At 43.8% G+C, this 57,671-nt stretch carries 44 protein-coding genes (1 of these 44 only partly in view); 25 read left to right on the top strand and 19 right to left on the bottom strand.

What is annotated here, in order from left to right:
- Window positions 1–333: 333 nt before the first annotated feature.
- The 5 genes from AC1DUD_RS27165 (at window position 334) to AC1DUD_RS27145 (ending at window position 5,667) form a co-directional block, all read left to right on the top strand.
- The gene (locus tag AC1DUD_RS27165) at window positions 334–2,454 is read left to right on the top strand and encodes a prolyl oligopeptidase family serine peptidase (RefSeq protein WP_477380385.1); all 2,121 of its coding nucleotides are present in this window, start codon (window positions 334–336) and stop codon (window positions 2,452–2,454) included.
- A gap of 92 nt (window positions 2,455–2,546) precedes the next feature.
- Entirely contained in the window at window positions 2,547–3,731 is a 1,185-nt protein-coding gene (locus AC1DUD_RS27160; protein ID WP_477380383.1) for a DmpA family aminopeptidase, read from the top strand.
- Window positions 3,732–3,744: 13 nt separating this feature from the next.
- On the top strand, window positions 3,745–4,518 hold the full coding sequence (locus tag AC1DUD_RS27155) for a GDSL-type esterase/lipase family protein (RefSeq protein WP_477380381.1): 774 nt from the start codon (window positions 3,745–3,747) through the stop codon (window positions 4,516–4,518).
- A 6-nt stretch (window positions 4,519–4,524) separates the two neighbouring features.
- The gene (locus AC1DUD_RS27150) at window positions 4,525–5,379 is read left to right on the top strand and encodes a hypothetical protein (protein ID WP_477380379.1); all 855 of its coding nucleotides are present in this window, start codon (window positions 4,525–4,527) and stop codon (window positions 5,377–5,379) included.
- A gap of 96 nt (window positions 5,380–5,475) precedes the next feature.
- Window positions 5,476–5,667, top strand: coding sequence for a hypothetical protein (locus tag AC1DUD_RS27145; protein ID WP_477380377.1), 192 nt, complete (start codon window positions 5,476–5,478; stop codon window positions 5,665–5,667).
- A gap of 15 nt (window positions 5,668–5,682) precedes the next feature.
- On the opposite strand, the gene AC1DUD_RS27140 is transcribed toward AC1DUD_RS27145, so the two are convergent.
- The 7 genes from AC1DUD_RS27140 to pdhA all read right to left on the bottom strand — a co-directional run bounded on the left by AC1DUD_RS27140 (window position 5,683) and on the right by pdhA (window position 18,212).
- Window positions 5,683–11,034: an Ig-like domain-containing protein gene (locus tag AC1DUD_RS27140; protein ID WP_477380375.1), complete on the bottom strand. Its 5,352-nt coding sequence runs from the start codon at window positions 11,032–11,034 to the stop codon at window positions 5,683–5,685.
- Window positions 11,035–11,388: 354 nt separating this feature from the next.
- Window positions 11,389–12,171, bottom strand: coding sequence for an indole-3-glycerol phosphate synthase TrpC (gene trpC, locus AC1DUD_RS27135; RefSeq protein ID WP_477380373.1), 783 nt, complete (start codon window positions 12,169–12,171; stop codon window positions 11,389–11,391).
- 186 nt (window positions 12,172–12,357) lie between these two features.
- Window positions 12,358–12,930 carry an anthranilate synthase component II gene (locus tag AC1DUD_RS27130; protein ID WP_477380371.1) on the bottom strand — a complete coding sequence of 191 codons (573 nt, stop codon included), beginning with the start codon at window positions 12,928–12,930 and terminating at the stop codon, window positions 12,358–12,360.
- Between the two features lie 46 nt (window positions 12,931–12,976).
- A complete protein-coding gene (locus AC1DUD_RS27125; RefSeq protein WP_477380369.1) occupies window positions 12,977–14,386 on the bottom strand; it encodes an anthranilate synthase component I family protein in 1,410 nt (469 codons plus the stop codon).
- Window positions 14,387–14,633: 247 nt separating this feature from the next.
- Window positions 14,634–15,059, bottom strand: coding sequence for a cytochrome B (locus AC1DUD_RS27120; RefSeq protein ID WP_477380367.1), 426 nt, complete (start codon window positions 15,057–15,059; stop codon window positions 14,634–14,636).
- Between the two features lie 380 nt (window positions 15,060–15,439).
- A complete protein-coding gene (locus AC1DUD_RS27115) occupies window positions 15,440–17,098 on the bottom strand; it encodes a 2-oxo acid dehydrogenase subunit E2 (RefSeq protein WP_477380365.1) in 1,659 nt (552 codons plus the stop codon).
- A gap of 118 nt (window positions 17,099–17,216) precedes the next feature.
- Complete coding sequence (pdhA, locus tag AC1DUD_RS27110; protein ID WP_477380363.1) at window positions 17,217–18,212, bottom strand: pyruvate dehydrogenase (acetyl-transferring) E1 component subunit alpha; 996 nt, start codon at window positions 18,210–18,212, stop codon at window positions 17,217–17,219.
- A gap of 467 nt (window positions 18,213–18,679) precedes the next feature.
- Between pdhA and AC1DUD_RS27105 the strand changes: the two genes are divergently transcribed.
- On the top strand, window positions 18,680–19,285 hold the full coding sequence (locus tag AC1DUD_RS27105; protein WP_477380361.1) for a C40 family peptidase: 606 nt from the start codon (window positions 18,680–18,682) through the stop codon (window positions 19,283–19,285).
- 63 nt (window positions 19,286–19,348) lie between these two features.
- Window positions 19,349–20,491, top strand: coding sequence for a CapA family protein (locus AC1DUD_RS27100; RefSeq protein WP_477380359.1), 1,143 nt, complete (start codon window positions 19,349–19,351; stop codon window positions 20,489–20,491).
- A gap of 202 nt (window positions 20,492–20,693) precedes the next feature.
- Here AC1DUD_RS27100 and AC1DUD_RS27095 read toward each other — a convergent pair whose 3' ends face one another.
- Entirely contained in the window at window positions 20,694–20,882 is a 189-nt protein-coding gene (locus AC1DUD_RS27095) for a hypothetical protein (protein WP_477380357.1), read from the bottom strand.
- A gap of 94 nt (window positions 20,883–20,976) precedes the next feature.
- Between AC1DUD_RS27095 and AC1DUD_RS27090 the strand changes: the two genes are divergently transcribed.
- The 3 genes from AC1DUD_RS27090 to dinB all read left to right on the top strand — a co-directional run bounded on the left by AC1DUD_RS27090 (window position 20,977) and on the right by dinB (window position 23,863).
- Entirely contained in the window at window positions 20,977–21,924 is a 948-nt protein-coding gene (locus tag AC1DUD_RS27090) for an SPFH domain-containing protein (RefSeq protein WP_090534803.1), read from the top strand.
- A 25-nt stretch (window positions 21,925–21,949) separates the two neighbouring features.
- The gene (locus tag AC1DUD_RS27085) at window positions 21,950–22,507 is read left to right on the top strand and encodes a DUF922 domain-containing protein (RefSeq protein WP_477380355.1); all 558 of its coding nucleotides are present in this window, start codon (window positions 21,950–21,952) and stop codon (window positions 22,505–22,507) included.
- 237 nt (window positions 22,508–22,744) lie between these two features.
- Window positions 22,745–23,863 (top strand): DNA polymerase IV, encoded by a 1,119-nt coding sequence (dinB, locus tag AC1DUD_RS27080; RefSeq protein WP_477380353.1) that lies wholly within the window; start codon window positions 22,745–22,747, stop codon window positions 23,861–23,863.
- Between the two features lie 482 nt (window positions 23,864–24,345).
- On the opposite strand, the gene AC1DUD_RS27075 is transcribed toward dinB, so the two are convergent.
- On the bottom strand, window positions 24,346–26,175 hold the full coding sequence (locus AC1DUD_RS27075; protein WP_477380351.1) for an FAD-dependent oxidoreductase: 1,830 nt from the start codon (window positions 26,173–26,175) through the stop codon (window positions 24,346–24,348).
- 89 nt (window positions 26,176–26,264) lie between these two features.
- Between AC1DUD_RS27075 and AC1DUD_RS27070 the strand changes: the two genes are divergently transcribed.
- Together AC1DUD_RS27070 and AC1DUD_RS27065 are read left to right on the top strand one after the other, a co-directional pair.
- Window positions 26,265–26,801 carry a YfiT family bacillithiol transferase gene (locus AC1DUD_RS27070; protein WP_477380349.1) on the top strand — a complete coding sequence of 179 codons (537 nt, stop codon included), beginning with the start codon at window positions 26,265–26,267 and terminating at the stop codon, window positions 26,799–26,801.
- Window positions 26,802–27,097: 296 nt separating this feature from the next.
- Window positions 27,098–27,412: a low molecular weight protein tyrosine phosphatase family protein gene (locus tag AC1DUD_RS27065; RefSeq protein WP_477380347.1), complete on the top strand. Its 315-nt coding sequence runs from the start codon at window positions 27,098–27,100 to the stop codon at window positions 27,410–27,412.
- A gap of 22 nt (window positions 27,413–27,434) precedes the next feature.
- Here the strand turns inward: AC1DUD_RS27065 and AC1DUD_RS27060 are convergent, their stop codons facing one another.
- The 3 genes from AC1DUD_RS27060 to AC1DUD_RS27050 all read right to left on the bottom strand — a co-directional run bounded on the left by AC1DUD_RS27060 (window position 27,435) and on the right by AC1DUD_RS27050 (window position 32,009).
- Window positions 27,435–28,520, bottom strand: coding sequence for an acyl-CoA dehydrogenase family protein (locus AC1DUD_RS27060; protein WP_477380345.1), 1,086 nt, complete (start codon window positions 28,518–28,520; stop codon window positions 27,435–27,437).
- A 333-nt stretch (window positions 28,521–28,853) separates the two neighbouring features.
- Window positions 28,854–29,492 carry a nicotinamide riboside transporter PnuC gene (pnuC, locus tag AC1DUD_RS27055; protein ID WP_477380343.1) on the bottom strand — a complete coding sequence of 213 codons (639 nt, stop codon included), beginning with the start codon at window positions 29,490–29,492 and terminating at the stop codon, window positions 28,854–28,856.
- Window positions 29,493–29,555: 63 nt separating this feature from the next.
- The gene (locus AC1DUD_RS27050) at window positions 29,556–32,009 is read right to left on the bottom strand and encodes a TonB-dependent receptor (RefSeq protein WP_477380341.1); all 2,454 of its coding nucleotides are present in this window, start codon (window positions 32,007–32,009) and stop codon (window positions 29,556–29,558) included.
- Window positions 32,010–32,399: 390 nt separating this feature from the next.
- Here AC1DUD_RS27050 and AC1DUD_RS27045 point away from each other — a divergent pair, with 390 nt between their 5' ends.
- From AC1DUD_RS27045 to AC1DUD_RS27000, 10 genes are all read left to right on the top strand, one after another.
- Entirely contained in the window at window positions 32,400–33,473 is a 1,074-nt protein-coding gene (locus tag AC1DUD_RS27045; RefSeq protein WP_477380339.1) for an acyltransferase family protein, read from the top strand.
- Between the two features lie 42 nt (window positions 33,474–33,515).
- Entirely contained in the window at window positions 33,516–34,604 is a 1,089-nt protein-coding gene (locus tag AC1DUD_RS27040; protein ID WP_477380337.1) for an acyltransferase family protein, read from the top strand.
- Window positions 34,605–34,763: 159 nt separating this feature from the next.
- Window positions 34,764–36,509, top strand: coding sequence for an aspartate--tRNA ligase (gene aspS / locus AC1DUD_RS27035; RefSeq protein ID WP_477380335.1), 1,746 nt, complete (start codon window positions 34,764–34,766; stop codon window positions 36,507–36,509).
- A 63-nt stretch (window positions 36,510–36,572) separates the two neighbouring features.
- The gene (locus tag AC1DUD_RS27030; protein ID WP_477380333.1) at window positions 36,573–37,037 is read left to right on the top strand and encodes an FKBP-type peptidyl-prolyl cis-trans isomerase; all 465 of its coding nucleotides are present in this window, start codon (window positions 36,573–36,575) and stop codon (window positions 37,035–37,037) included.
- 79 nt (window positions 37,038–37,116) lie between these two features.
- Window positions 37,117–37,572, top strand: coding sequence for an FKBP-type peptidyl-prolyl cis-trans isomerase (locus tag AC1DUD_RS27025; RefSeq protein ID WP_477380331.1), 456 nt, complete (start codon window positions 37,117–37,119; stop codon window positions 37,570–37,572).
- Window positions 37,573–37,586: 14 nt separating this feature from the next.
- Window positions 37,587–38,054, top strand: coding sequence for an FKBP-type peptidyl-prolyl cis-trans isomerase (locus AC1DUD_RS27020; RefSeq protein WP_477380329.1), 468 nt, complete (start codon window positions 37,587–37,589; stop codon window positions 38,052–38,054).
- A gap of 114 nt (window positions 38,055–38,168) precedes the next feature.
- A complete protein-coding gene (locus tag AC1DUD_RS27015; protein ID WP_477380327.1) occupies window positions 38,169–38,768 on the top strand; it encodes a MiaE family protein in 600 nt (199 codons plus the stop codon).
- A 200-nt stretch (window positions 38,769–38,968) separates the two neighbouring features.
- Window positions 38,969–40,153 carry a sensor histidine kinase gene (locus tag AC1DUD_RS27010; RefSeq protein ID WP_477380325.1) on the top strand — a complete coding sequence of 395 codons (1,185 nt, stop codon included), beginning with the start codon at window positions 38,969–38,971 and terminating at the stop codon, window positions 40,151–40,153.
- Window positions 40,154–40,156: 3 nt separating this feature from the next.
- A complete protein-coding gene (locus tag AC1DUD_RS27005; RefSeq protein WP_477380323.1) occupies window positions 40,157–40,858 on the top strand; it encodes a LytR/AlgR family response regulator transcription factor in 702 nt (233 codons plus the stop codon).
- A gap of 209 nt (window positions 40,859–41,067) precedes the next feature.
- The gene (locus tag AC1DUD_RS27000) at window positions 41,068–42,984 is read left to right on the top strand and encodes a gliding motility-associated C-terminal domain-containing protein (protein WP_477380321.1); all 1,917 of its coding nucleotides are present in this window, start codon (window positions 41,068–41,070) and stop codon (window positions 42,982–42,984) included.
- Between the two features lie 73 nt (window positions 42,985–43,057).
- On the opposite strand, the gene AC1DUD_RS26995 is transcribed toward AC1DUD_RS27000, so the two are convergent.
- Both AC1DUD_RS26995 and AC1DUD_RS26990 read right to left on the bottom strand, forming a co-directional pair.
- Window positions 43,058–44,668 carry an FAD-dependent oxidoreductase gene (locus tag AC1DUD_RS26995; protein ID WP_477380318.1) on the bottom strand — a complete coding sequence of 537 codons (1,611 nt, stop codon included), beginning with the start codon at window positions 44,666–44,668 and terminating at the stop codon, window positions 43,058–43,060.
- Window positions 44,665–45,381: an SAM-dependent methyltransferase gene (locus AC1DUD_RS26990; protein ID WP_477380316.1), complete on the bottom strand. Its 717-nt coding sequence runs from the start codon at window positions 45,379–45,381 to the stop codon at window positions 44,665–44,667. Before AC1DUD_RS26990 ends, AC1DUD_RS26995 begins: the two co-directional genes overlap by 4 nt.
- Window positions 45,382–45,435: 54 nt before the next feature.
- Between AC1DUD_RS26990 and AC1DUD_RS26985 the strand changes: the two genes are divergently transcribed.
- The 3 genes from AC1DUD_RS26985 (at window position 45,436) to prfA (ending at window position 49,845) form a co-directional block, all read left to right on the top strand.
- A complete protein-coding gene (locus tag AC1DUD_RS26985; RefSeq protein WP_477380314.1) occupies window positions 45,436–46,152 on the top strand; it encodes a hypothetical protein in 717 nt (238 codons plus the stop codon).
- Window positions 46,153–46,429: 277 nt separating this feature from the next.
- On the top strand, window positions 46,430–48,373 hold the full coding sequence (locus AC1DUD_RS26980; RefSeq protein ID WP_477380312.1) for a hypothetical protein: 1,944 nt from the start codon (window positions 46,430–46,432) through the stop codon (window positions 48,371–48,373).
- A 398-nt stretch (window positions 48,374–48,771) separates the two neighbouring features.
- Window positions 48,772–49,845 carry a peptide chain release factor 1 gene (gene prfA / locus AC1DUD_RS26975; RefSeq protein WP_477380310.1) on the top strand — a complete coding sequence of 358 codons (1,074 nt, stop codon included), beginning with the start codon at window positions 48,772–48,774 and terminating at the stop codon, window positions 49,843–49,845.
- Between the two features lie 338 nt (window positions 49,846–50,183).
- Here the strand turns inward: prfA and AC1DUD_RS26970 are convergent, their stop codons facing one another.
- From AC1DUD_RS26970 to AC1DUD_RS26950, 5 genes are all read right to left on the bottom strand, one after another.
- On the bottom strand, window positions 50,184–52,457 hold the full coding sequence (locus AC1DUD_RS26970) for a Tex family protein (RefSeq protein ID WP_477380308.1): 2,274 nt from the start codon (window positions 52,455–52,457) through the stop codon (window positions 50,184–50,186).
- A 232-nt stretch (window positions 52,458–52,689) separates the two neighbouring features.
- Window positions 52,690–53,613 carry an NAD(P)-dependent oxidoreductase gene (locus AC1DUD_RS26965; RefSeq protein ID WP_477380306.1) on the bottom strand — a complete coding sequence of 308 codons (924 nt, stop codon included), beginning with the start codon at window positions 53,611–53,613 and terminating at the stop codon, window positions 52,690–52,692.
- 275 nt (window positions 53,614–53,888) lie between these two features.
- Window positions 53,889–56,033 carry a carboxy terminal-processing peptidase gene (locus AC1DUD_RS26960; RefSeq protein ID WP_477380304.1) on the bottom strand — a complete coding sequence of 715 codons (2,145 nt, stop codon included), beginning with the start codon at window positions 56,031–56,033 and terminating at the stop codon, window positions 53,889–53,891.
- A gap of 214 nt (window positions 56,034–56,247) precedes the next feature.
- Complete coding sequence (locus AC1DUD_RS26955; RefSeq protein WP_477380302.1) at window positions 56,248–57,423, bottom strand: DUF4062 domain-containing protein; 1,176 nt, start codon at window positions 57,421–57,423, stop codon at window positions 56,248–56,250.
- A gap of 65 nt (window positions 57,424–57,488) precedes the next feature.
- Window positions 57,489–57,671 carry the end of a hypothetical protein gene (locus AC1DUD_RS26950; RefSeq protein WP_477380300.1) on the bottom strand. It continues 447 nt past the right edge of the window, so only the last 183 of its 630 coding nucleotides appear in the window; the start codon falls outside the window, past its right edge; its stop codon occupies window positions 57,489–57,491.

Here is a 57,671-nt window from a genome sequence, read left to right as displayed (position 1 = left end):
TATGTAACTGTATTACCGTAAGTTTTGCCTTGCATACTTTGCTGCAAAGCAAACGTGTAAAAAAACGCATTATTATTGATACTTATGTACTGCCCCGGCCCGGTTTCGGACTAAAAATCACGGCAGTAACCATCTGTAAAAAATTAAGGAATTAATTGTTAGTTATTTGCGCTTCCCTTACCGCAGTTTTTTTACGCCGCTAATATAGCCCGCAACGGCCAATTAAACAGCAACCAGCTGCAAAATTAACAACTTTTAACCTTTTGAAGGGCGTTAGCTTTATGGCAATGTGCTCTAAATGGCTATCTTTAGTTGCCTGTAATTTAAACTACCATGACAAAAACGTTCTGTTTATTAGCATTAGCTGTTTTATTTTGCAGCTATACACATGCACAAATGACTATAAAAACACTCCCATATCCCAAAGCAAAAAAAGTTGATGTTGTTGATTCCTATTTCGACACCCAGGTACCCGACCCTTACCGCTGGCTTGAGCATGACCATGCCGATGATACCAAGGCCTGGGTGCAGGAGGAAAATAAGGTAACGTTCAACTATCTCGACCAAATCCCTTACCGCGCCGAAATACATAAACGCCTGGAATTTTTATGGAACTATGAAAAGTACAGCGCTCCTTTTAAGGAGGGTAAATACATCTATTTTTATAAAAATGATGGCTTGCAAAGTCAAAATGTATTGTACCGTCAGTTGGGTGATAACGGCACACCCGAGGTTTTCCTTGATCCCAATAAATTTTCTGCCGATGGTACTACATCATTGCAAGGCATCGAGTTTACCAAAAACGGCGAACTGGCAGCTTACCAGATCTCTGAAGGCGGCTCAGACTGGCGCAAGGTCATCGTTATCAACACCGAAGATAAAAGTGTTGTTGGCGATACCCTGAAAGACGTAAAGTTCAGCGGGCTGGCATGGCACGGTACCGACGGTTTTTATTACAGCAGTTATGATAAACCAACCGAGGGCAGCCAGCTTTCGGGTATGACACAGTTTCATAAGCTTTACTATCACAAGTTAGGTACACCTCAAAGTACTGATAAGTTGATCTTTGGCGGTGATAAAACACCCCGTCGTTACATAGGCGCTTACCTTACCGAAGATGAACGCTTTTTGGTGGTCACCGCTGCTACCTCAACAACCGGTAATGAACTTTATATCCAGGATTTAAGTAAACCTGGCAGCCAGATCATCAACATTGTGAACAACTTTGATAACCAGCACAGTGTTTTAGACAATGTGGGGAGTAAGCTTTATATCCTCACCAACATTTACTCACCCAATTTTAAGATTGTTACGGTTGATGCAGCCGAACCCGGCATTACCCATTGGAAGAATCTGATCCCTGAAACTAAAAATGTACTAAGCGCCACTACCGGTGGCGGAAAAATATTTGCTGAATACCTGCAGGATGCAACTTCGCTCATCAAACAATACAATATGGACGGCAAGCTTGAACGTACTATTCAGCTGCCCTCAATCGGTTCGGCTTCAGGCTTTGGTACAAAGAAGGAGGAAAAGGTAACTTATTATACTTTTACCAATTATATCTACCCGCCTACCATTTTTAAGCTTGATATCGAAACCGGTAATTCGGTGGTCTATAAAAAATCGGGGGCAAAGTTTGATCCTGAACAGTACGAATCAAAGCAGGTGTTTTATACCTCAAAGGATAAAACTAAGGTGCCGATGATCATCACCTATAAAAAAGGGACGGTACTTAACGGACAAAACCCAACATTGCTGTATGCTTACGGAGGTTTCGGCGTTAGTTTAACCCCGGCTTTCAGTACATCAAACATCATATTGCTTGAACACGGCGGCATTTATGCTGTACCTAACCTTCGCGGCGGTGGCGAATATGGTGAAACCTGGCACCGCAAAGGCATCAAACTAAAAAAACAAAATGTGTTTGACGATTTCATAGCCGCAGCCGAATACCTCATCAAAAACAAATACACTTCTAAAGATTATCTCGCTGTTTCGGGAGGCTCGAACGGAGGCTTGCTTATTGGCGCCATGTTAACCCAGCGCCCCGACTTGTTTAAAGTGGCTTTCCCTGCCGTAGGAGTGCTGGATATGCTGAGGTATAATAAATTTACTGCCGGGGCCGGCTGGAGCTATGACTACGGTACCGCCGAAGATTCGGAACAGATGTTTAAATATCTTTATAACTATTCGCCTTACCATGCCCTTAAACCGGGCGTTTATCCGGCTACCATGATTACAACTGCTGATCATGACGATCGTGTAGTACCTGCCCACTCCTTCAAGTTTGCAGCGCGTTTGCAGGAATACCAACAGGGCGCAGCCCCAACGCTTATCCGTATTGAAACCAATGCCGGGCACGGTGCAGGGCAAAGTACAGCACAGCTTATAAACGGCCAGGTTGATAAATGGGCTTTCATGTTCTGGAATATAGGGGTTAAATGGCAATGATGTAATTTGCCAATTGCACAGGGTCATTTATGGTTAGGGGGGCTTAAAACTAAAATATTGTGGATATATTTAATTAACCAAATCCATCACCCATGATACGCTTCAAAAACCTCCGCTATTTTAGTACCTCTATGTTCCTGCTTTTTGCAATATGCGCATTTGCTCAAAAGCCCCGGGCACGGGATATCGGTATCCCTTTTGAAGGCACCCCCGGCAAGTACAATGCTATTACCGATGTGCAGGGCGTTGAAGTTGGTTACAGTACAATTATTTCCGGATCGGGGAAAAACATAATTGGTAAAGGGCCTGTACGTACCGGGGTTACGGCTATTTTTCCAAATGGTAAGGTTAGCCACCATCCGGTTTTTGCTAATTGGTATACCTTAAATGGCAACGGTGAAATGACAGGTACCACCTGGTTAACGGAATCGGGCTTTTTGGAAACCCCTGTCATGATCACCAATACTAACAGTGTAGGCGTGGTCCGCGATGCGGTATTAAAGTGGTTTGTAAATACAAACTGGTACGGCAACGAAAAATATTGGTATACCTATCCTGTAGTAGCCGAAACTTATGACGGCGGGCTGAATGATATTTACGGTTTCCAGGTTAAAGAAAGCAACGCGTTTGATGCACTGGACAATGCTGCTTCCGGTGCTATAAAAGAGGGAAATGTAGGCGGCGGCACCGGGATGATGTGCCTGGGGTTTAAAGGCGGTACAGGTACGGCATCAAGGGTTGTTACAATAAATGATAAAACCTATACTTTAGGGGTATTAGTACAATCAAACTTTGGCAGAAAGAAGAACCTTACCATAGCAGGAGTGCCGGTTGGCCGGGAGTTAAAAGACACCCTGAATTATGAGATGAAAGCCCCGCCGCAATCAAAACACCAGGAAGGCGATGGCAGTATCATTGTTATACTCGCTACAGACGCACCTTTGTTGCCACATCAATTAAAGCGGCTTTCGGAGCGGGTTGCTTTAGGTGTAGGAAAAGTAGGCGGCCGCGGAGAAAATGGTTCCGGTGATATTTTTCTTGCATTTTCAACGGCTAATCCGGATGCTTTTAGCCGAACAGGCAGTACCCGGGTTGAAATGCTTGCAAATGACCAGATCAATCCGCTGTATGAGGCCACGGTACAATCTGTTGAAGAAGCTATTATCAATGCCATGGTTGCCGCCGATACCATGGAAGGCATTAATGGCAACAAGGCTTATGCCCTGCCGCATGATGCCGTAATACGGGTGTTAAAAAAATACAACATTGTAAAATGATTTTATAAACCACATGAAAAAACGGCTTCTATTCATTGTTATTCTGTTTTCAATTAATCAGGCCTTTGCACAGCATAAAAGGTCCAGTGTCAACATCATATTCATAGGTAACAGCATAACCCAGGGCGCACAACTGGCCAATGCAGCAACCGAAGCCCCGCCCGCAACAGCAGCCGCTTATCTACAAAAACAAAAGAATCTGGATACGGTAAACTTCAGTAACCAGGGGCACAGCGGTTATACCACGCTTGATTTTTTGCCCGGCACCGGTACTTTTACCAAAGTTGAAGAAGCAGCGAATGGATTTACCAATAAGGATGCATTGCTGATATTTTCGATAAAGCTTGGCACAAATGACAGCGCCATACACGGGCCGCACGGAGCACCGGTATCGCCCGAAGATTATCAAAAAAACTTAAAGACGATAGTTGATAAATTATTAGCCGATTTCCCGAGAGCGATCATTATTTTCCAGCATCCGCTATGGTATAGCCCTAATACATATAACGGGGCAAAATATTTGCAGGAAGGCCTGAGCCGGCTGCAAAGCTATGTACCGATGATAGATGAGCTTGTAAAAACCTATACCGCTACAAACCCTAAGCAGGTTTTTGTTGGCGATACCAAAGCGTTCGCCTATTTTGAAAAAAATCATTTAACTGATCTGATTCCAGAAAACGGTAAGCAAGGCACATTTTACCTCCACCCTAATAAAAAGGGAGCTGAGGCTTTAGGCAAGTTTTGGGGAATGGCTATCAACAAAATAGTGAAGCGAAATTTTAAATAACGAGTAATGAATAGCACTGCACACATCAACGTCTGTTTTTTTACAGTAGTGGTGTGCTTAGTCATCTGCTCGTGTAAATCGCCCGTAAAGCAATTGGCCCAGGCTGATATTAGCTATAGTGCTGTGGCCAAACTTAAAAGCATTGCTTATACCGATACCGCATTTAAAGTGATCCATGTTTTTGTTGCCTTGTGCGACAATAAATACCAGGGGATAGTACCGGTGCCGCCTGCTATTGGAAACGGCCAGGACCCTGAAACCAATTTATATTGGGGATGTGATAACGGCGTGCGCACTTATTTTAAAAAAAGTAAAGACTGGCAACTGCTTAAAAAGCAAAAGGGAGCCTCAATAATATTGGAAAGGCTCATCTTCAGGCATCGTACAAAAAGGATTTACTTAGTAGCCGACGCATGGGACGGGCAGGCTATTGAAAAAACTACCGAAGATTTTCTGTTCAGTTGCGCGGGCCAATTAAAAGATACCATACATTACAACAGGCAGGTCATAGGTATTAATGGCAATGCACAATTGCTTGCTTATATTGGCCATGACGGCCTCATGGATTTCAGGCTGCCCAATGAATTTAAAAACACAGACCACAAAACCCGAGACTGCATTATTTTGGCCTGCACCAGCAAAAAATATTTTAACAGTTTTATTACTGCTACCCAAACCAATGCCCTGCTTTGGACAACCGGGCTCATGTGTCCCGAAGCTTATACACTTCATGATGCAGTAACAGGCTATATCAATAACGAGTCGAAAGCAAGTATTCGGAACCGGGCAATTGCGGCCTATGTAAAATATCAAAAATGCAGCACTCAGGCAGCTGCAAATTTGTTAGTTAACAGCCAATAAAAAGGGGCCAGAATCGAAATAGGATTGTTTTGTTCATTCCGTTCAGTTTGCCTTAATCATTAACATAAAATACAAGCTATGCTTAATTTTATGTTAATGAAATATTTACTGCTTTATATCCCTTTAATCCTGTTCATCATATCATACGGCTATAGCCGCAGATACTACCGATTTATTGACAATGGCCGTGCATCCGAAATCGTGCAGGCTAACCAAAGGGCAAAACAGTTCATGAATATGGCTGTGTTTTCGTTTGTGACACTTTTAATAATATTAAAACTACTTTAAACACGGCAGCGTTCGTTATCTTAAAATCACCACGTAACCTGATAAAACAACATTATTCATCTTCGTATTTACTACATAGTAGTAGGTGCCGGAAGGAGCCTGTTTTCCCTGATAAGTGCCATCCCATGGCTTAGGATATCCAACAGAATGAAATAATGGCTGCCCGTAACGGTTATAAACATCAACTGTACTGTTTTCATATGCTACAAGGCCTTTAATTTCCCAGTAATCATTTATCCCATCGCCATTAGGGGTAAAGGTATTACTGATGTTTATCACCGGCGAAACTTTAACGGCAACCTGGCTAAAGTTAACACAGCCGTTTGATTTATCAGTGATCTTAAGCTGGTAAGTGATATCCTGATCGCCGGTTACAACCGGATTCTTAACAGTAGTGTTATCTAAACCTGTGGCCGGTGTCCATTCGTAGGTTGCGTTTTCGCTGCCTACCACAGGATTTAAGGTGATGGTATGATCTTTTAAAACATATCTCGTATCTCCGGCGGCATCAGCCTGCACTGTTGGGGGCGGAACAAAATTAATGGTGATATCATCAGTAGGCGTATGACAATCATCGGCCTGCGTTGCGGTAAGCGTTAATTTAACCGAGCCTTTGGCAATATCAATAGGATCAGGCTGAAAGGTTGGATTAAGCACATTATCCGAAGGGATAAACTTACCTAAGCCCGATGCTGAAGTCCATTTTACGGTAGTGCCTGAAAATACCTGCCCGGTTAATGCTACCATTGGATTTTGGTTACAAACATTGTCAATGCTTGCCGGCCCGGCATCGGCGCCAGGGTTTGGTGCAAAGGTGATTGTAACATCTTTGTGTACCGCTGCGCAATCATTACCTGTTGATGTAAGGGTTAATTTAACCGATCCTGCAGCCCTGTCTGCTGCTGATGGAAAGTATTGTGTTGTGGGATCATCAAGCTTAGCGAAAGTCCCCCCTGCGCCGCCACTCCAGATCCCGGTCCTGCTAACACTGCCTTCAAGTTGTATGAACGGAACACTAATACATTCTGAATGTGAGGGGCCCGCGTCAACAATTGGGATACTGTTTACCACAACCGGTATGGGACTTGGCTCACCCGGGCAGCCGTTTACCACCAAAGATAATTGATAGGTGCCCGCATTGGCGGCTGTAGCGTTTGGAATAGTTGTGCTTGGGCTCTGAGTTTCCGAGCTGTAATTATTGGGGCCGGTCCACAAATATGTCACGGTACCTGCTATGGGCTGGGTTTGCAGCACAATGTCACTGCCCTCACAAACGGGGGTGTTACTATGCCCGTCTATCCTTAGTGTTTGGGGCTTTACAAATATCGTATATTTAACGGGGGTGCCCGGACAGCCAAATGCTACCGGCGTTATGGTATATGGAACCTGAATAATGTTTGTCGTAGTGTTAACCAGCGTCTCATTGATAGGGTTTGCCGTTTGATCGGTAACCGCGGCATTGCTGATACCAGGCACAACCGGCCGGCTCCATAAATAAGTGGCCGAGGATATATTTGATGTTAAAGTTAGTCCCAGTGGCGTGTTATTACATGCCGGGGATGAGAGTGGTGTATTGGTGATCAATACCGCCGGATTAACTGTTACCTTAAGTGGATACGATACTCCCGGACAGTCGCCGGTTTTAAAATTAAACATGTAGGTAACTTCAATAGGAGCATCAGTGGTATTGTAAAGTACCTCTTTTATAACGGGTGCTGCCTGGCCTGTTATAGTAGCATTGGTGATACCTGGAACAGCTTCCCGGCTCCAGGTAAAGCTGGTTGCCGGAGTGTTAAATTGAACCTGGTAATTGGTACTTGTGCCATTACAAACCGGGTCGGGCTGAGCGCTTGTAACAACAGGGGTAGCATTTACCTTTACTATGTATTGAAACACAGGCCCGGGGCAACCATTTAAATATGGTGTTATATTATAAGTTACATCAACAGCAGTACCATTGGGATTGGTGTTGATAAGGGTTTCGGTAATTGAGCTCGTTGTTTGGCCGGTAGCGGCAGGGTTGCTTATATTGGCAACAGCATTACGGTCCCATGAAAAAGTTGTACCGGGCTGGTCGGCTGTCATTGTATAATTTAGCGCGGTACCACTACATACAACGTCGTTGGCGCCACTTGTTATTTTCGGAGCAGGTGTAACCACTACATCAACTTTGGTGCGCTCACTGATACAGTCATTAACCTTAGTTTCTACATAATAACTTCTGTTGATAGTTATCGGAGCTGTAGCGAAAGGATTACCCTGTTTTACAGGGGTTCCTCCAACAGGAACATTATACCATATATAAGTTCCCGTTGAGCCGCTCGCGGTAAGTATCGCGGATTGCCCTTCGCAAACGGTTACTTTGTTATCTGTGTTAACGGTTGGCGCTGTTGGAGGAGGCACTGCCTGAACCAGTACAGGAGTACGCGCGCTGGTAATACCACCTACAGTTGTTGCAACGTAGTAAGTAATGTCATTAAGTATTGGTGGGGTAGTAAATATAGGGCCGGTTTTAAGCGCTGTGCCACCTGTAGCATCGCTGTACCAGCGGTATGTTCCGCCCGGCGCAGTGGCTATAAGGGTAGCGGTACTGCCCACACAAACAGGTTTACCTGATGCAGTAGGCGCGGCGGGCACCGGATTTATAGTTATGGTAACTGTGCTTGATTTTGAACCGCAAGGGCCGGCAGGATCATCTGAGGTTAGCGTAAGTATAGCTACTGTCTCGCCTGCCGCAGGAGTGTAAACAGCGTTCTTGAGTGTGGCATCAGAAAATGTACCCGCACCGCCCGTCCATTTCACTGCTGTATTTCCGCTACCGGCCAACTGCACCGGAACACCCTGTGGTTTGGTTTGATTAGGCCCGGCAGAAATGGTAACTTTATTATAAATAGTTATAGTACCGGTGGCAACACTTGACGGACATCCGCTGCTTGCGGCTATGGTATTGGTTATGGTATATGTTCCCGGCTGACTGTTTGCCAGATCTATCTCACCAGTACTTACATTTTTAAACTTCAAGTTGCCCGATGGTTCGCTGAAAATACCGGCGCTGGCCCCTGTCAGAAATACAGGCAGCGGATTTTTTACATCATTACAGATCGGGCTATTATATGAAAAATTGGCATCGGGTGATGTTACAATGGATATGCTTTGGCTGGCTGCTCCTGCGCATGTGCCTCCAAACGTGAAAACAACCGTGTATTTTCCTAATGCGCTTGCAGCTACATTGATCTCGCCGGTAGTGTTGCTTACAAAAACAAGCCCTGCAGGTGTTGCTGAGAAAGTGCCTCCGGCCGGATTATAAATAGTTGGCGTAACATTGCTTCCCGAAGTACAAATAGTACCCGATGGATATCTGAATTGGGGATCAATGATGGAAGTTATCGATACTGTAAAAGCAGTACGCGTACTAATACATGAACCATTGACAGCTTCGGCGTAAAAAATTGTTTGAGTGAATAAGGGATTGGTAGTATAAGTGTTGCCCGTATGTACCGGCGTACCGCCGGTGGCATCGGTATACCACCGAATTGTTTCACCCGAAGCCGGAACGCTTAAAGTAGCCGGCTGGCCAGGGCATACGGTTGCTGTTCCATTAACGGCAGGCGCAGCAGGAGGTGGATTTACCTGCACGGTTACTGCAACGCGCGGACTGCCACAGCCATTGGCCGTACTTTGCACATAATACGTTGCATTTGCTGTTAGCTCAGGTGTAACATAGGTATTACCGGTTATTAAAAGATTACCGCCTGTGGGCTGGTCGTACCATTCATAATCATCGGGTGAGCCGGTTGCTGTAAGCGTGGCCGAAGTGCCGGAACATGCTGTTGTTCCCGGCGCTGTAGGAACAGGGATAGCGTCAAGTACCGTTACTGTAATTGCTGATCTGTCACTTATACATGTCCCTACAGTTGTCTGAACGTAATAAGTAGTGGTAGCTGTTAAAGCCGGTGTTGTAAACGTATTGCCCGAAAATAAAGCATTGCCGCCGGTTGCAGCAGTAAACCACTGAAAAGTTCCGGCCTGCGCAGACGTTGCTGTTAAAGAAGCCGAAGAGCCATTACAGATCACAGGCCCGTCGGGCACAACCGGAGCATCCGGGGCTGGGTTAACAATAACTGTTACCGGAGTACGACCGCTCGTACAGCTGCCGGTAGTATGCTCAACATAGTAAGTTGTATTACTTGTTAAAACGGGGGTTTGGAAAACATTACTTGTGCTTATTGGCGTGCCGCCGGTTGCTGCCGTATACCAGGCATAGGTTCCGGTGGGCGATGACTCGGCAGTTAAGTTAGCGCGGGTGCCATAACATGTAGCCGGCGATTGCGAAGGTGGGGCCGCCGGTATTGGCGTTACAGATACCGGTACTGCTATACGGTTACTTGTACAATCGCCTACCCGTGTTTGCACATAGTAGGTTATCGGTGACGTAAGTGCCGGCGTTGTATAATCCGGACTTGAAATTAGTGGCGTTCCTCCCGACGGCACATCATACCATTCCACTACGCCCGATGCATCAGCGTGTAAGTTGATAGAGGACCCTGAACAAACACTGTTATTAGCAGGGGTCACTACCGGAACAGCAGGCGGGGCATTTATCCTGGCAACTACAGGTATAGCGGAACTGGCACAGCCGTTAGTTACGGTAAAAAGATAATAAGTAGCATTTGCAAATAAAACAGGCGTTATAAAAGTAGCATCATTGCTTAACGGAGTACCTGTGCCCGAAGCGTTGGCGTACCATGCGTAACTATTAGCGCCCGAAGCCTTTAATGTTGCCGAAGAACCGTAGCACACGGGATCTGACTGCACGCTTGGCCCGCCGGTTACAAAAACAGTAACGGAGCTTCTTGTACTGGTACAACTTCCTACAGTTGTTTCTACATAAAAGATTGTAGCCTGTGTAATTGGACCTGTTACATATGGATTACCGGTGAACAGGAAATTGCCGTTAGCATCATACCATTGGTAAGTACCCCCGGGTGCTGTCGCTGTCAATGTTGCTGATGTGTTGGAGCAAACAGCCTGGTTCGCAACTGTAGGCGGATTAGGAGATGCTATGGCAGCAACCTGAAAAGTTGCAGCCTTTGGCTGGCAACCTGGAGTTTTATCACTTACGGTAACCGTATAGGTACCTGCCTTATTTACTGCGATAGATGCTGTATTTTCGCCGGTGTTCCAGATATAGGTAAAAGGGCCCGTACCACCAGTTACATTGGCGGTTAATGTTACATTTTTTCCCGAACAAATAGTACTTGATGGTGAGGATATAGTTACGTTTAGTGTACAAGTTTGACTATACCCGGCAAATGAAATGAGGATCAGCAGGAATAGTACAAGTAACGGCTTATTAATGTTCTTCATAAGTCTCTTTATACTCAATAAATGTGGCTGCAAGCGGCTCATTTTTAACGACTCCCCTTATTGAGCACAGTTTTAAGATTGGCAGATAATTACATTAATTAATACCAACCTGGTAATGATGTGTGCCTTTTTACGTAAAATACTAAAAATATGTTCGATAAAACATGAACAAAATGAACAATGACGCCAGGGTGAAAGTATTTCTTTTACTGGTTAAAAAAATGCCCGGTTAGGAAATAACCGGGCATCAAAACAAATTTCAATAGTGTATTTTGTACAATCAGGTTGAACAACCTGATAATCATTTTACGGCAGGCAATATTGTACTGTATTTGGAGAGATAGGCGGCACGCTTTATAACAAAGCTACAAAATCACGCATAGCCTGCCCGGGGTCCTGCTGTTTCATGAAAGTTTCGCCGATAAGGAAACCGTTAAAACCTTCCAGTTTAAGATGGCGGATAGTTTCCGAATCGCTGATGGCACTTTCCGAGATCTTCATAAACTCGGCGGGAATATGTTTAGCTAGTTTATATGAAGTTTCTACCGACACTGTAAAATCTGCCAGGTTACGGTTGTTTACGCCAATTGCATCCAGGTTAGGGTTGATGCTGCGTTCCAGTTCTTCCAGGTTATGTACCTCAAGCAATACATTTAAGCCTAAACTTTTAGCCAGTTTAGCCATGGTGTCAATTTCGGCAGGAGTTAATATAGCGGCTATCAATAAAATGATATCAGCACCTAACGACTTGGCTTCTATCACCTGGTACTCATCAATCATAAAATCTTTGCGCAATACAGGAATGCTGTTTACCGAACGGGCTTTCAACAGGTCGGCTTTGCGGCCCATGAAAAAGTTACGGTCGGTCAATACAGAAAGCGCAGAAGCGCCCGCAGCGGCATAGTCTGTGGTAACGGCACTAACCCTCACCTTATCGTTAATAATGCCTTTTGAAGGCGATTTACGTTTAAATTCGGCTATGATACCGGTACGTGCCGGATCAAGCAGAAACTCTTTGAAGGAGTGGGTATCCCGGTGAAAATGTTCCGACTCTTCAAGTACAGTATACGATGTACGTTTTTTTGCCGAAGCAACTTCTCTTTTTTTATTGGCAACTATTTTATCAAGTATGGTCATTGTGGCCCTATTTTTAAAATCTGTCATGTTGAGCGATAGCTCTGTCTCCTCAGGGTCTCTCGCAGAGGACCCTGAGGTTCACTACACGCATAGCGTAGACCTCAGGGTCCTCTGCGAGAGACCCTGATGGGACGTTTTAACAATTGTATTAGCTTATTTTTTCAAAGTTATCATTATTCCTTAAAACTAAGCCTTTAGCCAGTTTTGCATCATCTCCTTACCATAATCCGTAAGGATAGATTCCGGATGGAATTGCACGCCCCATACGTCATACTGTTTATGCTTAAGCGCCATGATGGAATTGTCGGCCTCATCAATAGCAGTAACCTGCAATGAATCGGGCAGATCATTACCGCTTACCACCCATGAGTGATAACGTCCAACTTTAAAGCTTTCGGGCAAGCCGGCAAAAAGTCCCTCTCCATCATCAGTAACTTTTATAGGCGTGGCTATACCATGCATAGGCTGGTTAAGGTTATACAAGCTGCCGCCAAAGGCTTCAGCAATGGCCTGCTGACCGAGGCATACGCCAAATATGCTTTTTGTGGGCGCATACTTTTCTATCACATCCAGCAGCAAACCAGCCTCAGAAGGGATGCCCGGCCCCGGCGAAAGGATGATCTTATCAAAAGCATCCACATCTTCAATTGCAAACTGATCATTCCTCCAAACCTCGCACTCCAAGCCAAGTTCATTAACCAAATGCACCAGGTTGTAGGTAAAGGAATCGTAATTATCTATTATTAAAATATTTTTCATGTCCGTTTTCTTAAAATTCAACTAACCTCTTATCTCCAATCACTAATTACAACTCCTCCGCCAACTCAAAGGCCTTTCTTAAGGCCGAGATCTTAGTATCAACCTCTCGTAGTTCGCTTTCAGGTATGGAACCGGCTACTATACCTGCACCTGCCTGGTAATGCAGCGTATTGTTTTTGCTCAAAAACGAGCGGATCATAATGGCATGGTTAAAGTCCCCGTTAAAGCCAAGGAAACCAATTGCGCCACTATAAAAGCTGCGTTTGATGTTTTCGTTTTCGTCGATGATCTCCATGGCGCGGTATTTTGGTGCGCCACTTAAGGTTCCGGCGGGATAGGTATCTGCCACTACCTTAAATGCCGATACACCGGGCTTAAGCTTGCCGCTAACGTGCGATACCAGGTGGATGAGGTGTGAATAGTATTGAACCTCTTTAAACGCTTTAACGGTCACGTTTTCGCAATGACGGCTCAGGTCATTACGAGCCAGGTCAACCAGCATTACGTGTTCTGCCGACTCTTTGGGGTCATTTTCCAGGTTACGGGCGATCTCTGCATCCCTCTCATCATCGCCGCTGCGTTTAAAGGTACCGGCTATCGGGAATATATTGGCTACGTTATTTTTAATAGTGATCTGCGCCTCGGGTGATGAACCGAAGATCCTGAAATCGCCGAAATCAAAATAAAACAGGTATGGCGATGGGTTGATGGAGCGCAAGGCTCGGTAAACGTTAAATTCATCGCCAAGGAAAGTACGTGAAAATGCTCTTGAAGGCACTATCTGGAAAACATCACCCCGGTAAATATGCTGCTTCATTTTCTCCACTATAGCAATAAACTCATCGCCGGTAAGGTTCGATTTTTCATCGCCATTGCTTTTGAAGCTGTATTCGGGAAAGTTTTTGTTTTTGATGAGGTATTCCAGTTTCTCGATACCACCATTGGTTGGCGCGCCCTCGGGCTGGTTATGGAAAATGTAAAGCTCGTTCTTAAAGTGATCGATAGCGATGATGTACCTGTAAACATGGTACTGCATTACCGGGATTTTACGATCGGTATTGTCGCTTTGCTTCAGTTTGATGGTTTCATAATGTTCAACGGCCTCATGAGTAAAATAGCCGAACAAGCCATTGGTGATCATTTTCAGCGGCAGCGAATCGGTTTCAAAACTACCGATGAAACTATTGATCTGCTCAATAAGATCAAACGTGCCGGGCTCATGTGTTTCATGGCTGCCATCCGGGTATTGCTTTTTCAGCACGCCATTGTTCAGCACAATGCCACTCAGCGGCTCGCAGCAAATGTAGCTGGTGCTGTTTTCACGACTGTGATAGTCGGAACTTTCCAGCAGCAGCGAGTTGGGGAATACATCGCGCAGGCGAAGGTAAATGCTAACCGGTGTGGTGGTATCGGCCAGCAGCTTTTTATAAGTGGTAGTAATCTTAAATGTGCTCATCTTATTTTTTTAAATATCTTAAAACAAAAAAACCCGGCGAATTGGGGTCGCCGGGTTTCCTATTTAGGTTCACAATTGATTAGGTTTCTCTGATCAAAAAGCGCAAGCCGGCTGCCAATTTAATTGGTGCCACCAGCTGTTTGTATGTATGTTTTTGATCATCGTGGTCACAAATTTATAAAGAAATTTGAATTGTCAAATTTTTTATGAAATTATTTATTTGCTAAATCCTATTAGCTACGTAGAATTACTGTGGAATAAGCACAATACCCACCGCAATAAGCACAATCCCTATCAAATAAAAGATGGCGATGGCTTTATGCTTAGCCTCAGGCAGCGTAGCTTTCTTCGATTTGCTATGCCCGATAGTGATAAGAGCGATGGCAATGAGCATGATCACCCAGTGCTCAACCGTAAAATAACGGGTGATAGGATTTTTCATAGTATCCTTGCTAAACTGCACCATCGGACTGATAAAAAACAGGATGATGCCCAGCAGGAATTGTGTATGTACCGAGATCATGGCAAACAGGTTAAGCTTGCGGTTGCCCTCACCATAAGGTCTTTTACCCAACCAGCCCATAAAAGCACGCACGAGGGCCAGCAATACCAATACAATAACAATGTACCTGAAACCGGAATGAAATTCCTTAAAAAAGCTATAAAGTGTCATACATCAAAATTTGCCGTGAATATACACATATAGGTCATTGAAGTCATTAGGTCATTGTATCATTTTTTGCAGATAAAGACTTCCGTTAACAGAACCATGCCATACTGCCGGGGGTTTAGCGCAGCGTAACCCGTGGTTCAGCATAATTGAAGTTTTCAACTTCAGTCTTGCTTAAGTTGCACACCTTCACGGTTTATACGGTCGTTAAACCCGCGGCCGGAGATATTTGAAGGGGGCTTAAGTTGAAAACTTAAGCTGTTTTACACCACGGGTTACGCTATCGCTAAACCCGCGGCAGTTTTCTAAAACAAAAAAAGCGATGAGCCTAAACCCATCGCTTTTCATTTTATCTTTCGGACTTCCGACTAAAGACTTCCGACTTATATCAATAGCCTTACAGGCTCTTCTAATAATTGTTTTAACGTTTGCAGATAGGCTGCAGCTGAAGCTCCGTCAACCACGCGGTGGTCGGCGCTCAGGGTAACCTTCATGATGTTACCTGGTACTACGGCACCGTTTTTAACAACCGGCACAGCCTGGATCCCGCTTACTGCAAGGATACATGCGTTAGGGGTATTAATGATGGCAGTAAACTCGTCAACACCAAACATACCAAGGTTGGAGATGGTGAAAGTTGAGCCTTCCATTTCATTTGGCTGTAGTTTTTTAGCTTTTGCTTTACCGGCAAACTCTTTCACTTCAACCGAAATGTGGCTTAATGACTTGCCATCAGCAAATTTGATAACCGGAACCAGCAAACCTTCGTCAACAGCTACAGCAACGCCGATGTGAACATGCTCGCTGGTGCGGATCTTATCACCTAAGAATGATGAGTTAATTGCAGGGTGCTGCCTTAAGGCAACGGCGCAAGCTTTAACAACAAAATCATTAAATGAAATTTTAACCGGGGCAATCTCATTCATACGGGTACGGGCAGCAATAGCCTGATCCATATCAATGGTCATGGTTACATAGAAATGCGGCGCAGTGAACAAGCTTTCGCTTAAGCGGCGACTAATAGCTTTACGCATTTGAGTAACCGGCCTTTCGCTGAATTTCTCTTCGCCTGTAAAGGTTGGTAATACGATAGGTGCTTTTGCAGCAGCGGCCGGAGCGGCGGCAGGTGCAGCCTCAGTAGCTGGAGCCGCAGCCGCTGGTTTAGCAGATGGTGTATATTCCTCAACATCCTTTTTAATGATCCGGCCGCCATCGGCACTGCCTTTTACATCATTGAGGTTGATGCCTTTATCTTTAGCTATTTTACGCGCAAGCGGTGACGCTTTTACGCGGCTGTCATCAGAAGATGAGCTTTCAGTAGCAGAAGCAGTTGCTTCAGCAGCCTCAGTTTTAGTTTCGGCAGCAGGCGCAGCTTCAGCAGCAGGGGCCGAACCATCATCCTGTAATAAAGGAGTAATGTCAGTGCCTTCTTTACCAACAATGGCAATAATGCCATTTACTTGTGCGGCTTCGCCTTCTTTTACACCTATATATAATAAGGTGCCGGCTTCATAGCCCACAACTTCCATGGTAGCTTTATCGGTAGCCACATCTGCCAGTGAATCATCAGCGTTTACTTTATCGCCAACTTTAAAGTTCCATTTTTCGATGGTGCCTTCGGTCATGGTATCGCTCAGCAATGGCATACGGATCACCGTAGCCGGGATGCTTGACAGATCAACCTTTGGTGCGGCTGGTGCCGGAGTAGCGGCAGGTGCTTTATCAGCAGCAGGTGCTGCTTCTTTGGCCGGTTCTGCAGCAGCGCCGCTGCCAGCCTGATCAAGTAAGGATTTGTAATCTTCGCCTTCTTTACCTAAAACGGCAATTACAGAATCAACCGGGGCAGCAGCGCCTTCCTGTATACCGATGTACAGCAATACGCCATCCTGGTACGATTCAAAATCCATGGTAGCTTTATCGGTTTCAATCTCGGCCAGTACATCGCCCGATTTAACCTTATCGCCAACTTTTTTATGCCATTTCGCCAATACCCCTTCGGTCATGGTATCGCTCATTTTAGGCATTTTTACTACTTCGGCCATATATTGATAGTATTATAAATTCTGTATAAATATAGTTAGTTCTTTGTCGAAAGTCGGAAGTTCAAAGTTTAAAGTCAAAAAACTTAATACTCATGACTATCGACTGATGACTTAAAACTTAGTCCCTGATATAAGGGTAATCTTCCTGAACATATACATCAGTATACAATTCTGAAGCATCAGGCCATGGCGACTCTTCGGCAAATTTAACCGCCTCATCAACAATAGCTTTGATCTTAGCATCCATTTCATCAAACCATGCTTCATCGGCATATTTTTCAGTAAGGATGGCTTGTTTGGTAACCTCAAGAGGATCTTTCGCCTTGTAGCTTTCCAGCTCCTCTTTAGTACGATACTTTTGCGGATCGGACATGGAGTGACCTTTAAAGCGGTAAGTACGCATTTCAAGGAAAGTTGGGCCTTCACCCGCACGTGCACGCTGAACGGCTTCGTCCATTGCTACGTGTACAGCAGCCGGGTCCATACCATCAACCGCTGATGAAGGGATACCATAAGGCAAACCTAATTTATAAATATCAGTTTGCGCGGTAGTACGCTCAACTGAAGTACCCATGGCATAACCATTGTTTTCGCAAACAAAAATTACAGGTAACTTCCAAAGCGCAGCCATGTTAAAAGTTTCGGTAAGCGCGCCCTGGCGTACCGCACCATCGCCCATATAGGCAATGTTTACAAACTCGGTGCCTTTATATTTTTCAGCAAAAGCGATACCGGCACCTAGTGGTACCTGGCCGCCCACGATGCCGTGGCCACCATAAAAATGTTTTTCCTTATCAAACATGTGCATAGAACCACCTTTGCCTTTTGAGCATCCTGTAGCTTTACCATACATCTCGGCCATAATGGCGTTTGGAGTTACACCTTTAGCAAGCGCGTGAGCATGATCGCGATACGCAGTGATCATACTGTCTTCAGGTTTAATTACAGACATAGCTCCGGCTAAAACAGCCTCCTGCCCAATATACAGGTGGCAAAAGCCCCTGATTTTTTGTTGTCCATATAACTGTCCTGTTTTTTCTTCGAACCTACGCATCAACAGCATCTGTTCGTACCACATCAGGTAGGTGTCCTTGTTTATTTCGATTGAACTCATGTATTAAACAACCTTTTTGGAGTAAAGCGCAAATCTAATTATATCCTGCAAAATATCGAAGCCTCAAGTAAATTGTTGCAAAATTTTATTTGGTGGCCTTCAGCGGCACCTTACGTCAACAAATCAATGCCTTATAAGTTTGGCACAGCTGATCCGGCTAAAATAAAACTTAAAAAAGTACACCTACAGGCAATAAATTATCGTTTTGTGAAGTTTAAGAAGGGTTGTTTTTATCCAAAAGCTAAAAAAAGCGCTCAAATAATTACAACCAAATTACATTGATACACGTACAAAAGCCTGTTTATTAAATAAATGTGTAATAAAAAGCACTTTTTTATATTTTTTGAAAAATAAGCAACATTTATTTGCAATTTTAAAAAATATAAATAGTTTTGTAGAGCACGATAGACATAGTGTCTGATTTAATAAACAATTTGTTGTCCTAACTCAACAAACAAACTGATTAAATGAAGAAATTTGCCCTGGCTATTGCCTTACTTTTCATAGTCGTAGCTTCACAAGCTCAAACCAAAAGTGCCCCCGGCACCGGTGAAGACAACAAAGACGACCAGGAAAGCTTAGGTAAAGCATACTTTTCCCAAATTATGGGAGTTGCTTTATCTACTACCTCAAACATGAAACTCTTTCACTTTGTTTACGATTGGATTGGTACCCCTTATCACTTTGGCGGAAGCTCAAGAAGAGGTATTGATTGCTCAGCATTCACCAAAGAATTGTATAGCGAAGTTTTTAACCTTGATATTAAACGTAACTCACGCGATATTTTCAGCATGGTTAACCCTGTTGGTAAAGATGAGTTAAAAGAAGGTGATTTGGTTTTCTTTAAGATCCATAGCCGCAGCATCTCGCATGTAGGTATTTACTTAGGCAACAACAAATTTGCTCATGCTTCATCAAGAGGTGTAGCTATCAGCAGTCTTGACGATGCTTACTACAGCCGTTTCTTTTATAAAGGCGGCAGGTTGTTAGCTTCGTTTAAAGATGAGTTTAAAGGTTCGGCCTCCACGGGTAACAACGATATGGGCGACGACGTAGACGAAAGCAAGAACTAAACGATTTTGAAATAAATAAACTAATTTGGTCCCTTCATTTTCAATGAGGGGATTTTTTTTATAATGAGATTTTTATTGCTTACAGCAGCCAGCCTGGCGCTGTTTTTACAGGCGTGTAACCACCCGCCAAATAAAAAACAAGTGCTGGCCCCTGTTCCCAAACCTAAACCCGATACCACAACAGCCGCAGCCGTTGTTCAGCATGATTCATCCATATCCATAGCAGCTGTTGGTGATATGATGCTCGGAACTTCCTACCCCAATAATTACACCCTGCCACCCGACAGCGCCAAAAATAGTTTTAATGTTATTGCCGGTGAATTAAGAAATGCCGATGTAACTTTCGGAAATCTTGAAGGTAGTTTGCTTGATGGCGGTAGTCCTGCCCACTATAAGTTACATCAAAAAAGCAAAGCATACCTGTTCAGGATGCCAACAGCCTATGCAAGCGTTTTTAAAGACGCCGGTTTTGATGTACTTAGCCTGGCCAATAACCACATTGGCGACTTTGGCGATACCGGGCGCGTAAGTACTACCCGTGTATTGGATAGCATAGGTATTAATTATGGTGGACTGCTTAGCCACCCCTCCACTGTATTTGAACGCAATGGTATTAAATATGGCTTTTGCGCCTTTGCCCCTAATGCCAATACCTTACCAATCCTTGATCTTAAAAACGCCAGCCGCATTATCAGTGAGTTGAAACAACGCTGCGATATCCTTATCGTATCTTTTCATGGCGGCGGCGAGGGTGTAGCCTATGGGCATGTGCCCTTTGCTATGGAATCATTCGTCAGCGAGAAACGTGGCGATGTAAATGCTTTTGCCCATAATGCGATTGATGCAGGTGCTGATATCATATTGGGGAACGGCCCGCATGTGAGCCGGGCAATGGAGGTTTATAAGAACCGGTTGATCGCTTACAGTCTCGGTAACTTTTGCACTTATAAAAGTGTGAGTGTAGCCGGTGTTTGCGGCCTTGCCCCCTTACTAAAAGTGAAGCTGAACAAAAAGGGGGAGTTTTTGAATGGCCGTATTATATCCCTAAGGCAGGCGCATGATAAAGGTTTGGAGCTGGATACACTTAACAGGGCTGCCATCCGGATCAGGGAACTAACCGAGGCCGATTTTCCCAATGCCGGATTACTGATATCCGATACCGGCGAGATCAGTCTTAACCCTGTTATTCAAAGCGAGAGCCTTTAAATAGCAAAGTAGGGTAGGAATTGAGCGCAGTATTAACTCACCCCGACATCGCTGCGCTTGTCACCCCTCTCTACGCAAGCGTAAAGAGGGGATTTTAGTTTATAATTCTTTTTCCACTCTTTATCCTTCGGATAAAGAGAGTGGTCCAGCGAAGCGCAGACCTGGTGGGTAAATTATGCGATTTGCAATACTAACACACTATTTAAGCCGCTTCATCTTTAGTATTCCGCACCAGGCTGATACCTGTTGTGAAAAAAATTAATGAAATGATCCCTATTACTACCATGGTAGTTACCTGCGCACTATGATTAATGATAGCTATACCGGTATAAATGAGGCCAACTATACCAAGCACGCTCAGTATGGTTCCGAATGTTCGTTTTAAGTTCATGACAGGTGTGCTGTTTTTTATGAGCATTTTTTAAAAAACAAATAACACACCAATAATTAATACTACTTTTATTTTAAACATAATAAACCAAACCATGCCCGAATCATTTGGATCATTAATAACAATCATCATTTTCGTTGTTATCCTCATTACCATTTTTACCTCGTTTGTGTCTGTAAAACAGGGCACAATAGTCGTAATAACCGTATTTGGCAAATACCGCCGTATCCTTACTCCGGGATTGAATTTCAAGATCCCTTTTATCGAAAACATCTATTCTAAAATCTCTATCCAAAACCGCTCTGTGGAGCTGGAGTTCCAGGCAGTAACTTACGACCAGGCTAATGTTTACTTCAAAGCTATGCTGCTGTACTCGGTACTGGACCAGCAGGAAGAAACCATCAAGAACGTAGCTTTTAAATTTGTTGACGAACGTAACCTGATGCAGGCCCTTATCCGCACCGTTGAAGGTTCGATCCGCGCCTTTGTGGCAACCAAACGCCAGAGCGAGGTATTGATATTACGCCGCGATATTGTGGAACACGTAAAAGAACAGCTGGATGTAATACTGGAAGGCTGGGGCTACCACCTTCAGGATCTCCAATTGAACGATATCACTTTTGACGATGTGATCATGAAATCAATGAGCCAGGTAGTAGCATCAAACAACTTAAAAGCCGCTGCCGAAAACGAAGGCCAGGCGCTCCTCATTACCAAAACCAAAGCTGCCGAGGCGGAGGGTAACGCTATCAAAATTTCGGCCCAGGCCGAGCGTGAGGCAGCGCAGTTACGCGGACAAGGTATAGCGCTATTTCGTGAGGAAGTTGCCCGTGGTATGACCGTAGCTGCCAAAGAAATGGCCGAAGCCAATATGGATACCTCGGTGATATTGTTCACCATGTGGACAGAATCCATCAAACACTTCTCCGAAAATTCAAAGGGGAATGTTATTTTCCTTGATGGCTCAACCGATCAGATGCAACATACGTTAAAAGAAATGATGGCCTTAAACCTTTTACATACCGACAACGTCAAAAAGTAAAAGTTTAAAACCGCCATTTTTTTAAATGAAAAGAAGTATAGTGAAAGGGATAGGCTTCACAGCCATGTGTTTTTTAGCGATGATCACGCCGGCTTCGGCGCAGTCATTTCATCAGCTTACCGCCAATGATTTTTGGGGAACGCCGCGGGCTAATGCCGGCGGCGTTGTAGCTTATACCAACTGCACCATCGATTACCGATACCAGGCCCGGCGAGAGCAGGGCGGTTATCGGCTTAATTTTAACATCAGGCTTATCCTTAATAATAACAAATCATGGCTTGATAAAAGCAGGGTTGGCACCCCGCAACAGCTCAGCGAGATCCTCAAGCATGAGCAGGGCCACTACACCATTGCCTTTTTAGAGCAGCAGGAACTATTGAGAATAGTAGGCCGTACCCGCTTCAGCAATAATTATAACTACGAAGCCATGGCCATCTTTAACCGCATCGATGCCAAATATAAACAGCTGAATGCCGATTATGATGAGGATACCGCCCACATGACCGACCGCAAGCAACAGCGCAGCTGGGACATGTACTTTCAGCAAAAGCTTAAGTTTTTGCCAGGAGATACGGAAAGTTGATTTATTAAAAGCATTCTCGGATCTTCTTGGCTTGAACATGCTATTTTCGCTACCGCAAGTGTCCTCACTTGTGGTCCGCGTTCAGGTAATCAACTTGATGAACCGCTTGCATAACTCAGCATGATACCCAAAAGCGAGGACGCTTGCGGTAGGATTTGAGTTTAAGCCTCGACACTTAAACCTGCTAACCAAACTTTGCAGCAAGCATGCAACCCGCCTATATTTGCTTTCATCGCCATGACTGAGCAATCACCTAATATCCACCGTAAAATTATCCATATTGATATGGATGCTTTTTACGCGTCGGTTGAGCAGCGGGATTTTCCGGAGTATCGGGGCAAACCCTTGGTGGTTGGCGGCTTGCCTGAAGGGCGGGGAGGCGTGGTAGCTACCGCCAGTTATGAGGCCCGGAAGTTCGGGATACGCTCGGCTATGTCATCGAAGAAAGCGTTGCAGCTTTGTCCGCATGCTTTGTTTGTACGGCCCAGGTTTAATGTTTACCAGGAGGTATCGCAGCATATCCGGGAAATTTTCAGTCGATATACTGATCTGATAGAGCCGCTCTCACTTGATGAAGCTTTCCTTGATGTAACTAACGACAAGCAAGGTATCGGCTCGGCCATTGATATAGCCAAACTTATTAAACAAGCCATTAAAGATGAATTGCAGCTTACTGCATCGGCGGGCGTATCTATCAATAAATTTGTAGCCAAAATAGCATCCGATATTAACAAGCCTGATGGCCTTAAATTTATTGGTCCATCAAGCATCGAAAACTTTATGGAGCAACTGCCTGTCGAAAAGTTTTTTGGCGTGGGCAAGGTGACCGCTCAAAAAATGAAGCAAATGGGCCTGCATACCGGGGCCGACCTGAAACGGCTGGAGGAACAGGAACTTATCAAGCACTTTGGCAAGGCAGGCCGGTTTTACTACCAGATAGTGCGTGGTATAGATAACAGGGAAGTACAACCCCATCGCGAAACCAAGTCCCTGGGCGCTGAAGATACTTTTGCTTATGATCTGACTACACTCGAAGAGATGGAGGCCGAGCTTGATAAAATAGCGGTCACTGTACACAATCGCCTGCTTAAATACGAGTTAAAAGGCCGCACCATCACCCTCAAAGTAAAGTATCACGATTTTAAACAGATCACCAGAAACCAATCATTTCCAACGCCGGTAAACGACCTGGAAACTATCAGCAATACGGCCAAACAACTCATGGCCGCAACAGGTGTTGATGATGTAAAAGTACGTTTGTTGGGCATTTCGCTTTCGAATTTCGGAGAGATAGCGATTAAGCAACGTGATGATAAAGAGCTTGGGCCAGGGGATCAGTTGGAGCTGGAGTTGTAAAAACTTGCATATGTAGAGGGGCTAATGAGGGGGGGAAACAAGTTCAGCATTACCTTTATTTTTTCATGCTGAGTAGATAAAATCAAGGGATATTGAAGGAGAAAATGACATTTGCCCTTTTGTCATGCTGAGGCACGAAGCATCTTCTTCGCCCTGTATAACGGCCATGCTTGTTGAAGAAGATCCTTCGTACCTCAGGATGACAGTTTTTTTTAAAATTATGTCATGGATAGCGTTTAAATCCGCCGAACTCTGAAGGTGCAATAACATCTCCTCGTCGTCATGCTGAACTTGTTTCAGCACCCCACAAGAAAGGTAGCGATTTGCTTAGCATGTGGCTTAGCGAGTGGGGTGTTGAAACAAGTTCAACATGACGGAATTTAATTATGTCAGGGTAGGAACGACGAAGCAATCGCGTGCTATACAGGGCGGATTTGCTTCCGTGCGATTGCCACGCTGCGCTCGCAATGACACTTCTATCATTAATTCACCATCCTCCCCGCAATATCCACCGAGCGGGCAAAAGGGTTAAAAAACCTGTTGGCCAATATGGCAAATTCGCGGCGGGTTACGGGGCGTTTCATATCAAAAGGAGATGCAAACTTATATTGCTCCTTCCATGCCTTCTGCATAGCAATTTCCAGTGTGTGCGGATCGGTTAGGGTGGTTTCGCTGATAAATGACAACAGGTTACTAACCGTAAATACCGGGCCTGGTTTTTCTTTATTGAACCATAAAAAGCCACGGGTATAGGTTTCTTCCAGCGTTGGTTTTATTTCGGCAGTGGCTACTAATGAATCGGGCTGAAACAGCAACCGGGCGGTGTTCCCCTCTGTTTTTTGTACCCCTTTTAATAATCCGGAAACCCCTATCTGCTGGATAGCCCTAAAATACGGGTCGGTTGGTTTTACGTCGGTAAAAGGTATGACCCATGCTTTAAAGTCGAGCAGTTCGCCCTGGATTATGCGCACATTTAAGTTTTGCGTTGTAGTTTTAAAAAAAGCGCAGAAAGCGGCAGTTGCCCCGGCTCCCTGCCCAATAGCCATTTGTACCGATGGGTACATAGTGCTGGCATTTACCAGGTGCGTTACCGACATGGCTTTTTCCGTTACCAGTAAATTATCCAGGTCTTTCAGTACAATGGCACCCAGCGGCACTCCATAAGCAGGGAAAGGTGGATAATTAACTTTTGGAGCACTTGCATCGGTATAGTGCTGGCCCGGAGAGGCATCGCCAACAGCAATGGCTGTGCGGTAAAGTTTTGATTCCCGGTCGTACGGTTTGTATAGATCATCCAGCATCATCCTTACCAAACCCTTTGTCGCGCGACCGGCCTCGCGCAAATACGGGATATATGGTAAGTGATCGGGCGTAATAAAACCTTCGTCTAACCCCAGGTTTTTGTAGCCCAGTTCGGTTTGCAAATAGTATATCAAACCTAAAGTATGCAGGCGGGCTTTGGCATAAAAAGCCTCCCGGTTTTCGGGTTTTAAATTATCTGCGGTAACGGGGAACTGGTTCCCGCATTCGGCCCATTTGATCATGTATTTATCATTGGGCAGCCTGCCATCATCAAGCATTTTTTTGATGTTCTTCCCTTTAAGGCAGGCGTATGCGGCTGCATCATATCCTTCGGGCCTGGGAATAGTTTTATCGGCCGAAGTGCCAAAATCTTTCAAAATGGCTATCCAGGTAAGGTCCTGTAGTTGTGCCGATTCATTATCAGGTGCAAGGGCCTCGGTAGTTTGTTTTTTACTCTCGAAGCCGTAAACATAGGTTTCGCCTGCTTTGGCAGCTACATCGCCGGTTTCGGTGGCGTCAATTACTACTTTAGCTTTTATGATGGTTGTTTTTCCGTCGATGGAAATGCTTACATCCCAGCCTGTACCATCTTTTTTAATGCCTGCAAATGGAGTGTTTAATTTTACAGTGAGATTTTTTACTGTATCGGTTATTTTTTTGAGGATGGCTGCGCCGGTATAGGGTTCAAATCTTAAGGCTGCGTTGTAAGCAGTATCATATCCGGGTGTTTTGCTGTAAAAATCCCGTACCCTGCGCCTGAATTCGCCCCAGATGCCTGTTGGTAAATTGCGGTTTCCGTCAATAACGCACATCCCGCCCGATGTCATGCTGCCGCCCAGCCAGGGGCCTTGTTCAACCAGCATGGTTTTTAGTTTGCTTCGCGCACCCTGTATCGCTGCCGCTGTTCCGCTTGCGCCTCCGCCTATTACTAATATGTCGGTTTTAATGGTTTGTGCAAAGGAGAGCGTACAGTTAAAAACAAAAAGTACGGCCAGTAACTTTTTTATCATCAGTTAAATTAACAATCTACAGAACGCTAAAATAAGTCAAAAGCTTGTGGTACTATAAAATAATAACTAATTTAAATTTTTTAACAGTTATGATGACAGACGAAGAAATGAAATACCCTATCGGGAAGTTTGCCCCCCCGGCTTCGTACACTACCGAAGATATGCGCGGCTGGATAGAAGATATTGCCACCCTGCCGGGGAAGCTGCGTCATGCAATTGCCGGTCTTAATTACCAGGAGTTGGACACTCCATACCGTACCGGTGGCTGGACACTGCGCCAGGTGATTCATCATTTAGCCGATAGCCACATGAATTCCATCACCCGTTTTAAGCTTGCCCTAACCGAAAATACCCCAACCATAAAACCATATGAAGAGGCCGACTGGGCCCTGCTGCCCGATTACCGCCTGCCGGTTGAGCCATCATTAAAAATGCTGGAAGGTATCCATCAGCATTTTGTGGCCTTGTTTGAAAGTTTCACTGAAAACGAATGGGCACGTACATTTGTACATCCGGCTTCGGGCGAAACGATATCACTTAAAAAAGGCCTTGCTACATATGCCTGGCACAGCAACCATCATTTGGCGCATGTGACCGAAACGGTAAAGAAGTTTGTGAAGGTTTAATTTGAGGTGAAAGGATAAAGGTAAAAGGCGAAAGATGTGTTTTACTGGAATGAAATTATGCATGGCGTATACATCTGGGGCTTCTGCGAGAGACCCTGATGGGACGTTAAGGACCCTGAGTGAACGTCAAGTTTAGGCCAATGCCAAACAAAATATGTCATTGCTGTAAGGAGCATCACGGCAATGAGCCTTGGGCGCGACGTGGCAATCGCATGCTATACAGAGCGGCCACACTTCCGTGCGATTGCTTCGTGCCTCGCAATAACATGGTTTTTTATGTTTAACTAATTCTACCTATGCCCAACCTTCTTTTCATCTGTAGCAAAAACCAATGGCGCAGCCCTACGGCCGAGGCTTTATTCAGGAACCATCCTGTGCATAAAGCTTCTTCGGCAGGTACAAGTGATAAAGCGCGGGTTAGGGTAAATCAAAAAATGATTGACCGTGCCGATGTTATCTTTGTGATGGAACAGAAGCATAAGGAAATACTGAAGCAACGCTTCAGCATAAATGGGAGGCAGCTGATTGTGCTTGATATTGAAGATAACTACCAGTTCAATGACCCTGAACTGATAGCTATTTTAAGAAACGAGTTAAGCGAATATCTTTAAGCAATCTGCAGATATTGTTCTCTTACAATTCAAATGTTAACAGTGAATGCTGTCCGGCAGTATGGATATCCCGCCAAACCTGGTTGATCTCTGTATCTGGATTTGCAGCCGATAATCCACAATGGGTATAAAGTTTATCTACGCTGTCCCGCGAAACTTTGGCCAGCTTACGGCTCATCGCACTTACTCCCTGTAAGCCGTTATTATCAGCTGATTCAAAGTTATTCCATGAGTTATCAACAGCCTCGTAAAACTCAGCGCGAACTTCATTAAGTAAAATAGTTTGATCGGCCAGTAACTGTTTGATATATCCTTTTTGTGCTTCGGTTAAACGTGGGTTTTTCATCCGGTCATCAAACGCCGGTATACAGAGGTCAAGAAAATGAACAGCTAAGCCCGAAAGGTTGGCCGCTAACGTTGCCTCTGCTAATTGTAGAAAGGGGTAGCGGTACAAAGACTCGTTTACAACGGTGTATTGCGGGTCGATCTTAAAACAGCGGTTTTTATCAACATACAGGTCTTTTACCTCATAGGCGTCGCTCCCGGTGGCCATCATCCCAACATATTTCCAGGCCGAAAAAATACGCACATCTTTTTTGTCGAAAATAAAAGGTAGTATCAGCGGATCACCCTCATCATTCAAAACAGTTTGTTCTCCATTTTTAATGATGCAGTTTGCGGTGATGTGTGTTGCATGATGCGCACCGCTGGCGTATTTCCAGGTTCCATTAATAATGTAACCATCCCCATTAATGGTAGCTGTACCTGTTGATGCGCCACTGCCGGCCAGGCACAATTGCGGATCGGCCATGATCTCGGCTGCCAACCCAGCATCAAGGAAACCGCCAAACCAGCCTGCTCCGCTACATAGGGTTACTACCCAACCCAGGCTGCCATTGGCCCAGGCCAGGCTTTCTTCCAGCCGCACCATTTGCGGCAAAGCCAGTTGCAGACCGGAATAAGCTTGTGGTACCAAAAATTTAAACCAGCCCTGCTCATAAATAAGCTCCAGCTGACCGGGCTGCAGTTTGCCTGCCTGTTCGGCTTCGGGTGCTGCGTTGCGGATGATATCAACCCATTCGGGTTTTAAGTTTTGTGATGGATGCATGAAATAAATTATTTTTTAGCTTAAAGCCGAAAGCAAAAGGCTGAAAGCGTAATAGGCGCTGCCAAATTTACACGCGGAATAACAAAAGATGCTGACAGTAATTTGTCAGTGTTCAACTTTTAAAAAACGGGTGTTCAGCCTTTTGAACCGAATTTTTTAAAGCACTGATTATCAATGCACATTTATTCATTCCGGCATAATGAACGTTTTGGTGTATTTGTAAGTTATTGATTATCAATATTTATTATTTCTGAAAAATTATCAGGTGTTCATACTTTTAAAGTTGAACACCTGATACAACAAGATATATAGTACTGAATATTTTCCTAACCGCTAATCTTTAACCACTAATCTCTCTGTCTCTACCTGTTTCTTCCACTCAAAATATCCCCATATAGCTACTATAAACAGGAAGATGGTAAGCATGCCAAACATAGGCAGCTTTTTGTAAAACAGCAGCGGTACCGCAAAAAAGTTGGAGATGTTTAAAAAGATCCAGTTCTCCATTTTGCGACGAGCCAGCAGCCACATACCTGCCCAGGCGGTTGAGGATACCAAAGCATCCCAGCCTGGTACATTGGATGGGGTGAAATATTTGGCAGGCAGGTTTTTGATCATGTAATAGAACACCACCCAGCCCACAATGCTTATCGCCAAACTTATAACCCATTCGTTTTTGGTAGAGTAGGTAACTTTTACCGGGGGCTCGTCGCGTTTTTTTACCCAATAGATCCAGCCGTAAACGCTCATAACCACATAGTAGCCATTCAGTACCGATTCGGCATACAGGTGCACGTCCATTAGCAGGTATATGGATATGGCCGTACCCAGGATTCCTGCCGGGTACAGCCATATGTTATTTACACGGGCCAGTAATACTTCGGTAACGCCCAGCGCAACGGCAAGCCATTGCAGCCAGGTAGTTTCCTTTATTTGTTCAATGAACAGCTGTATTAAGTGTTGTATATCCAATTTTTAATTCGGGAAATTCGTTTCAATTCGAAAAATTAGTGTCGATATAAAATTAGTGCTCATTTAAAATCCTAAGCTTAGCGAAGCCATAAAGTTTCGCGGCGCCTGCGGAAAAAAGTAATTATAGTTTACCAGGTGACCGCCCTCAATATCCGGATAGGTAGCACCATTGTTCTCATATTTCTCGCTGAAGATATTATTAACCTGCAGGCCAACAGTTATGTTTTTAACCGACCGAACGCTAAAGCTGTACCTGAGCCTTACATCATTCACAAAAAAGCTGTTCAACTGGCGGTTGGCAGCATAAGGATTAGCGGCATTATCTGGTGCTATGCCAAAGCCTTCGGGATTGCGGTTCATGGTATTATCAAGGTATTGCTTACCTACGTATTTGCTGATGAAGGCAATTTCCCCGCCTTTTATCGGGCTGTAGCTGATCACACTTGAACCGGTGAGCGACGGCGAATAGGCGATATCAGTTTTGGCAAATGTTTCCTGAACCAGCGCGCCGTTGTCATAATTGGAGAAAAACTGTTGATAGTTTTTGATCTTATTGGTGCTGAGCGTAGCAGTAACACTCCAGTTTAACTGATTGGTAATTTTCACTTTTCCGCTAAACTCCAAACCTGCACGGTAGCTATCCTTAACATTGGTACGTACCGGGCTGCCTACATCATTCAGCGAACCGGTTAATACCAATTGATTTTTATACAACATATAAAAGCCATTCAACTCTCCGCTGAAAATAGAGGAGCTGAAACGGTAACCTGCCTCAAAGTCTTTCAGGTTTTCTGACTTGGGACGGTTTTGCGGAGGCGAGTCCACGTAATCATCACGGTTAGGCTCATGGTTACCTACTGCGAATGAGGCATACACATTGCTATGCTCATTAAACTGGTAGGTAATGCCGGCTTTAGGGTTAAAGAAGTTTAACTCCGCTGTTTGCTGGGCATTGTTCAGGTTTTTGTCGATACCATAAAACGAGTAATAAATATGCCGGTACTGCATATCGGCATACAGCAAAAATTTATCTACATGCCATTCGGCCCGGCCAAAAATGTTGAAATCATTCTTTTTGGCGTTATCGCGATAATACTCATAATTAGGGCCAACACCGATGCTTTCTTCGCTGGAGATGATATTGCCGTAATGTGCACCTTTATATTGATTGTAAGCACCACCCAGGTTCAGGTTCAATTTTGTAGTGGGCTGATATTTTAAAGCATAGGTAACGCCATAAAAATCATTATTAAGCCATAGGCGACGAACCAGGTTAGTGTTGGCTATGGTATCGGTGCCATAAATAACCGGCTTTAAACCGTAGTTGCTCACAGCATCATTTTTCCTGTATTCTTCGTAGTAACCTTCGCCATGGGTATAGTGCAAAGCACCGCTGAATGATAGTTTATCCGAGAATTTTTTATCATACAACAGTTGGTAGTGGTTTTGCAGGTAATCGTCAACCTGGTCTTTGTAAAATGCGCCATTCCCCATATCACCCAGCTCATTATACGTGCGGTTATCCGGGCGGCTGTCATCACCTATAACATAGTCGGCCACGCCATTCCAGGCCTGGTAGGTGCGCTCATGGCCCGAGAATACATTTAGCCTCAACGTACTGTTATCACCATAATAAGCGCCGCTTACAAAAAATGATTTCAGGCGGGATGATGCGCGGGCAATATACCCATCAGAGCGGATGCGTGATAAGCGGCCGTCAACACTAAACCTGCCGCCAAGCAGGCCGGTGCCCATACTTACCGTGTTTTTTAATGAACCATATGAACCTGCCGAATTATCAAGCTGGGCATACGCTGTATCCCTGCGGGTTGCAGTTTGCACGTTGATGCTGCCGCCGAATGCGCCCGCACCGTTGGTTGAAGTACCTACGCCGCGTTGGATTTGGAGGGTATTGATAGATGAAGCGAAGTCGGGCAAGTCAACAAAGTATGAACCCTGGCTTTCTGCGTCATTTAATGGAATACCATTAACAGTTACGTTAATGCGCGATGCGTCAGATCCACGGATCCGGATACCTGTATAGCCGATGCCGGTACCTGCATCAGAGTTGATCACTACCGATGGGGTTTGGTTGAGCAGATAAGGCAGGTCCTGGCCGAAGTTGTTTTTTTCGAGATCTTTCTTACTGAGATTGGTGAAAGCTGTAGGCGAGTTTTTGCCTGCACGGGTTGCAGTCACAGTAACCTCATCTGCAGTTAAAGTACTGCCGCCCAATAAAAAATTGATTGTTTGATTTGCAGAAAGCGTTACACTTTTGATTAACGGCTGATAACCGATATAGCTGGCTTTAACAGTGTAATTGCCTTTTTTTAGATCGCTGAAGCTGTATTTGCCGGTGGCATCAGTAATAGTGCTTAACTGTGGATTTAAAATAGTAATAGTTGCGCCTGGCAGTGCTTCGCCGGATTGATTGGTCACTTTCCCTGAAATAGAAAGTTGGGCCGATGCCATGACAGGCAGCAGCAAGGCCATAACAGCCACGAATAAATTTTTCAAAATGTTGTAAAACAAAAATTGAGTTAAACCATCTGCACGCCAGGGTAAAACGGCAGTACACTTAACTTATTTACCTTTATCCCTCCGCCGGCATTATCCGGATCAGGTGTGGGGGAAGTCTTCAGTTGGAAGTCTTGAGTCTGAAGTCTTGATTGACTTAGAGCTTAAAACTTTGTACTTATCAACTCTCTCCCCTGGGTATGATCTCAGCCTGTCTTTCAGTTTGGTAAAACAATCTGCAGTTTGTTTTGCAACCAAAGCAAGGCACCCCTTGAGAATTATATTGAGGCAAAGATAGGATTTGATTTGAGAATTAGGAATTTTTATAAATTGAACAGCTTTATTAGGAGAATTAAAAGCAATAAGCGTATTATTTATAGTTTTGTTATAATGTTCAATGTAAAACAATTAGATACTGGACGGAATAACAATTTTGATCTGCTCAGATTTATCGCTGCTACCCTGGTAATATTCTCACATTCTTATTTGATTACCGGTAATTTTCACAGAGAACCCCTGGTGAGGCTGACAGGGAATTTTTTGGATCTGGGGAACTTGGGCGTAAGAATATTTTTTACGATAAGTGGCTACCTGATAACTAAAAGTATGTTCAGGCAATCATCTTTAAGCAGTTTCGTATGGGCGCGTTTTCTCCGCATATTTCCGGGGCTGCTGGCAACATCATTGTTTTGTGCATTTGTTATTGGCCCTGTCTGTACTACTTTGTCTGTGCATGAATATTTCGCTTCCGGCAAAGCATATAATTTTGTTTGGCTACTTACCACCTTACATATGTTCAATAACTACTTACCTGGTGTGTTTTTAAGCAATCCATTCCCTAATTTAGTAAATAGCCCAATCTGGACATTACAGGCAGAATTAATGATGTATATATTGGTGTTAATTATTGGCGTTCTGTTATTAGTATGGAAAAAACAGTTTAAAAAGATATTCATATCAGTACCTGTATTGCTGGCTGTATTTATTTTGTGCAGGGGGTTCATCCCTCTTCCCCCATGGTATGAAGGACACTTTTATTCATGGGCGGCATTGTTTTTATTGGGCATGCTCAGTTATTTATTACGGAGTAAAATATTATTGAACATCCCGCTCTTTATAATCATGGTACTTGTATTGGGCACCTTGTTTCATTTTCAGTCGCTGTTTAAAGAATACTTTTTAGATGTTACCCTGGTATACGGCATCTTAATTTTTGTATATCATCCTCAGCTACAAGTAAACAACTTTCATAAATTAGGCGATTTTTCATATGGGCTTTACATTTATGCTTTCCCCATACAGCAAATGCTGATTTTTAAACTCCCTGGTTTAAAACCATTGTTACATTTTACGCTATCATTCCCGCTGGCGCTAATACTGGCAATATCTTCCTGGTATTTTATCGAATCGCCGGCACTTAAGTTAAAGCACCTAAAATTAAAGTTCCCTGAATATAAGTTATGATGCCGAATGCCGGGCAAAGATTATTTTTAACTTTGTTACCAAATGGCCTTAACATTACAGCAATTAGACTTAGGAAGGAAAAACAATTTTGATCTGCTCAGGTTTATCGCTGCTACCTTCGTAGTGTTTTCCCACTCGTTTTTGTTAACAGGTACTTATTCTGCTGGTCCGTACGCACACGTTATGCAGAAGTTTGATTTAGGCGGGTTTGGTGTTGATGTTTTTTTTGCGATAAGCGGTTTCCTGATAACTAAAAGCATGTTGAGGCAACCTACACTTAACGGCTTTGTATGGGCACGTTTTTTACGGATTTTCCCAGGCTTATTTGGCACAGCCATTTTTTGCGCCCTTATTATCGGGCCAATTTGCACAACCCTGTCTTTAAAAGATTATTTTTCCAATAAAACGGTTTATGCATTTATTTATCAGCTCACCACTTTACATAGTTATTCAAACTATCTGCCTGCTACATTTGAGCAAAACCCATATCCGGGCAGTGTAAACAGCCCTATGTGGACACTGCCGGCCGAGCTGCTGATGTATTTGGGCGTATTGCTTTGCGGTGTATTACTGCTTATCTGGAAAAGATATTTCAAAACCCTTATAATGACGCTTCCGGCATTGTTTATTGTTGGCCTCTACTTTAAAGACATGCATTACTCGGCCGATTATATGATCTTTGTGCACTCGTTTGCGACTATATTTTTACTTGGTGCAGTTTGCTATTTATTAAGTAATAAAATGGTGTTATGCCTGCCCATACTACTGGGTTTATTTGCTGTATGGCTTATCTTGTCGAATTTTAAGATCCCTGTATTTTTTTATCCGCGGCTGGTTGTTTATGCATTTTATGTATTGCTTGTTTATGGTATTTTGTTTTTTGCCTACCATCCTAAATTGCAGGTTAAAAGCTTTCATAAACTGGGTGATTATTCATACGGGCTTTACATTTATGCATTCCCCATCCAGCAATTAATGGTATCAAAAGCAGGGTTATTAAATCCGTTTGTGCATTTTATTTGTACATTTCCATTAGCTTTAGTTGTAGCTGCTTTATCATGGCATTTTATCGAAAAGCCGATACTGAGTTTAAAAACGTTGAGTTTGTTTACTAAAACAAATAAGGTTTGACAGGCATTTACAAGTTACTTTAATATAATATGCAATGCCTGGGCCGCTGCGGTCTATTTATTGGCGCATAATTAAAGTAGTTTTTCCAGCCTTTCTGCTTTTACCTTTCGGCTTTCACCTCAAAAATGTACTTTTGCAAACTTTTATATAAACATTGTTATGCTTAGAACTCATACCTGCGGCGAATTAAATATCAGCCATTTAGGCCAAACCGTTACTTTATGCGGTTGGGTACAAAAATCGCGCGATTTGGGCGGTACCACTTTTATTGATGTGCGCGACCGTTATGGTTTAACCCAATTGATATTTAACACAGATAGCGATGCCTCCCTGCGCGAAAAAAGCCGCGGGCTTGGTCGCGAGTTTGTGATCAAAGTTACCGGTAATGTAATTGAGCGTGCCAGCAAAAACACCAAGATCCCGACCGGCGAAATAGAGATTGCCGTTACCGATATTGAAGTGCTTAACGCGGCCAAGCTGCCACCGTTCCTGATTGAAGATGAAACCGATGGCGGCGAGGAGCTTCGCGCCAAATACCGTTACCTCGACCTTCGCCGTAACCCTATCCGCAACAACCTGGTTCTTCGCCACAAAATGGCGCAGGAAGTGCGTAAATATTTAGATAAGCTTGACTTTATCGAAGTAGAAACCCCGGTCCTGATCAAATCGACGCCGGAAGGTGCGCGTGACTTTGTGGTGCCAAGCCGCATGAACGCAGGCGAGTTTTACGCCCTGCCGCAATCACCGCAAACTTTTAAGCAATTGCTGATGGTAAGCGGTTTTGACCGTTACTTCCAGATAGTAAAATGTTTCAGGGACGAAGATTTACGTGCCGATCGCCAGCCTGAGTTTACCCAGATTGACTGTGAACTTTCATTTGTGAGCCAGGAAGATATCCTGAATATATTTGAAGGCCTTACCCGCCACCTGTTCAAAACCGTAAAAGGCATTGACCTGGTTGAACTGCCGCGCATGCTGTATTCAGACGCTATGCGTTTATACGGATCAGACAAACCCGATCTGCGTTTTGGGATGGAGTTTGTTGAGCTGAACGATATTGTTAAAGGCAAAGGTTTTGGTATTTTTGATAATGCTGAGCTTGTTGTAGGTATCAATGCCAAAGGCTGTGCAAGCTATACCCGCAAGCAAGTTGATGAATTGACCGAATGGTTAAAACGCCCGCAAATTGGTGTAACCGGTATGATTTACTGCCGTTACAACGAGGATGGCACGCTGAAATCATCAGTTGATAAATTTTACAGCGAAGACGAACTGACCAACTGGGCAGCCGCTTTCAACGCCGAAAAAGGCGATTTGATGCTGATCCTGGCCGGAGGTGCAGATAAGGTGCGCAAGCAATTGAATGAACTGCGTTTGGAAATGGGTAACCGTTTAGGCCTGCGCGATAAAAATACCTTTGCACCACTCTGGGTTGTTGACTTCCCGTTATTGGAGTGGGATGAGGAAAGCGGCCGTTATCACGCTATGCACCACCCGTTCACCTCACCAAAGCCGGAGGATATTGCCCTACTGGATACTGAACCGGGATCTGTACGCGCCAATGCTTATGATTTGGTAATAAATGGTACTGAAATCGGCGGCGGCTCAATCCGGATCCATGACCGCAGCTTGCAGGCGCTGATGTTCAAGCATCTTGGTTTCTCGCCAGAAGAGGCACAAAAGCAATTTGGCTTTTTAATGGATGCCTTTGAATATGGCGCTCCTCCGCATGGTGGTATCGCCTTCGGGTTCGACCGCCTGGCATCGATATTTGCCGGCCTGGATTCAATCCGCGATGTGATCGCCTTCCCTAAAAACAACTCGGGCCGCGATGTAATGATCGATTCACCATCAACCATTGCTGAGGCGCAAATGACCGAGCTGAAAATTAAAACAACGGTTTAATAAACCCAAAACATAAACTGAGCCTCCTTTACTTTAAAGGGGGCTTTTATTTGGATACTCATCATGAAAAAATACATTTTATTACTAAGTGCGGTTGTCATTACATTGATGATGTCATGTGATAAGTCAGTAAAGTTAAACCAGGCTAAACAAGCTAAAACAGACGATTCACTCATTCGCGTTTACCTGAAAGCCAATCCGCAGCTTAAAATGCAAAAACATCCCTCCGGCATTTATTACCAGATTTTATCCGAAGGTAGGGGCGATCACCCAAAAGACAACTCAATGGTTACAGTAAACTACACCGCCGCTTTGTTGAATGATATGGTGGTTGATAAGGGCAACGGTTATTCGAGCCCTCTTGATCACCTGATTAAAGGCTGGCAAATAGGTATCCCATTGGTTAAAGAAGGCGGCAGCATTTTACTTATCGTACCATCGGGCCTGGCTTATGGTACAAATGGCCCGGGCCCCATACCCGAAAATTCTGTATTGGTTTTCTCTGTAGATTTAACAGAATTTAACTAACACCGCTGAAATAAGTTCAATTATTGTAGCGTTCTGTAGCTTTTGCCCGTCAAACTAATTAAACAGAACTATTAACTAAATGAAGAAATTTCTATTATTCGTATTCGCCCCATTGGTGATCCTCGTCTCATGCTCAAAAGATAAGTTCGATGCGGCAAAACAGGCAGCTGCAGATGACACTGCTATTAAAACTTACATTGGCACCGATACTGCCTACCATGCCACAAGTGATAATTCAGGTGTTTATTACAAAATAATAAACCAGGGAACCGGAGCAAAACCAACCGCAACATCAACAGTTAAAGTAACCTACACTGGCAAGCTGTTGAATGGAACTACGTTTGATTCTGGTACTATCAACCAAAGCCTGCAGAGGCTTATTCCTGGTTGGCAATCAGGCCTGCCGTACGTTAAAACAGGCGGCCGTATTATTTTGGTAATCCCCTCAAGAGAAGGGTACGGCAATACCTCAACGGGCTCGATTCCCAAAAATTCGGTTTTGGTATTTACAATTGATCTGCTTAGTTTTAGCTAATTACCATAACCCGAATGAGAAAAAGACTGTTGCTATTATTGTTTGCGCCGCTATTGGTGCTGTCGGCATGTTTTAAAGATAAAGCGGCCGATCCGAAGCAGGATGTTTTGAATGAGGATGGCAATATCAAAAACTACCTTGCGGCCCATTCCGAAATCAGCGCCACAAAAGATACTTCAGGGCTTTATTACCAGGTTATTGCCCCGGGAACGGGCACTCACGCCGGACCAAAGGCAACGGTAACCATCGATTATTCGGGGCAATTGCTTAGCGGGGTGACTATAAATGGACAAACCGATTACAGCAATAAACTTAATGTGTTGCTAACCGGCTGGCAGATAGGCATCCCGATGATTGCCGCTGGCGGAGAAATCTTGCTTATTGTCCCTTCGCGGTTAGCTTATGGCGTATATGGTACCAGCCAGGTACCTCCCAACTCCATAGTGATATTTGATATCAAGCTTAAAAAGATAGAACAGTAGTATCGAAACAGAACATAAGGGCCATCATCAAAAGATGGCCTTTGTTATTTGTCCCACAACAAACACCTTACCTTTCGCCTTTAACCTTTCACCTCTATCAACTATCTTTGTACTGTGAGCGAGAAAACCATTTTAAAACTTCAGTTACCAACCGATCCGCTTTGGGTTAAGAACGTGGTGGAAAGCAATATTGAAGAAATTTTGACCGATCATGCTTTTTGTGAACAAAAAGCTGCCAGTAATGCTATTACCCTTATTGTACAAAATCCAAACCTGAGCGAACTGGTACAGGAAATGGCCCTGCTGGTACAGGAAGAAATGGATCATTTTAAACGCGTACACGATATTATCCTTGAGCGTGGTTATATCCTTGGCCGCGAGCGCAAGGATAATTATGTCAACGAGCTTAGGAAATTTATTATCATTGGCGGCGGCCGCGAAGCACAGCTTATTGACAGGCTCTTATTTTCGGCGATGATAGAAGCCCGCAGTTGTGAACGTTTCAAGGTACTGTCCGAAAATATCAACGATGACCAACTGGCTGCCTTTTACCATGAGCTGATGGTTAGTGAGGCTACCCACTACTCTATGTTCATTCGCCTGGCAAAAAAATATGCCGAAGAAATTGATGTTGAAGCCCGATGGAAACAATTCCTGGAATATGAAGCCCAGGTGATCCAAAACTATGGCAAAGGCGAAACTATTCATGGGTAAGTTTGAGTCAGAAGTACAAAGTAGGGGTTAAAAGCAAATAAGTGAGCCGTCATTGCAAATCACGAAGCAATCGCGGACTGTACAGGGCGGCTCTGCTCATTGGGGATTGCTTCCTGCCTCACAAGCACGATTCTTTCATAAACATCTTGAAATTACCGCTACTTTTTTTATTGCTGTAACATAATGCGTTATTTTACATAATGTCGCGTTTTAAGGTATTTTCGGTTGTTATACATATTGCCGGCTGGTTACTCTTCATGGCCTTTCCGCTGGTTTTTTTAAATAGCAGGTCATTATACGATACTTCTATTACCTCTTTTTTGCAAAAGCCTGCTTACTGGGTGTTTTGCACCACTTATATCGCCCTCTTTTACAGCAATGCTTACCTGTTTATTCCACAGTTCTTTTTAAAAAAGAAGTATTTGATCTACAGTATTATTTGTGTTGTTTTATTAGGAAGTGTTTACTTACTCCGTCCGTTTGATAAATTGCTGGGCAGTACCGAGGACCTGAGAACGGGAAACGGGATAGCGATGTCGGGACCGCCGCCTTTTGACCTGCCCCGCTTTGGTGATCATAGGCCTGGAGGGCCACGTTCAGATACCCTGCGTAAATTTGAACGGCCTCCAAATTTCCATCCCGATTCATTGGGGCAAAAAAACGATTTCAGGCGTCTGCGCAAACCTATGAATCCGCTTGACAGCACCAGTCTGTTTATTTTTCTGATGGTCATGGCGCTAAGTATGGCTATAAAAACGGTGCAGCAATGGCAGCTTACCGAGCAGCGCGCCGCCCGCGCTGAAGCCGATAAAACCGACGCCGAACTGTCGTTCCTTAAAGCGCAGATCAACCCGCATTTCCTGTTCAATACGCTTAATAATATCTATACACTTGCCGCACTCAAAGATGATAACGCCGCCGATAGCATCATGAAGCTCTCGAACATTATGCGCTATGTTACCGATGATGTTACTGAAGATTTTGTACCGCTGCAAAGCGAAATTGGTTGTATCAGCGATTATATCGAACTGCAGCGCCTTCGCATCGGCAATAACACGACAATTAATTTTGAGGTTGAAGGAGATCCCGGCAGAAAAAAAATAGCTCCGCTGGTAATAATGACCTTTATCGAAAATGTTTTTAAGTATGGGGTGAGCAAACATGAACCATCTGATATAGGTATCAGGATTGATATTCACGAGCTCAATATTTCCTTTTACTGCAAAAACAGGATCTTTGATGTAAAAAACAGCGAGTATCAACGCACGGGCATCGGCATAAAAAACACAAAGCAGCGCCTTGAGCATTTATACCCTGGCAAGTATTTGTTAAACATCAGCAGCCTGAATAATGAGTATATTGTACAACTTACTTTACAAGCTTAAATTATGGTGCTCAAATGTATAGCCATTGATGACGAACCGCTTGCCTTAAGGCTGATAAGTGACTATGTATCACGCTTTCCGGCGCTTCAAATGGTTAATACTTTTGAAGATGCCATATCCGGCGCCGAGTTTTTAAAGAATACCCCGATAGATCTGCTTTTTATTGATATCAACATGCCCGATATTACGGGGATAGATCTTGTACGCTCCCTTCAGGTGAAACCCATAGTGATATTCACAACCGCCTATAAAAACTTTGCATTTGAGGGTTTTGAATTGGAAGCGCTTGATTATATTTTAAAACCGATAGATATTAATCGCTTTACCAAAGCTGTTGAAAAAGCCGTTGATTACTACAAATACAAAAACAAGCCCGCTGCCGAAGAGACTGAAGAAAGCCTATATGTATATTCCGAATACCGCATGGTTAAAATAGACCTGAATACTATCGAGTACATTGAAAGCATGGAGGATTATATCAAGATCCATATCACCAATGATAAAACCATCCTTACACTGATGCCGATGAAAAAAGTATTGGAAAAACTGCCTCCAACTAAGTTTCAGCGTATCCACCGCAGCTATATTATACCTGTTAACAAGATCCGGTCTATCCAGAACCGTAAGGTGCAGCTTACTGAAGTAGAGTTGCCGGTAAGTGAAACCTATAACAATTTTGCACGCAACTGGTCTAAACAGAAGTAGCGTTAATTTCTCCAAATTACATTCACCTATACAAAACTCCTATTCATCGATACATTATTGATGAAAACTACCCGCGCCCGCATATTTACGGCATAAACCAATTATAACCCCATAAACGGTTTATATAATACCCCTTTTCATAATAGTTGCGATAGTAGCGTCTGTATGTTAATAGTTACATACAGGCGCTTTTTTAAAACAGTATTCCGTTGGAAGCAAAAAAGTTACTCCCCTTAATCAGCTTTTTTCTTATTTTATTAGCTCGCAAAGCAAATGCGCAAAGCCTCGGCGACCCCGTAGTGAGTATCACCTTTGGTTCAGGGACTTCAACCCATTCGGGTGCCTTGCCTGCCGATTCTGGTTCAACGAGCTATACCTATAGCAGTAATGATTTTCCGGGCGATGGTTCATACACTATTGAAAATACTACTGCGGGTGCCGGCGATGTATGGTGGTCGGCTACAGACCATACGGGCAACACCGGCGGGTATATGATGGTGGTAAATGCCAGCGTGTCCAAAACCGATTATTTTTATAAACGCACCATTACCGGTTTATGCTCCAATACTACTTACCAGTTTTCGGCCTGGGTAGTAAATTTGCTGAGAAGCAATGACATCAGCCCGCCAAATATCACCTTCGCTATCGAAAAAACCGACGGAACAACTATTCAAAGTTTTACTAGCGGTACCATTGCCCGTACCAGCAGTAATTATCAGTGGATACAGAAGTCGTTTAATTTTACACTGCCGGCAGGTGTTGGCGATGTAGTTATCAAAATGATCAATAACAGCGCCGGCGGGGCTCCCGCAAACGACCTTGCCATTGATGATATCGTTTTCCGGCCTTACGGGCCGGTGATTGCGGCAAGCTTCAGCAGTTCAAGTTCAACTATCACGGCATCGGCTTGTTCGGATATTCCGCAAACCTATACGCTCAGCACTACTATCCCCAGCGGATATACCGTTTTATGGCAGTACAAAAATGGGAACGGCGCCTGGACAGATTTGACCGGGGCAAACAGCACCAGTTCAAGTTACCAGATCACATCGCCAACGGTAGCTGGTACTTACTATTATCGCGCAGTAACTGCCCAGGCTGGTAATATCAATTCGGCGCTTTGCCGGTCGGCATCCAATGTGCTTACACTTACGGTTGGCGCGCCGCCTTCATCAACAGCAACGGCTAATACACCGGTTTGCGCGGGGACAACATTATCGTTAAGTGCATCAACCGGGGTGAGCTATCAATGGACGGGGCCAAATGGGTTTATATCAGCAATTCAAAGCCCAACCATCAGCAATGTAACCGCGGCCGCGGCCGGTATTTATTCTGTTACGGTTAAATCATCGTCAGGATGCGAGGTAGTAGTACCAGTGACTGTTGTGGTGAATGCACAGCCTGTTGCAGCAGTTGATGCTGTTGAGCCAATATGTGAGGGAAGTTCGATTACCTTAAATGCCAGGGGAGGTTCAACGTATTCATGGTCGCCAACTACAGGCCTTTCAGATGCTAACATTGCCAATCCTGTCGCCAGCCCTACAGATACCACATTGTATACAGTAACAGTAAGCAATGGCACCTGTACATCAACAGCTACGGTACAGGTTAATGTACTTAAAAAGCCCGTAGCCAACGCTGGGCCCGACAGGTACATTACCCAGGGACAAACAACCACCCTTAATGGCAGCACCCAAGGAACCAATGTAAGCTATTACTGGACACCGACCGATAACCTGAGCAGCAGTCTTGAACTTAAGCCCACGGCTTCGCCAATGGAAGATATCACCTATACCCTGCATGCAGTATCAAATTCAGGCTGCGGCGATGAAGCTACCGACCAGGTATTTGTGCGCGTTTATAAAAAAGTGGTGATCCCCAATACCTTTACACCTAATGGGGATGGGGTTAATGATACCTGGGCCATTGAGGCACTTGATACCTACCCAACCTCAACTACACAAGTATTTAACCGCTACGGCGAGCTGGTGTTTAAAAGCACCGGCTACCCCAAAGCCTGGGACGGCAGATACAGCGGACAGGACATCCCATCGGGAACATACTATTATGTAATAGATTTAAAAAATGGGAATGTAATTAGCGGCTGGGTGATGGTGGTTAGGTAGGTCGATGGACAATGGTCGATAGTCCATGGCAATCCATGCTTAATTGCAAATTAAGGGAGCTTAAATCTATGGACTATGGACCATCGACTATGGACTTCAGCCCCACCACATTCAACAAATAATTATCCATCATATCAATATCCACCACATCATTTAAAAAGCCGATGTGCATATCCGGGCGGATTATAAGTGCTTTCTTTTGATTTTCCTTGATGGCGAAAGCATCAAAGATATGTTGGTTTTTTGCTGATGGGGGCAGGTAAAAAAAGTTGAGGCTGGCTCCGTAGTTTTGGGTGATCCATTTGGCTACGGTAAACAGGTCGAGCTCTTTGAGTTTGCCTAAACAGATGAGGGTGAAACCCGGCTTACTGCACCATTCATGCAGGTCGGTTTCCAGCTGCCTTTTTTCGTCGAACACTTTGAGGTACGGCAGCCTGTCGCCTGCTTTGATCTGGCTGGCGTGGCTTAAGTTAAGGTTTATTGTGCTGTGCCGATAGCCTATGCCGGTTTGAGATACCCGTTTAAAAAAGGCTTCACGCAGATTGGGCTTACTCCATACCCATTTTAAAACAACGGGCAGCAAATATTTCTTCAATAAATTAATGAACCAGTTGCGCGACAGGATCATTTTAAAAATGCGGTCGGTGGTGTTGAGGAGGTCTTTGGCTACAGGCATCCTTTCCTGTGCGTAGCTATCTAAAACCGATACTTTAAGCTGATCGTTAACCACGCCTGCTATTTTCCAGGCCAGGTTATAGGCATCCTGTAAACCGGTGTTCATGCCCTGCCCGCCAACCGGCGAATGGATATGCGCGGCATCGCCAATTAAAAAGCAACGCTGCTCCCTGAATTTATCGGCCATACGGTGGTGCAGGCGATAGGTGGTGAACCAATTGGTATGTTCAACAATGATCTGTTGTTTGGTAACATCCCGCAAGTGAGGTAATACTTCTTCAATTTGAAGTTCGTCTTTTTTATCAAACTCATTGGGCAGGTTCCCTACTACACGATAACTTCGTTCATCGGGCATGGGGAAAAAGCCTGCGAAACCTTTTTTTGAAAGGAACAGGTTAACCTTATCGCCAAAATCAGCTTCTATTTTTATATCGGCCAAATAAAACTGGTGCTGGTAGGTATCGCCATTAAATGGGATGTTCAACTGCTTCCTCACCGTGCTATGTGCACCATCGGCCGCGACAAGCCAATCACAAGTTATGGTTTGTTTGTCCTCGCCGCTTTGCAGTTGCAGGCTTGCTTTATTAGTGTCCTGGCTTAGTGACAGCAGCGAAGTATTCCAGTATACCGGGCAGCAGTTGAGGGTAATGAAATCCAGCAAAAGCCGCTCGTTTTTGCTTTGCGGATACATTTGGATAAAAGGAAAGGCCGTTTGTGTTTCGCCAACATTAGCAAGCGAAAGACCGGCAACTTCTTCGCCCTCCTGGTTAAACTGTACGCCGCCGCCCCGTTTACCGTCACTGAGCACCTTATCAATAACGCCCATCTGCCGGTAAATCTCCATAGACCGCGACTGAACAGCAAGCGCCTTTGAGTGCGAGGTTGGGCCCTGTTTGCTATCGATAATTACCGGCTGCACACCATAGCGTAAAAGCTGGGCGGCCATCATCAAACCTGATGGCCCGGCACCTACTATTACTACCTGGGTATGCTGCTGGCTTATGGTCATTTATTGCTGTGATAAAGTAAAAAGATGGTTGGACGTTTATGTAATTCCGGAACTTTCTTTTGCCAATCGGCAATGGTTTTAGTTTGTACAAATTCGGTAGCGGCGGTAAGGTCGCAGGCTATGCAGAGCTTGGTTTTGGGATTGCCGGTTTTCAATATCTCCTCCAGCATAGGGTTATTACGGAAAGGGGTTTCAATAAACATTTGCGTTTGATCAAGCTTTATGGCCGTATTTTCCAGCTCTTTAATCTTTTTAGCACGAAGTAGTTTATCAATAGGCAGGTAGCCATGAAAAGCAAAGCTTTGGCCGCTAAATCCAGAAGCCATCAACGCCAGCAAAATAGAACTTGGGCCAACTAAAGGCACAACTTTAATACCCATGCGGTGGGCCTTATCCACAATTTCGGCACCGGGATCGGCTACACCGGGACAGCCGGCTTCGCTCATCAGTCCAACATCATTACCTGCCTGCAGGCCTTTAAAAAATTCGGCATTCCCCGTTTCACGGTTATGTTTACCATAGTCGTGGATCACAAGCTCACTTTGCGGAGTTTTTAGTCCTGCCTCTTTTAAAAAGCGGCGTGCGGTTTTTTCATTTTCCACGATGTATTCTTTGATACTGTTTATGGTATCAACAAGGTAGGGCGTAAATGATTTTGCGGCCGCGTCATCGGCCAGTGGTACGGGAATTAAATATAGGGTTCCATAGGGCATATTGCAAAGTTGGTGTTTTTTGTTTAATTTAAGCTATCAAAAGGAGGCGGAAAAATGAGACAATTAGGCGCAAACTGGTTTATTGAAGGTCATATTGACTTTGAATACAAAAAATATATCCTGTTAAGCTACCTCCAGGAAATTAACAGCCACTTTGATAACAGCCGGTTATACCCAAACCTGGCCGACCTGATATTTCACTATAATAACCTCATCGATTTTAAAAAGAACAAATCGCTGTTGCAGCAGGCCTTTCCGCAGCGCTTAACCCAGGCTGATATTGATGCGGTAAAACTCACCTATCAAAAGATCATTATGGATGATCAAAGCATGCAGGAGATAGAACACATTATTACTTATGCCCTCGGCAAAATGGACCCGGCTATAAAAACCGGCAGGGATATTTACGATTTTGTAGAAAGCCACGTAAATATTGACCCGGTAGGCATCATCCCCCTCATGCCTTATCATGGCTACTTTTCGTTACATAACGGTAAGGAAAGTACCAACCGGATCTATGAGTACCAGATCACCATTTTTGAAGGGAAGAATGATAAATACCGCGGTATTAATATAGCTTTTGTTGACACCTACGAGCAAAGCATCGTCAACACACCCGAAAGTATTAAACTGAACCTCATTAACCGGAATAAATTTATGCCCAACCCGGCTGTTTACTATGTACACAGCGATATTACTTTCCCGCTTGAACAAACGCTGCTGCCGGTGGCTAAAAGGAGTTTGGTGAAGTATATTTCGAACGCGGCGTAAAAACGAGCAACAACCAATAGCTTTACGCCCTTAGGCTCGTTGTGATTCATGGACTTAACAAAAAAGTTTTACGACAGATTTGATAATAAACATTTATATTCGTTACCGGATAAACCTAAAGTAGAAAGGCAATAAGGAGTAAAAGAATACCTTATGCCTTCTTTTTTTTCAAAGCAAAATAACTGTAAAACTGACATTAACTACCTGTGCGATACAATACATGCGCAAAACCTAAAATAATACTGAAATTTTACGATGCCCCCAATTTGTAACCTATATGAGAAAACTTTTAATTGTACTTTTTTTGTTAAATGGCATTGTTGCCTGCGCTCAAATTAAGTCTCCGGGCATTTTGCTAAATATCAAGAATGCTAATACCAAAACCACTAAGGACTTTTCCGTTTTAAGTGTGCTGGATAGTAACAATCCGGTTGAACTTACTTTTCAAACCCATACCTGTGTGGGTGTAAGCCGGGAAAATGATAAATGGTACGTTCTTCCTTTAAATGATGCTTCTGGTAAAATTAGCGCGAATACAAATTTGTGGGTCCTGCCTCAGGATGCGCTTTCAAAAGATAATGCGTATCTGATCAAATTATCAGGAAGCGACTCCGTTACGGTTATTACAGAAAATGATAGATTAAAAGTAAGTGTATATTCTAAAAAATTTGAGTTGCATACTGCCGAGGCCCGCCCGCATAGTGATTGTTTTAACAACCGCTATGCGCTCAACATACAAGGTGGCGATGCTTTTGCGAACACTTTAGCAGGTTTTTACTGGGGAACGATGTTACAATCGGTAATAGAAAAAACTAAAGCAAAAAACTATCCCTACGCAAGCGGATACGTCATCAGCACTTTAAACCCAAAAGCTTATGCCGGGTCCTATCCCGATGTTGATCATGAATTTCAAATAAAGGGACGGCTTGCTTTTGCATCCGACCTTGATATTGATGTTGTGAAACGGATGATGGAGCTACAGTTTAAATTAATGCAGGATGATCCTGAAGGGCTCTTCCGGGATCCTTGTTCCGTTCAGCCCAGCGGCGAACGCGAATACCACATTCGCAGGAACAGCCAAAACAATAAGGTAAATGCCAACATGTTTTTGTTAACTGGTAATATGGAAATTCAGGAAGAAGCTTTTCATTATTTTGAAGCTACCAAGGATTCTGTCTGGCTCAATAAGAACATCGAAAATCTTGAAAAGGCTGCCGCACTTACCATTGCAAACACTGATCAGTACGGCCGTGTGTGGTCAGACGTATATTATGAAGACCAGGTAATGAAAGATGGCCGGGAAACCATGTCGGGCGCGTTGGCTGCCTATACTTTTAAGTTGTTGGCACAGATGGAAGGGATTTTGAACCGGGGGGATAAGTCTGATTACTACGCCGGAATTTCAAAAAAAATAGCCGCGCAGTTGGTTCAGCCATTACCACAGGGTTTTTGGGATGCAAAGGAACAACGGTTTGTTGATTGGGTAGATAGGAGCGGGGTAAAACACAATCATATCCATTTGCTGGCAAACATATTGCCTGTGATATTTGGATATACAACCGACGCACAAACCAAAGCAGTAGCAAAACTGGTTAATTCAAATCTGGCCGAGTTTCAAAGGTTTCCAAGTTTCATATCGGCAGATGTAGCGGCTTATGACAAAAACGAAATTGGCGATGGCGGCCCTTATGATCTTTGTGCTGCCGGGCGTTACTGGTGGTGGGATGCTTCATATTGGAAATGGCTCAATAATAATGATATGCTTTATAATCAGCTTAAAACGGTAGCTGCCGAGGCCGTTAAAGATTCTTATTATATGGGCGAACGATATGACATGAACCATGTGTACTATGTTGATAATAAGGACTGGCATGGCGCCGATATGTATTATGAATACCCTTGCGTTTACACATCGGTGCTTATAGATAATTATTTAGGCCTCCAACATACTTTAAATGCCGACTTAAGTATTAAACCTAAAGTTAATGGCTACGGAACTATTGAATTTACAAACCCGTTATACAATATACGCTATACAATTACCGCAAAGGGCTTCAAATTAAAGAACTTATCAAATAAACCAAGGCATTTTGCTGTTGATTTATCATCTGTATTTAAAGAAAAGCAATTTAAGCTTGTTACCAAGACAAAAAAAGAGTTTATAGGTTCAAATACTGTAATTACATTATCAGGAAATGAGGAAGCGAATTGGATTAAATGATTGATGAAATCATCTCCTCACGAGCTTTTGTAAAGAGCCCATAGGTATCCTCAGCGAAAGATTTTCGCTAAACCGGTTAACAGTAATACTTAATCCGCCCCACTGCTTAAGGATAGCACTAAATAAGCAGCCAGTTTATTAATGATCTTTAGCAGTTATATCACGAGATTAATTAGTTTGATTGTTTTATATATCATCGGCGGGCATCAATGTTTGATGATTGTAATAAACTGATTAGAGCATAGGTTAGTAACTATATGATTCAGCTTTCTTACAGAAAAAATGCGTACTTTTGTGCACTTTTTGCAGCAAGCCTGTAAACCGCCCCGAAACGTTAAATCTTTCATAAGCCGGTTCAATATCAAAACAGTTTTTAGCTGCACCATTATTTATAGTATATGTTAGATAAATTAGAGCTGATATACGAGCGCTGGAAAAACGTTGAAGGTGAATTGAGCAATCCTGAAGTGATGCAGGATATGAAGCGTTTTGCCCAGTTGAATAAAGAATATAAAGATCTTGCCAAAATTGTTGATGAGTATCACATCTACAGCAATATCATGAGCAATATCGATACCAATAAAGAGATCCTGGCTACCGAAAAAGACGAAGAGTTTCGTGATATGGCCAAAATGGAGCTTGACGAATTACTTGCTCAACAGGAAGTAAAGGAAGAAGAAATTCGCCTGATGCTGATCCCTAAAGATCCCGAGGATTCTAAAAACGCCATTGTGGAAATCCGTGGCGGTACAGGTGGTGATGAAGCTGCTCTTTTTGCCGGCGACCTTTACCGCATGTATATGCGTTACTGCGAAAAACGCGGCTGGCGTACCGAGTTGGTTGACTATACCGAAGGTACCAGCGGCGGCTATAAAGAGATTGTATTTAACGTAAACGCCGAAGACGCTTACGGAACCCTTAAATATGAATCGGGCGTGCACCGAGTACAACGTGTACCAGATACCGAAACACAGGGCCGGGTGCATACATCAGCAGCTTCTGTAGTAGTATTGCCCGAGGTTGATGAGTTTGATATTGACCTGCAGGTGAGTGATATCCGTAAGGATTTGTTCTGTGCTTCAGGGCCGGGTGGTCAGTCGGTAAATACTACCTATTCTGCCGTAAGGTTAACCCACCTTCCTACAGGCATCGTAGCACAGTGCCAGGATCAAAAATCGCAATTAAAAAACTACGATAAAGCTTTACAGGTATTACGTTCGAGGGTGTATGAAATGGAGCTGCAAAAGCATCTTGCCGAAACATCCAAAAAACGTAAAACCATGGTATCAACCGGCGATAGGTCGGCCAAGGTACGTACCTATAACTATCCGCAAGGACGTTTAACCGAGCACCGTATTGGTTTGACTATTTACAACCTGCCAGGCGTACTTAACGGTGATCTGCAGGAGATCCTTGAATCACTTCAGTTTGCCGAGAATGCAGAGAAGTTGAAAGAGGGTACAGTTGCGTAAGTATTATTTAGACGATATAAATAAAAATCCCCAGCCTGATGGTTGGGGATTTTTTGTTTTATAAGGAAACGGTTAAGAGAAAATTACGTTGAAGGAAAGGCCTGTCACCCTGAGCCTGTCGAAGGGTCGTGCGCAGAGACCCTACCCACTATGCTTCGACAGGCTCAGCATGACACCCATTGGTAGCTTGCGGTTCTGCTCCGTAACACATTCAAAACGATTGTCATTCTGAGCGATAGCGAAGAATCTTCTTCGATAACCAGAGCGGCTATACAAGCGTCTCTGTATAGTTTGGGATTGCTTCCTGCCTCGCAATGACGCTTTTTAAATCATAGGATTTATAACTTAAACTTCCCCTTCAATGCAGCCAGTTTCAAAGCCATATCGGTTTCGGGCTCTTTTTCAACCCTTTTATTAAAGTTTGGCTTGTTGTTACTGCCTTGTGGACGGCGGTCGTCATTACGGCGTTGGTTTGGTTCGCTTTTGTCGTTCTCCTTCATAGATAGGGCAATCCGCTTGCGGTTCACGTCAACCTCGGTAACGGTTACCTCAACCTTTTGATGTACTTTCAAGACTTCGTTAGGATCTTTAATGTAACGGTTGGTGATCTGGCTCAGGTGAACAAGGCCATCCTGGTGAACGCCGATATCAACAAAAGCACCAAATGCAGTAATGTTGGTAACGATACCCGGAAGCTTCATTCCTACCTTAAGATCGCCGATGGCATTAACACCTTCAGTAAAGCTAAATGCTTCAAACTGTTCACGGGGGTCGCGGCCCGGTTTGGCAAGCTCGGCCATGATGTCGTTCAGGGTTGGCAAACCAACTGTTTCGGATGTATATTTTTGCAGTGGGATGCTTTTGCGCAGGGTGGCGTCACCCATCAAATCTTTTACTGTACATTTTAAATCCTTAGCCATTTGCTCCAGCAAACCATAACGCTCAGGGTGAACGGCACTGGTATCAAGCGGATTCTCGGCGTTGTGAATGCGGAGGAAACCTGCCGCCTGCTCAAATGCCTTATCTCCTAAACGCGGAACTTTCTTCAACTGCTCGCGGCGTTTAAAGGCGCCGTTTTGATTACGGTATTCTACAATGTTTTGTGCCAGTTGCGGTCCAAGGCCGGATACATAAGCCAGGATCTGTTTTGAGGCTGTGTTAAGCTCAACGCCTACCGCGTTCACTGCGCTGATCACAGTGTCATCTAAGGACGTCTGAAGCTTGTTTTGATCAACGTCATGCTGATACTGACCCACACCAATTGATTTTGGATCGATCTTTACCAGTTCGGCCAATGGGTCCATCAAACGGCGACCGATAGACACGGCCCCCCTTACGGTGACGTCATAGTCAGGAAACTCTTCTCTTGCCACTTCAGATGCCGAATAGATAGAGGCACCGCTTTCGTTAACCATCACGATAGTTACACCCGGCAAATTCAAGTTTCGCACAAAAACTTCTGTTTCGCGACCGGCCGTACCGTTACCTATGGCAATAGCTTCAATACTATATTTCTGGAACAGGTGCTGTACCGTTTTCTCGGCTTCACGTGCCTGCCCTGCACCGGTGTGCGGGTAAATGGCAGTATTTTCGAGCAGTTTGCCCTGTTCATCCAAACAAACCAGTTTACAGCCTGTACGGAAGCCCGGGTCAAGCGCCATAACCCGTTTTTGACCAAGCGGGGCGCTCAGTAAAAGCTGGCGGGCATTCTCAGCAAATACCCGGATCGCTTCTTCGTCGGCTTTCTTTTTGGTAAGCAGGCGTACCTCTGTTTCCATTGAAGGTTTCAGCAGGCGTTTGTAACCGTCAGTTATGGCTAAGCGAACTTGTCCCGAAGCCTGGTTATTGCCTTTGATAACAGAGGCTTCCAGTACATGTAGCGCATCATCTTCTTCTGGTTTCAGGTCGAGCCACAGGATCTCTTCCTTTTCACCGCGGCGCATTGCTAATACACGATGTGACGGGGCCGATTTAACGGGCTCTGTCCACTCAAAGTAGTCTTTATATTTAATCCCAGCTTCTTCTTTGCCTTCTACTACTCTTGAAGCAAAGGTGCCTTTCTCCACAAAAAGCTCACGGATCTTAGTACGTACCTCGGCATTTTCTGCGACGGTTTCGGCGATGATATCCCTGGCACCGGCTAATGCCTCTTCAACACTGGCAACACCTTTTTCATCGCTGAGATATTCGGCAGCAATCAGTTCCGGGTCGATGTTTTTTTGTTCCAATAAAACATCGGCCAATGGCTGTAGCCCTTTTTCGCGGGCCGCGGTAGCGCGGGTTTTGCGTTTTGGACGATAAGGAAGGTAGATATCCTCTAAAGCAACCATCGTCTCAGCCTCGTTAACCTGCTTTTCAAGCTCGGGCGTCAATTTGCCTAAATCGGTAAGCGACTTTAGTATAGCCTCGCGGCGTTTATCCAACTCACGTAATTGCTGTACACGGTCGCGAATATTGGCAACCTGTACCTCATCCAAACTGCCGGTAAGCTCTTTACGGTAACGGGAAATGAACGGAACAGTAGCTCCTTCATCAAGCAGGGCAACAGTGGCGGTTACCTGTTTTTCGGCAACGGCAAGCTCTGCTGCTATTATTTTATAATGAATACTCATAATCAAAATTCGGACTGCGAAGTTGGGGGAATAGGCTTACAATTCAAAAAAAGATTGTTAACAATGGGTTGAAAGTTTTTTTGTCTGAATCAGAATTTTTGTCTGAACTCGAATTTTTTGAATTAAAGAATTGGCAGAATGCTTTGTAATTCGATAAATTCTTAAAATTCGTTTAATTCGAATTCAGAAGACTCCTGCATTCTGCAAATTCCAAAATTCGGTAAATTCTGATTCAGACATTCACCAGCTTCTCAGCCATTACCTCGCTGATCTTCCTATATGAATCAAATGTCCAGCCGGCAACGTGAGGGCTTAACAATACCCTTCCGCTTTGCCTTAACTCTTCAAACCACGGCTGTTCGGCAAGGGCAGGGAATTTTTCAACTTCAAGCACATCTAAGCCTGCGCCTAAAATTTTACCTTCACGGATAGCGTTAAGTACAGCGCTTACTTTAGCGGTTTTACCACGAGAGGTATTCAGGAAAAATATCGGCTTTTTAAAATGGAACAGGTATTCGTCATCTACCAATTCGTTGGTTTCGGTCGTTAATGGAATATGCAGGCTCAGCACATCGCTGTGCTTTACAATTTCTTCCATACTTACCTCGCGGGCATATTTATCGCTGAAACCGGTTTTATATTTATCGTAAGCAATAACATTTACCTGGAAACCCGAAAGTTTACGGGCAAAGCTGCTGCCCATATGGCCATAGCCTATAATACCAACTGTTTTGCCTTTAAGCTCATAGCCCCGGTTAGCCTCGCGCTGCCATTTGCCATCACGGATTTCGGCATCGCCGCGGTTTAGGTTATTCATCAATGATAGTAGCAAGCCCATGGCGTGCTCACCTACAGCATCAGAATTACCTTCAGGAGCATTGATAAGGGTTACACCCTTTTGAGCAGCATAATCTTCATCAATGTTATCCATACCGGCACCAGCACGGGCTATGAACTGCAGATTGGTGGCGGCATCAAGCACAGCTTTATCAACCCTGAATTTTGAACGGATCACCAAACCGGCATAGTTGCCTATGATCTGCATGGCTTCGTCAAGCTTAATCAGCGGACGGTAATCGCAGGTGTAACCTTTAGCTTCGGCCTGTTCCATAAATATGGCATGCACATCATCAACAATAAGAATATTATTTTTCAACGTTGTATCAATTATTTATAAGAGGCCAAATTTACAAAATGCAAGGGTATTCGCCGACAGGGTTTTATAATGATAGGTGATTTTTACGTTGAGGACATAAACTGAATATAAAAGAGCGTCATTGCGAGACACGAAGCAATTCCCTATGAGCCGAGCCACCCTGTACAGTCCGCGATTGCTTCGTACCTCGCAATGACGAGTTGGAGAGTAATCAGGTAAAACAAAAGCGCCCGGCATCGAAAGATGCCAGGCGCTTAATATTATCTAAAATTAGCTTAGTTAGCCGGTTGCGAACCAACGCTGGTAAACTTATTATCAAGGCTGATGTAATCAGTCATGATCTGGCCGGCTTCGCGTTTTACAAAGTCAAGATCTTCGTTTTTAGGCTTGGTTTGGCCTTTTTTAAGTGCTGGTAAACCTAAAGCTACCCGGCGTAAATTGTTACGATCAAATGCTTTTGCTTCATCATCATCACGCTGTTTCTTCAAGTCCGACTCCTTTAACGATATGCTGTCATCAGCATCATGCTTTTTGAAATCGGCAATATCTTCAAGCAAATACTTGTAGCTATCGCTGCTGGTCATACGCTGATCATGCAGTTTTTTAAGTTGCGGTAGCACGCCGGTAAAATCGCCGGTTTTGGTAAAATCTGTTTTGGCAATGATGTCAAAAGGCATTGCCGATGGCTCAGTATCTTCACCATATTTATCCAACGGAATAACCGATGGGAAAGAGATATCAGGTGTTACACCTTTATGCTGGGTTGAGTTACCGCTAATGCGATAGAATTTGGCTATCGTAAGGTTAAGCTGGCCGTAAGTGCTTTGGCTACCTGTAGTAGTTGTTTTTTTACCGCCGCCAACTACGCCTGCAATTTTATCGCGAAGCGAAGAGCCGATCACCCGGTCAAGGTCAATAGCACTTTGTACAGAGCCTTTACCATAGGTTTGGGTACCCAAAATCAACCCGCGACCATAGTCCTGGATAGCACCCGAGAAGATTTCAGAGGCCGAAGCACTGAAACGGTCAACCAGCACTGCCATAGGACCGCTGTAGGTAATATCCGGATCTTCGTCCTTATCAATTTCAACCTGGTCTTTGGTGTCACGTACCTGTACTACCGGACCTGTTTTAATGAAGAGACCGGTAAGCTCGATAGCTTCCATCAATGAACCACCGCCGTTTTCACGCAGGTCGATCACCAGGCCGTCTACATTTTCTTTCTTTAACGAGTCAAGGATCGCCTTAACATCATGCGTGGTGCTTTTGTAGTTAGGGTTACCTGCTTTGTAATCGTTAAAATCAATATAGAATGCAGGGATAGATATTACACCTATCTTGACTGTTTTACCATTGCTGTTGTAAGTACGGATCTCTTTCTTGGCCGATTGGTCTTTCAGGATGATCTTTTCGCGTACCATTTCAACCACTTTGGGTTTTGCAGATGCGTTTACACCGGCAGGTAATACTTCAAGCCTTACTGTAGTGCCTTTAGTACCGCGGATGATAGCGATGGCATTATCCACACGCCAGCCTACCACGTTCTGAAACTCGCCTGTTTTGCCCTGTGCTACAGCAACAATGCGGTCATCAACACTTATCTGGTGGCTTTTATCTGCAGGGCCGCCCGCAACAATGGTTTTAATAGTTACATACTCGTTTTCTACCTGTAATGAGGCACCGATACCTTCAACCTGGCGCGACATTTCGATATTGAAATTAGCTGCGTTTGATGGGTTAAAGTAGTTAGTGTGCGGATCGATAGCCTCTGTAAAGGCATCCATAAAATATTGGAAAACATCCTGGTTTGATAGCTTGTTGCTTTGAGTTAACAGGTTTTCGTAACGTTTTTTAAGTGTCTCCTTGTTTTTAGCCATGTCTGCATTGGCCAATTTCAGGTTCAATAAATCGTATTTAACACGTTTGGTCCACATGGCATCCATCTCACTCTGCGAGGCGATCCATGGCAGTTTATCACGATCATAAACAAAGGTTTCGGTTTTGTTAAAATCGAAGTTTTTGCTGATCTGCTCAATTGAATATTTTACATGTTCGATATACCTTTTTTGAAAAACGTTGAAGATATAAAAAGCATCAGCCAGGTTACCCGCTTTAATATCATCATCGAGCACAGTTTTATATTTTTCAAAATCCTTGATATCTGATGCTAAAAAATAGCTGTGATTTTCATCAAGCGATTTGATGTAGCGGTCATAAATTATAGCGGATACTGAATCGTTCAGCGGAACTTTTTTATAGTTGTAGTTAGAAATCAATGATGCTACCTGCTTGCAAACAACGCTTTGCTGTTCATCGGGCTGTAAATCATTTGAACCTGTTACTTTGATTGGTTTGGATGGAGATGCTTTACAGGCGAGGGCTGCGCCCAGCACCAATAACAAATATACTTTCTTAAACATATCTTTTACTGTAGTTAAATCGGGGTTGGTGTAAAACATCAATACTTGTGCCTATTATTAATTTGCTAATGTAAAATAAAAAAGAGACAGTCAAAATGCTGTCTCTTAATTACTAATAACAATAATACGATTATGTTTTACTAATAGTATGCAGGCAGCACCATTTTACGCTTTTGTTACAAAAAAATTATTTGTTGCTTGTTATTATGACCGCTTAATTCTTAGTGTGTTCAAATTTATTGCCAAGCCTTCTCATCTCAGTTGTGATTAGATTTTTGTCATCATCGTTTATTGACATAGTGATGGCAACCTCTAAATTAATGCCGGTGAGTCCTTGCTTAGCCTTTTCTAAAGCCTCTGAGATCCCAATTAATATCTTATCTGGATATCCCCAAATTTCTAATGAAGAATCAATAGTAAGCCTCGCAAAAGTATTTCTTAGTAAAAGAAAATCTTCAGGCATAAACGTTGATTTCGTATCAATAGACCATGATATCATTTCCTTAAATAATCTTGCCAGCGAATTGGCAACGTAATACAAACCTTTTAAATCAGAAGGATGTCCGGGTTCACCATAATAAACAGGAAATGCCTTTCTCATCAAATTCTCCCCGGATTCAATGAAATGATAAAAAGATTCTAATCTTTGCCCTAACCAATCTAACAGTGCCTCAGTACTTTGAACTTGTTCATTACAAGCCATTAAAATGTGGTAATCTAAATCTAATTTTAAACTTTCATATTTAAGTAATTCATCTTTCAATACCTGAGCAAAGAAAGTCAACTCAAACATTTCGCCTTTATTTAGACATATACTTATTGCCTTAGATGACAAATTTTTCCAGTAGTCTGGCTGTTGGGAGGTTCGAAATTTTCGTCTTAGATCTAAGGAGTCTTTAAATAAATGAGCTAGCTGAATTTTTAAAACTGGAATAATATCTTGAGCTCTTTCAAATTCGAAGCACCAATTTCTGTTGCTATTTCTTAACTCCTCAACAAATTCAAAGACCTTGACAGAATCGACAGTCCCTGAGAAATCGGCTTGTTGATTTCTTTTCCAAATCGGAAGGATTGTTACAATTGATTTTTGAATAAAAATGTAAGTAGGAATGCCTTTTTGTTTGGCATAAAGATATTCAGAGTTTGTAATTGATTTTCCAGTGTCTGTAATATAGCCATATCGATTGCCAATTATTAAAATAAGTAAATCAGCATCATTTACATTCTGTATACAATTATCAATTGTATCAATATCGGGGCTTACTGAAAAGTTTTGATATTCAGATAAAACAGGCTGATAACCGAGTCCTGAAAGAAAATCAAATAAATCTGCTCTAATTTGCGTTAAGTCGTAACAAGTAGAACTAACAAAGACTTTTAATTGGCTCATTTCTATAATTGCAATATTTAATAAATATCAGCAGAAGAAATGAATATAATTTAGTCAATAAATTTTTATTTATTAACCGGTTTAGCGGTAGTACCGGCATCTGCAGTTTCGGCAAAGCGGGTTTCGGAGCGCGGTATTTTAAATTTATTGTCCTGTAAATAGCGCGTTTTTTTCTCAACAATGGCCAGGTCATAAGTTAAACCACGGGAAACAGCCAGCTGACGAGCTTCGGCAAGGTCCTGTTTAGC

It is taken from the genome of Mucilaginibacter sp. P4_A11, from assembly GCF_056402535.1.
This window is presented reverse-complemented; position numbering and strand designations above follow the sequence as displayed.

Bases quoted from the DNA above. Each gene is read 5' to 3' on its own strand.
- AC1DUD_RS27165 (WP_477380385.1), top strand. From the start codon at position 334: ATGACAAAAACGTTCTGTTTATTAGCATTAGCTGTTTTATTTTGCAGC.
- AC1DUD_RS27160 (WP_477380383.1), top strand. From the start codon at position 2,547: ATGATACGCTTCAAAAACCTCCGCTATTTTAGTACCTCTATGTTCCTG.
- AC1DUD_RS27155 (WP_477380381.1), top strand. From the start codon at position 3,745: ATGAAAAAACGGCTTCTATTCATTGTTATTCTGTTTTCAATTAATCAG.
- AC1DUD_RS27150 (WP_477380379.1), top strand. From the start codon at position 4,525: ATGAATAGCACTGCACACATCAACGTCTGTTTTTTTACAGTAGTGGTG.
- AC1DUD_RS27145 (WP_477380377.1), top strand. From the start codon at position 5,476: ATGAAATATTTACTGCTTTATATCCCTTTAATCCTGTTCATCATATCA.
- AC1DUD_RS27140 (WP_477380375.1), bottom strand. From the start codon at position 11,034: ATGAAGAACATTAATAAGCCGTTACTTGTACTATTCCTGCTGATCCTC.
- trpC (WP_477380373.1), bottom strand. From the start codon at position 12,171: ATGACCATACTTGATAAAATAGTTGCCAATAAAAAAAGAGAAGTTGCT.
- AC1DUD_RS27130 (WP_477380371.1), bottom strand. From the start codon at position 12,930: ATGAAAAATATTTTAATAATAGATAATTACGATTCCTTTACCTACAAC.
- AC1DUD_RS27125 (WP_477380369.1), bottom strand. From the start codon at position 14,386: ATGAGCACATTTAAGATTACTACCACTTATAAAAAGCTGCTGGCCGAT.
- AC1DUD_RS27120 (WP_477380367.1), bottom strand. From the start codon at position 15,059: ATGACACTTTATAGCTTTTTTAAGGAATTTCATTCCGGTTTCAGGTAC.
- AC1DUD_RS27115 (WP_477380365.1), bottom strand. From the start codon at position 17,098: ATGGCCGAAGTAGTAAAAATGCCTAAAATGAGCGATACCATGACCGAA.
- pdhA (WP_477380363.1), bottom strand. From the start codon at position 18,212: ATGAGTTCAATCGAAATAAACAAGGACACCTACCTGATGTGGTACGAA.
- AC1DUD_RS27105 (WP_477380361.1), top strand. From the start codon at position 18,680: ATGAAGAAATTTGCCCTGGCTATTGCCTTACTTTTCATAGTCGTAGCT.
- AC1DUD_RS27100 (WP_477380359.1), top strand. From the start codon at position 19,349: ATGAGATTTTTATTGCTTACAGCAGCCAGCCTGGCGCTGTTTTTACAG.
- AC1DUD_RS27095 (WP_477380357.1), bottom strand. From the start codon at position 20,882: ATGAACTTAAAACGAACATTCGGAACCATACTGAGCGTGCTTGGTATA.
- AC1DUD_RS27090 (WP_090534803.1), top strand. From the start codon at position 20,977: ATGCCCGAATCATTTGGATCATTAATAACAATCATCATTTTCGTTGTT.
- AC1DUD_RS27085 (WP_477380355.1), top strand. From the start codon at position 21,950: ATGAAAAGAAGTATAGTGAAAGGGATAGGCTTCACAGCCATGTGTTTT.
- dinB (WP_477380353.1), top strand. From the start codon at position 22,745: ATGACTGAGCAATCACCTAATATCCACCGTAAAATTATCCATATTGAT.
- AC1DUD_RS27075 (WP_477380351.1), bottom strand. From the start codon at position 26,175: ATGATAAAAAAGTTACTGGCCGTACTTTTTGTTTTTAACTGTACGCTC.
- AC1DUD_RS27070 (WP_477380349.1), top strand. From the start codon at position 26,265: ATGATGACAGACGAAGAAATGAAATACCCTATCGGGAAGTTTGCCCCC.
- AC1DUD_RS27065 (WP_477380347.1), top strand. From the start codon at position 27,098: ATGCCCAACCTTCTTTTCATCTGTAGCAAAAACCAATGGCGCAGCCCT.
- AC1DUD_RS27060 (WP_477380345.1), bottom strand. From the start codon at position 28,520: ATGCATCCATCACAAAACTTAAAACCCGAATGGGTTGATATCATCCGC.
- AC1DUD_RS27045 (WP_477380339.1), top strand. From the start codon at position 32,400: ATGTTCAATGTAAAACAATTAGATACTGGACGGAATAACAATTTTGAT.
- AC1DUD_RS27040 (WP_477380337.1), top strand. From the start codon at position 33,516: ATGGCCTTAACATTACAGCAATTAGACTTAGGAAGGAAAAACAATTTT.
- aspS (WP_477380335.1), top strand. From the start codon at position 34,764: ATGCTTAGAACTCATACCTGCGGCGAATTAAATATCAGCCATTTAGGC.
- AC1DUD_RS27030 (WP_477380333.1), top strand. From the start codon at position 36,573: ATGAAAAAATACATTTTATTACTAAGTGCGGTTGTCATTACATTGATG.
- AC1DUD_RS27025 (WP_477380331.1), top strand. From the start codon at position 37,117: ATGAAGAAATTTCTATTATTCGTATTCGCCCCATTGGTGATCCTCGTC.
- AC1DUD_RS27020 (WP_477380329.1), top strand. From the start codon at position 37,587: ATGAGAAAAAGACTGTTGCTATTATTGTTTGCGCCGCTATTGGTGCTG.
- AC1DUD_RS27010 (WP_477380325.1), top strand. From the start codon at position 38,969: ATGTCGCGTTTTAAGGTATTTTCGGTTGTTATACATATTGCCGGCTGG.
- AC1DUD_RS27005 (WP_477380323.1), top strand. From the start codon at position 40,157: ATGGTGCTCAAATGTATAGCCATTGATGACGAACCGCTTGCCTTAAGG.
- AC1DUD_RS26995 (WP_477380318.1), bottom strand. From the start codon at position 44,668: ATGACCATAAGCCAGCAGCATACCCAGGTAGTAATAGTAGGTGCCGGG.
- AC1DUD_RS26990 (WP_477380316.1), bottom strand. From the start codon at position 45,381: ATGCCCTATGGAACCCTATATTTAATTCCCGTACCACTGGCCGATGAC.
- AC1DUD_RS26985 (WP_477380314.1), top strand. From the start codon at position 45,436: ATGAGACAATTAGGCGCAAACTGGTTTATTGAAGGTCATATTGACTTT.
- AC1DUD_RS26980 (WP_477380312.1), top strand. From the start codon at position 46,430: ATGAGAAAACTTTTAATTGTACTTTTTTTGTTAAATGGCATTGTTGCC.
- prfA (WP_477380310.1), top strand. From the start codon at position 48,772: ATGTTAGATAAATTAGAGCTGATATACGAGCGCTGGAAAAACGTTGAA.
- AC1DUD_RS26970 (WP_477380308.1), bottom strand. From the start codon at position 52,457: ATGAGTATTCATTATAAAATAATAGCAGCAGAGCTTGCCGTTGCCGAA.
- AC1DUD_RS26960 (WP_477380304.1), bottom strand. From the start codon at position 56,033: ATGTTTAAGAAAGTATATTTGTTATTGGTGCTGGGCGCAGCCCTCGCC.
- AC1DUD_RS26955 (WP_477380302.1), bottom strand. From the start codon at position 57,423: ATGAGCCAATTAAAAGTCTTTGTTAGTTCTACTTGTTACGACTTAACG.